This window comes from Anaerotignum faecicola (genome assembly GCF_003865035.1).
Lineage (GTDB): Bacteria > Bacillota > Clostridia > Lachnospirales > Anaerotignaceae > Anaerotignum_A > Anaerotignum_A faecicola.
In genome coordinates, this window is the sequence record NZ_BHVZ01000014.1 from 230,687 (window position 1) to 285,354 (window position 54,668).

Here is a 54,668-nt window from a genome sequence, read left to right on the forward strand (position 1 = left end):
GCAATGCGTGCGTCAAGGTCGATGATTTTCCGCTCTGCGTCCGCAATCAGCCGCTCCTGCTGCTGTAGTTCCGCTGAAAAATGCTTCGATAAATCGAGATATTCCGCTTCGGAGAGAACACCGCGCACCTTATCCGGATACAGCTCCCGCACTGCTTTATGCGCTTCCTCAATTTTTTTCTCATGGGCGTGGATGCTTTTCTGTAAAGAAGCCCTCTGCTCCTTTAAATGACTGCAAAAATCAAGCTGCCGTTCCAGCTCCTCCCAATTCAGATAGGCATCGGAAATCGTATGTAATTCCTGCAAAACCATCCGCTCCAGCCGCTCCACAGAAATAAACGCCCCCCTGCAGCTCTCCTTGGAAATGTGATGATTGGGGCATTGCAGATAATATTTCCCCTTGGTTTTCGAGGAACGCAGCGTGTAGCCACATTCCGCACAGCGCGCCTTCCGCGCAAAAAGCCCGATTGTTCCGGATGGAAAGGGCTTTGCCCTTTCGGCAAGCATTTTCTGTACGCGCTCCCATAATTCCTGTTCGATAATCGGCTCGTGCGTCCTCTCTGTCCGTATCCATTCCTCCTTGGGGCGCGGCTTGTTTTGCTTGGTTTTGTAGGAAATACTGCCGTATTTTCCCTGCACCATGTTGCCGATGTAGATTTCATTTGTCAGCATATTGGAGATAGCGAAATATTTCCAGAGCGTACTGCCCTTGCCCTTCGGCTGCCGATAGCGAATCCCCTGTAAGCGTTTATATTCCGTTGGATTTGGGATTCCTCTTTCGTTGAGCATGCGCGCGATGGCGGTCTTGCCGTAGCCCTGCGAGAAAAGCGTGAAAACCTCACGCACCACCGCCGCCGCCTCCTCGTCAATCAGCAGATGTCCCCTTCGGTCGGGATTCTTTTTGTAGCCATAGAGCGCAAAGGAGCCGATGTGAAAGCCGTTTTTTCTGCGGTGCGTCAGCACACTGCGGATATTTTTGGATAGCTCCGCCAGATAATGCTCATCCATAATGCCGTTGATTTGCCGCAGAAGCAGATTATCCTCGTTTGCGGAATCGGCATTGTCCACCAAACTCAGAAAGCGGATGCCCCATTGCGGAAGCAGGCGGTTGATGTATCGTTCCACCACCTCTAATTCCCTGCTGAAACGGGATTGTGTTTTGCAGAGGATGATGTCAAACCTTTTCTCCTCGGCGGCGTGCAGCATGCGCTTGAAGGCAGGGCGGCTGCGGTCTGCGCCGCTGTAGTCATCATCAATGTAGATTTCGTAGATTTCCCAGCCTTGGGAATGGGCATATTCCGTCAGCAGGGCGCGTTGGTTTTGTATGCTGTTGCTGTCGTTTTCGGCGGAGCCCTTGCCCTTGTCCTCCTCCGATAGGCGGCAGTAAATGGCGGCTCTTTCCCTTTTCATGCTATGCGTTTTCCCTCGCGAGGATGGTGCTTGCCCTTTCTGCCTGATTGATGAAAGCTGCCCAGATTCGCGTAACCTCTGCCTGCGTGGTGCGGTCTGTTCCGTTTTTGAAAATACTGCGGCAAGGTGCTTTTTCCATAAAAATCCCCCCTTTCAGTAGTAGTGTATTCCGGCAAAGGGGCGGATATTTCCGCTTCAGCCGCTTTTCCTGTTTGGGCGCACCCTTGGTTTTGTCTATTTTTTCCAAAAAGAAAAATTTACCGCATTTTTCCTTGCGGAGAAAAAGCAGATATGATACCATGTGATTATAATCACAAGTGAAATTTTTGCGGATGATATAGGGGCTTTGCCGTAGTCCGCAAAAGCGCATGAAGGAGGGGTAATATGAATTGGAAGAAATGGATAAGCATTGCGGCGGCAGTATGCCTTGCGGTAACGGCGGTGCCGATGCGTGCCGTGGCGCAGGAGGAGCTATTGCAGGAGAAAATGCTTGAGGAAATCAAGGAGGAAATCAAGGAGGAAATCAAGGAGGAACTGAAAGAGGAACCGAAAGAGGAAAAAGAAGAACTGAAAGAGGAAAAAGAAGAAAAAGAAGAAAAAGAGGAATTGCAGGAGCAGTCTGACGAGAAAATCGAGCCGCAGGAGGAAAGCAAGAAAGAGCTGCTGAAAGGAATTTCTCTGCTGATGGAAGGAGAAAACAGCACAGCGGTATCCGGAAATGAAGCTGCGGATTTTGCAGGGGAAGGCACAGAGAAAAACCCTTATGAGATTCGCAATGCGGAGGATTTGAAGCTGCTGGCGAAAAACGTAAACAACGGCGAAAAATATGAAGACAAACACTTCCAGCTGACCGCAGATATTGACTTGGAGAACAAAGAATGGACACCCATCGGAACAGAGGATACCCTTTTTCAAGGAACCTTTGATGGCGGTAGGCATCAGATTGCCAATCTTAAAATATCCAACGGCGTAGAGTATGCCGGCTTATTCGGCAATGTATGGGGGGCGACCATCCAGAACTGCAATGTCACAGGGGAAATCAATGGATATAACCATACAGGCGGCATTGTGGGATATGCAAACAATAATACGTATATTTTGAATTGCTCCTTCCAAGGCAATGTGGAGGGAAATGGTGAGGATAAAGGCGGCATTGTCGGGCATACATCAATAGGCTGTGATGTCAGCGGCTGCTATGTAACAGGGACAGTGACAGGTGGTAGTGCGGTAGGCGGCATTGCCGGATGGGGCGTTGGCACAATCAAAAACTGCTATGCCTTGGCGGATGTAACAGCAGCAGGATACAATGCAGGCGGCATTGCCGGATATTATTGTAGTAATTTTACCATAGAAAACTGCTATTACAGCGGCAGGGTATCCGCAAGTTGGTCTGCAGGCGGCATTGCCGGAACTGCATTGGGAGGCACAATCCAAAATTGCGTTTCTCTGGCAGAAAGTGTGACAGGCAGTAATGCAAACCGCATTGCAGGGTACAAAAATGGTGGAACATTAACAGCTAATTACGCTTGGAACGGCACAAAGGTAAATAACGCAACCGTTCCTGCTGAAAACGCAGGAGGGGTAAACGGCGCAGACCTTACCTATGCAGGCGGAACACTTTCTCCGCAGTTCTCCGCAATTTTCGGCAATAATTCCGCATGGGAATTCACAGACAACGGCTTGCCGATATTGAAAGACACAGGCGGCACGCAGTCTGCATATCTTCCGCCTTATCTGACAGGAGAAGGCTTTTACGGAAAAGGCACAGCGGAAAACCCTTATGAGATTCGCAATGTCAATGATTTGAAGCTGCTGGCGGAAAAGGTAAACAGCGGAACGGACTACGCAGGCAAGTACTTCAAGCAGACCGCAGATATTGACTTGGAGAACGAACCAAATTGGACACCCATCGGAAAGTCGAACAATCCTTTTAAAGGAACTTTTGACGGCGATGGGCATCAGATTACCAACCTTAAAATAACAGGAGGGAGTTATGCCGGTTTATTCGGCTATACGAAAGGTGCTGTCATCAAAAACTGCAATGTCACAGGGGAAGTCAATGGATCTAACTATTCAGGCGGCATTGTGGGATATGCAAACGATAATACGCATATTTTGAATTGCTCCTTCCAAGGCGATGTGGAGGGAACAGGTGCATATGTAGGCGGCATTGTCGGGAATACATCAAGCGGCTGTGAAGTCAGCGGCTGCTTTGTAACAGGAAAGGTGGAAGGCTCGGAAAGTGTAGGCGGCATTGCAGGATGGGGTGCTGGTAAAATCAAAAACTGCTATGCCTTGGCAGATGTAACAGCAGCAGGAGACAGTGCAGGCGGCATTGCAGGATACGCTTTCGATGTTACCATAACCATAGAAAACTGCTATTACAGCGGCAATGTATCCGCAAAAAATTATAATTATGCAGGCGGCATTGCAGGAACTGCATTGGGAGGCACAATCCAAAATTGCGTTTCTCTGGCAGAAAGCGTGACAGGTGGCGACCTTGTAAACCGTATTGTAGGGTATGTGGGTTCTAATGCGAATGTAACTTTAACAAACAACTACAGCTACAACAGAACCAAGCTTGTGATTAACGGCAAACCAGCCTATCCGACAGGCGGTGCAGAGAACAACGTAAATGGTGCGGATGTTTATATTTCCAATGGTAGGGTTATGAAGGATGTGCCAAACCAAACTTTGTTTGATTGGGCGGCAAATGGCTTTACCGAGGAAAACGGCTGGTCAATCCCGACCAAAGCAGGCAAGCTCCCCTCTTTGCGTGAGGGTGAATATCCCGCCCTGCCCGACCGGCCCGAAGAGCCTGTGCCGACGAAAAAGCGCAGTGGCGGCGGCGGTACAGCACCCCAGACCTATACCGCGCAGTTCGATACAAACGGCGGCAGTGCGGTCGATAAGGTAAAAACGGATAAAAACGGCAAAATCGAAAGACCTGCCGACCCGACAAAAGAGGGCTACATTTTCGTCGGCTGGTATAGCGACAGCAAGCTGACCAAGCCCTTTGATTTCAGCGCAGAGCTGACCGCGAATAGCACGCTTTACGCAAAATGGAAAGAAAATAACGAAATTATCCTCACGATTGGCAGTCAGAAGATTTCTGTTTTCGGCAGAGAAATCCAAAATGACGTTGCCCCGAAAATCGTGAACGATAGAACCATGCTCCCGATTCGTATTGTGGCGGAAAGCCTTGGCGGAACTGTAACATGGAACGGCGAGCTGCAGCGCGTCACCATTCAGAAGGGCGCAGATGTCATTCTCATTACCATCGGCGCGGATACGGCGTATGTCAATGGCACGGCTGTGAAGCTGGATGCCGCGGCATTCGTGGAAAACGGCAGAACCTATCTGCCCCTGCGGTTCGTTTCCGAAACCCTTGGCGCACAGGTGGCATGGAATGAAGCCGAAAAAACAGTAACCATTACAAAATAAAATTTTGACAGATACCCTCTTTGCCAAACAGCAGGGAGGGTATTTTGCTTTTCCAAAAAGCGTATTTCGGCGCGTTTGCCCTTGCGGCGGAGTGAAATAGATGATAAAATGTGATTATAATCACAGGTAAAACGGAAAGAGGGGTATGATTTTGTCTCCAAGAGGAAAACAAACGAATGGCTTGCTTACGCAACAGAAAATGCTGCGTGCGGCAGTAGCACTGTTTCTGGAAAGCGGCTACGAAAAAACCACAACGGCAAAAATTGCAAAGGCGGCAGGCATGACACAAAGCTCTTTCTTTCGGGCATTTGCGAGCAAGGAGGCACTGCTGCTGGAGCTGGTGCGGCGGATGTTCGGGGGACAGTTTGCCTTGGCGGAGCAGCATAGCGGCATCGAGGACCCGGTGCTTCTCTATGCGGTGGAAACATCGTTGCAGCTGCATATTGCGGAGCTGACAGAACCGCTGCGTGAGCTGTATGTGGTGGGGTATTCCCTGCCGACCACCTCGGCGTATATCTATCAGAGCATGGCAGGGCGGCTGCAGTCCATTTTCGGGAAATATATGCCCGATTTGGAATTGAAGGATTTCTACGAAATGGAAATTGCATCGGCAAGCATCATGCGGGGTTTCATGGCAATGCCGTGCGATGTTTATTTTACCATGGAAGCGAAAATTTCTCGCTTTCTGGAATGTTCGCTCAAGCTGTATGATGTGCCGCAGGAGCAGAGAAAGGGCGTAATTGCGGCGGTGATGCAAATGGATTTGCGGCGCATGGCAGAGGAAATTATTCAGAAGACAGTGGCACAGGCGGAGGAAGGCTTTGCGGCACTGCCTGCCCTCAAAAAATAAGAGGAAATGCAAAAGAGGTCTGTATCCTTTGGTACAGACCTCTTTTCGCTTATCGGGATTACATATCCTCCAAGCGTCCGTGCTTTTCATATCTGGAAACACGGCTGATTTTATTTTCCTCATCCACGAAAACAACCTTCGGCGGATTCACAGCCGCCTCCTCAGGTGTCATCTGGCAATAGCACATCAGAATGATTTTATCACCCTTTTGCACACAGCGCGCCGCCGCACCGTTCAGACAAATCATGCCGCTGCCTGCTTCGCCTGCGATGGTGTAGGTTTCAAAGCGTTCTCCGTTGTTGATATCTACAATCTGCACCTTTTCATATTCCAGAATCCCTGCCGCGGCAAGCAAATCGGAATCAACGGTAATGCTGCCAACATAATCCAATTCTGCCTGTACGACAGTCGCTCTGTGAATTTTTCCCTTTAACATATTCAAATACATATCGTTTTCTCCTTACCCTTCGTAAATAAAGTTATCAATCAATCTGGTTTTGCCGATATAAACCGCCATGGCAACCAATACGGGCGGCTGCATTTTGCTGACAGGCTCAACGGAAACGGCATCCACTGCTTTTACATAATCAATGCGTGCCAGAGGCTCTTTTTCAATCAATTCCTTCATAGCTGTTGTGATGGCATCTGCGGATGCTTCGCCATCTGCTGCCAGCTTCTGCCCCAGCTTCACTGCCTGACTCAGCACCAGAGCGGCCTTGCGTTCTTCTGCATTCAGGTATGTATTTCTGGAGCTTTTTGCCAGACCGTCTGCTTCACGCACAATAGGGCAGCCGATGATTTCAATATCAAAATTCAAATCACGCACCATGCGGCGGATAACGGAAAGCTGCTGTGCATCCTTCTGCCCGAAATAAGCACGGTCGGGTGCTACGATGTGGAACAGCTTGGAAACAACGGTGCAAACGCCACGGAAGTGAATGGGTCTGCTCTTGCCGCAAAGCTCGCCTGTCAGTCCGCTCATATCCACAAAGGTACACGCATCCTCTGCGTACATTTCGGAGGGTTCGGGGTTAAAAAGAAGCGCAGCGCCTGCGTTTTCGCAAAGTGTGGCATCGCGTTCCAAATCTCTGGGGTAGCTTGCCAGATCCTCTGTAGGCCCGAACTGTGTGGGGTTTACAAAGTCACTTACAACAACTCTGTCATTTTCCTTTACCGCTCTGTCGATCAAGCTCTTGTGTCCTTCGTGAAGAAAGCCCATTGTGGGAACTAATCCAACGGAAAGCCCCTCGGCTCTCCATGCCTTCACTGCTGCTCTGACTTCTGAGATAGTTTTTACGATTTTCATGGTTTGCCTCCGTATTAGTACAATTTATTGATAATGTCATCTGCGATTTTAAAGGTATGCTCTGCGGCAGGGAAGGTGCCTTCCTTAACCTCTTTGATATAATCCGTAAAGCCCTGCTTCATCACTTCGCCTGCGTTTGCAAAATGCTTTACAAATTTCGGCTTAAAATCGGAGAAAAGCGCAAGCATATCCTGATAAACCAAAACCTGACCATCGCAGTCCGCACCTGCGCCAATGCCGATGGTAGGGATGGAAACGCTTTCTGTAATCAGCTTTGCCAGCTTTGCGGGGATACATTCCAGAACGATGGCAAATGCGCCTGCTGCCTCAACTGCCTTTGCTTCTTCAATCAATCTGCGTGCATCTGCCTCGCTCTTACCCTGCACCTTAAAGCCGCCGAAGGCATTGACAGACTGGGGGGTCAGCCCGATGTGTGCCACAACGGGGATAGATGCCTCTGTGATTGCTTTAATCTGGGGACAAACAGACGCGCCGCCCTCCAGCTTGACAGCCTGACATCTGCCTTCCTTCATCAGTCTGCCTGCATTCACAACGGCATCATAAACGGAGGTCTGGTAGCTCATAAAGGGCATATCGCCGACAACGAGTGCATTTTTTGCACCTCTGGTAACAGCGGCGGTGTGGTGAATCATATCCTCCATGGTAACGGAGATGGTATCCTCATAGCCGAGCATAACCATGCCCAAAGAGTCGCCAACCAAAATGGTATTTACGCCACATTCATCCACTAGCTTTGCTGTGGAATAATCATAAGCGGTCAGCATAGTGATTTTGTCTCCGTCCAATTTTTGCTGCTGCAGGGTAGCTACTGTGTTTTTCATTGTTCCAACTCCTTTTCCAAATGCTTGTAATCCTTCTGCGGGTGCTTTTGCTGAGCAATTCTGATAAGCTGTTTGGAAAGGGCGGTGTAGGCTGTCAGAATATCCTGACCTACAGTGCTTTCCACTGCAAATTTCCGTATCTCCTGCAAATGCTTCGATACGGTTTGGGCATCTCCACGCTCGATGGGACCTGTAAGTGCATTTACCGCACCCTTTTCTGCCACGCTCTGCGCATTTCCCAGAAGAAGGGGAGATAAAGCCTCTGCTGCTGCCGCTTCGGAAAAGCCGCATTTGACAAGCAGGGCGGTGCCCATATCTGCCAGTGCGACAATCTGGTTGCTGACCATAACTGCGGCTGCATGGTAGAGGGCTTTGCTGTCGGGCGAAATGGCAACTACGGTGTTTCCCATTTCGCTGAACAGTGCTTTTAGCTCCGCAAGATGTGCGTCACTTCCTTCGATGGTAAAGCACGCCTTCCCCAAATCCAGATAGGAGGTAGCTTTGCTGCTGATTGCATACAGGGGATGAATTGAATACCGATAGGCTCCTCTGTTTTCTGCATCAAAAAAAACGGTCGATGGAATCGAACCGCTGCAATGACATATATTTTTATTTTTGATAGGCAGATTACGCATGTCATCCCATATCTCACCGATTGCGCCATCCGGCACAGTGAGAAAAAGGGTATCACTGTCTTTCGTAATTTCTTCTATACTTGTATAGTATCTGCTCTGTGTAAATTCTGCGGCCTCCTTTGCGGAGGCGGGTGTGCGGCTGTAATAACCGCTGATTTCGATGCCGTGCATCGCAAGATATTTACCCAGTGTGAAGCCGACCTTTCCGGCTCCGATAAAACCTGCTCTCATACCTATCACCTTCCTTCACAAAGAAGTGATAAGACAAGATACATCTGCTGCCATTTGTGCCGTTCCGAGGATACAGCCATCCGGCGAATCAAAAAAATAAAATATATAAAATTTGCAGTATAGCTTCTTTCAGAATGCCATCCGTCAGTTAATATAGCACATTTATCCCGATTTGTATAGAGGAAATTGTGAAAGAGTATCAAAAGCCTTTAAAGCGAAAGGGATTGGCTTTGTTTCCGAAGGAAAAAGGAAAAACGGCTCGTATTCGGAGGGAGGCTTCGGAAGAAAACGAACCGTTTTTTGGAGAATTTTCATTGGAAAGGAAAATAGAATTTCAGCGTTTTTGCGGATAGCACCAAAACAAGCAACGGTAAAAAACCATTCCTTGTTTTGCATGTGAAAAATATGAGATAAGAGTTATTTTTAGGGTACCATTCTGTGTGCTACATTCCCAGAGAAACCAGAGGAATGAAGATAAACAATGTCAGAATGGGAATCAAAATCTGTGTGACAGCAATATCAAAGTACACCTCCTTATGTGTCAGCTTACAGATTCCGAGTAACGTGATTTGTGCGCCCTGATGAGGCAGGTTATCGGAGGAGCGTTCCTCCAATTCCTCTGCGGAAAGCTGCATTTTCAGGCTTGCGTCATCAAAGAGCTTGCCCTGCGCCGTAAATTTTCTGGCTCTGCATTCCAGCCAAACGAAAATCATCAGGAACTCTGCTACGGTAGCAATCAGGGAGGGGAGGAAGGCTGCCGTTGCAGTTGTGCCTAAGCTTTTCATGGCGATGGTGTTCTGAATGGAGGGAGAGCCGGGTGCTGTCATGGACCATGTCCAGCAGCCGGCCGAAATTGCCGCAGGAATCAGGCGGCGTGTCAGATTGGCACGCTTGAACATCTGCAAAGCAATGGGGTAAACCACGAAGAATACAACAAAGCCGCTCACACCGCCGAAGGTCAAAAGACCTGTGATACACATAATCATGGGAGCGACAAAATGATTGCCGCAGAAGCGTCCCATGGTGCGTGCAATGGATTCCGCCGCCCCTGTGAACTGATAGACTGCACCAAAGAGCGCGCCGACAAAGAAAATCAGAAAATACTTCGTGATATAATCCGATGTGGCAGGCATGAAGTGCTGCAGCAGGGTATCCAGAATGGGCATACCGGAAAGCACGATAACAAAGATGGTAACAACCGGTGCCAGAATCAAGGCACTCATTTGTCGAAATGCCAGCACGCCAAAGAGGATGATGGCGATCAGCAAAATCAATACGCTAAAATTCATATTCCCTTCTCCTTTCCTTTATGAAAGCCGATTAACGGAAATTGGGTTTGCGTTTTTCCAGGAACGCCTGCATCCCAACCTGCTTATCCTCAGTTGCGAAGCAAAGCCCAACCAAGTCCTTCTCTACCTCCAAAGCATTCATCAAATCCATATCTGCGCCCTTGTTGATAGAGAGCTTTGCATACTTGATTGCCATTGGGGACACCTTTAAAATATCATCCATCAGTGCCTTTGCTTCATCCAGCAGAGCCTCTGCGGGAACCACTCTGTTTACCAGACCGTAACGCAGGGCTGTCTGTGCATCAATGTGCTTGCCTGTGTAAATCATTTCCTTTGCCAGGCCTGTACCAATCAGACGAGGCAGTCTCTGCCCTGTTCACTTCTGTAGGGCTGCATCTGCACGATGTCTGCGCCTGCAACAAAGCCTCTGCCTTCGCCTGTGATGATAACGCCGTAGATGTCATTTTCTTTGCTTACATAATCGAATACCATCTGCAGCTCATCCAAGGTCTGATTGTTCAGAGCGTTCAGCGCCTTGGGGCGGTTCATAGTAACGATGAGTACATGGTTTTCCAGATCCAGCTTCAGGTTTTCCAGTGCGTTTGTGTTCAGGTTTTTCATAATAAATTCCTCCTTGATGTCTTGTGTTTTGTTTTGTGTTTTTTATTGGTTTTTGTATAGTTTTTATATTTTTTCACGGAAGGAGACAGCTTTTTTTGTACGCCGCTTGCTGATTTTTGGGTACAAAAAGAACACCTGCTGTTTTCGCATTTTTTCACGAAACACCCGATTTCTTCGGGGGACGGAAATCCGCAAAAACAGCCTGCGGTGTCTCTCCCGTTATAAACGTATGAAGTTATCTTTTTTGCAGCTCATATTTTGAAATCTCCTTTTCCTGCAGCACACGCAGCAGCTTTGCCTGCATCCCTAAGGGCATATCCCCGATTTCATCCAGAAAAAGCGTTCCGCCGCTTGCCAGCTCAAATTTTCCCTTTTTGCCGCCCTTTTTCGCCCCTGTGAAAGCACCCTCTTCGTATCCGAACAGCTCACTTTCCAAAAGCTCATTGGGAATGGCGGCACAGTTAATGCTGACCATCGGCTTTTCCCGCTGCTCTCCGTTGTTGTGGATGGCGTTGGCGAAAACCTCCTTGCCTGTGCCTGTTTCGCCTGTCAGCAGAACGGGGAACATGGTCTTGGCGGCTTTATAGCCTGCCTTTTTGACCTCTGCAAAGCGTGGGCTGTTGCCGACGATTTTATCGAAGGAATATTGCGAGCTGTTTCTGCTGCGGTATTCCTCTCTGTAAAATTCATATTCGGAATATTTCCGCATCAGCTTCTTTGCAGAATCCAGAGTTTGCAGTCGGAATTTTACCTGTGCCACGCCTGCAATGACATTGTGGTTTTCGTCATATACGGCGGAGCGGTTTACCAGAAAGATTCTGTCCGAATCATCGTCCGATTTTTCGCTTAGGCGAAGAATGGCGCCTTCCTCTTGGTAGGCATAATTGACAATGTCAATCATTTTTGTATTGGGGATAATCTCTGCAATACTTCTGCCGATGGCATACTCTCTGGTGGTTTTCAGGTATTGGCAGTATTGCTCGTTTATATCTGTAATCACATCATGGTTATCGACAACGACGAAGCCGTCATCGGTCAGCGTCAGTATCTCGTCAAAGATGTATTTGTATCGTTTGTCTTGATTTATTTCTGTTATGCTCTCTCCTCCTTTCTTTTTATTTTAGCACGCTTTTTTGCGGTTCTATTGAAATTCTCTGTTTGGGGACTGGATTCTTCTTTTAGAGACTTAATTCTCTTTTTAGAGACGGTGTTCTCTGTTTGGAAACAAGACTCTCCGATCGGAAACACATTTCTTCTTTTGGAGACATAGTCTCTAAATAGAGACAAAGTCTTTGCTTGAAAAAACAAATGTCTTTTTCTGTAGAAAGAAGCATTTTGCCCCCTTTTCCGTTGCTACGGAGGGTAAATCCGTTTTATTTTTCGGAAAAAATGTTGATTTTCGTCCAAAGCAGGTCGGTGAAAAGTCGCAGTTTTCCTTGATTTCTAAGGCTTTTTCCGGAAAGGGGGGGGATTTCCCTTTCCAAAGACTGCCGCCTTCCTTTTTTGCTTTGGGCAGGTGGTTTTATTTTTTTCTTTCTGCCCTATATAAGAGCAAGAAGTGTGCCAAAGTTGGAATTCTGTAGAATATTTTTTTGTAAAAGGCAGAAAAGCATTGATTTTTCGGGATTTTTCTACATTCGGAAAAATTTTCTTGTTTTTTCTAAATGAAAATCAAAAAGAGACTTTTGTCTCCAAAAGGAGAATGTTTAGAAAAAATGGAGAGAAAACGGAAGGGGAGAGACAGATTTGTTTCTGAATGGAAAAGAAGAAAAAGGTTGTGCTTTCATAAACGCACCCTCTGCTGCCATATCCTCATACAAATCGGTAATGGGGTCTCCCTTGGATTGCAGATACGCAGCAGTGAAGGGGACACCCGCGGCGGAGGAGGGGTATACGCCTAAGCCATGGTTCACATAATAGGGATCTAAGCCGGCGGCAAGAATTTCGTCCTTCGTTAGCCCCTGTGTCAGCTGATGCACGATGGTGCCCATCATCTCCAAATGGGCGAATTCGTCAGGGTGTTATATCTATCGGTAATTTGGGGTTAGTTTTCGGGTGATATTTTGGGGAAGAGGATGATTTCAAAATTGTCGGCAGACACATTCTTTTTCCCTTTTATTTTTTTATGATATTCAACGTGATCCAGCACCTCTTTTAAAAGCTTATTCTTTTCGGCAGGGGTAAGCGTTTCATAGGTATCCAGAATATTTTTGATTTTAGGAATCATGGAAACTTGATTTTTTCTTGCTGCTTTCAGATTGGAAAGCTCTGCCTGTGTTTCTTCGATTGCGGATCTGATTTCTGCCATTTTTTCAGACAGAGTTTTATTTCTGGCGGTGAATACTTCGGGGGTATAAATTCCCGTTTCCAGAAATTCAAAAATCTTTTCAAACTGGAATTGCAGACCTTGCAGTTCCTGTTCCATATCTGCAATGGTGTGCTCCAGTGCCATGATTTTTGTGGAGAATACATTTATAGAGGATTCATCTTCCCATGTCGGTTCATGCTGCTTCATCCACAAGGAGAGGGCTTCCAGAATTTTTCCTTCCACCATATAAAGGGGGGAAGAAATCTGCGGGCAAAAATGCGTGTGGCAGATAAGGGATGCAGGTTGTCCTGTTTTGAGATAAGGGCGGCGCTGCATGGCATTTCCGCAATAGGAGCAATGGACAAGACCTGCCAAAGGATTTTGCATGACTCCATTTACACCTGTTGGTCTATAATGCTGCCTCATTTTCGCCTGTGCAAGATTCCAAAGTTCTTCTGAGATGATGGGTTCATGCAGACCATCAACGAGCAAATAATTTTCTGCCAGAGGACGCGTTTTTTTGATTTTTCCATTTTCCGTATGTTTTTTTTCGGGGCGGCGATTCCAATGGACTTTCCCGATATATACAGGATTTTGCAGCATACGGGTGACGGATGCGGTTGCCCATGTGCCGCCTTTACGATTGCGGATGCCCATCTGATCCAGACGCTTAGCAATGGTGGCGCGGCCAATATCGGCAAAGGTACCATCCGGCTGCGGGTCTCCATAGGCGTACAATTCATAAGCCAGCCTTACTGCTGCGGCTTCAGCGTCTTCTATTTCCAGAGTGAAGCCTTTTTCCTGCGGCAGCTTTACCCGACGATAGCCGAAGGGGGCAATAGAGCCTGCAAACTTTCCCTCTTTTACGGATGCCTCACGCCCACGCTGCATGCGGCGGAGGATGGTTTTATATTCCCGACGGGACATAAACTGGGAAAATTCAAAATATTCCTCATCAAATTCATCATTTGGGTCATAAGACTTCATGGGAGTGATAATTTTTGTGGAGCTATACTTGAAGGCATTTAAAATAATGCCCTGATCCAGAGTATTGCCACGACCGAGACGCTCCACCTCCATGACAAGAACGCCCTGCCAGATGCCGGCTTCCACATCCTGAAGGAGCTGCTGCATGACGGGGCGGCCGGCGATGGTTTCGCCGGAGAGGATTTCTTTATAGATTTTAGTAATTGGTAATTTTAATTTTTTTGCCAAGGCAAGCAGAGTTTTTTCGTGGCGGGCAAGGGTTTCGCCTTCGCCCAGCAGCTCCGCCTCTGCATCTGCTCTTGATTTTCTCAAATAAATGCAATACGGCATAGGTTTACTCCTTTCTCATGATTTTCCCTTGCCTGCATGATAGCACAGAACGAGGGAAGAAAAAAGCGAACACAGAAAATTTCCAAATTAAAAAAGCACCCGAAGGGGGTGCAGGGGATGATTATTGGGGAGGGTTGCAATCTTTGCAAGGAGTATAGCCTTCGACTTTGGCAGCTTCAACATTATATATCCAAAAAGAATCATAATTCAGATGGTAACAACCGTAGCTATGGTAGCGAGAGCCGCTTTCGGTAACGATAACAGCATGATCATGATAAAAGTGATACTCATCCGAGATTGCACCTAAATTATTTTGGTAGCGTTTTATTTCTTCGAGCTTTCTGCGTTCTCTATACTCTGCCTGCGTCAGAAGAAATTCCTTATCTGAAACTTCTGTTTTCAGGGTGGAGCATTGATAAGCCAGATAAGCATTTGCACAAAGGCTTACGCATGCAACAAGGATGCAGATTATGAAAGAGCGAGAGGGTGTACTCTTTTTTTCGGGTTGCACCTCCGAGGTTGGCTGCGCGGCCGGCGGAGGGGTTGGCTGAGAGGGTTCGGCAGCTGCCTCCTGCGTATCTGCGGGGGGTTCTTCATGCTCATCCAGAGATTTATCCCAAGCGGAAATAATTTCATCATAATATTGTGCTACTGCATCAATGATTTGCGGCAGCAAGGATGCAAATGTTACGCCGGCAAGAGTATAGCCATTGTAGTCCTTGCAGGATGGAATTTTAGACAGGATGGTCGAAACATATTTAATCAAATCATCTGAACCGTTGCTGTTATGCATGAAAATCCAATGTTCTTTTAAAAAGTCATTAAGAACAGCATTTGAATCTTTTGCCAAATCATAAACTTCATCCGGAGGAAGTACCTCATTTTTCAGCATGGAAGTATATATATCCATTGTGGCATCATAAATTATTTTATCATTCAGCAATTTATCATGAACTTCATCATGAACTATGAACATAGCAAGGGCATAAAGCATTAGCTTTTCATAATCTTCCATCGTTGCAGGTTTTGGAAAGATATCCTCATTTTCTGTCACCAGTTTAGCAGTTTTATACGAAGAAAGAAAAAGTGCTGTGGATACTTCTCGCGTAGATAATTTTTTCATATTTATTTCCCCCTATTTCTTCATGAAACGAAACAATATCTTCACGCATCATAACACAGGGGAGGGGGGTATGGGAATTGTGGAAAACATACAAAATTTGACAGAATAATTTTACATAAAAATTGATTGATTTTTTGAACGGTGAATGATATGATATATGAACGAACAAATGTTCTTATTTTGCGTGAAAAAGGGAACAGAGGGGATGGGATGTTATGGATTATAGAGAGGAAATAAAAAAACTCATTGATAAGACTCAGAATCAGGAAAAGCTAAAAATTATTTATAGAATCGTAAAAAGATATTTAGGACTAGAGTAAAACACTAGTCCTTTTTTTCTGCCAATTTTAAAGTAATATTTTCAAGTAATTTCCATTCATCTGTAGATAGTTCTGCCAGTGCTTCGATAAGCCGCCTTTTGTATGAAGGTTCTTCTTCATTTAGCATATCTACCATAAAATCTGCAATGGTTTCACTTCTAGTTTTTCTGATGAACATTTCTCCTTCTCCAGTTCGGAGCCATTTTTCATTTGCATTAAATTTTTCGCAGATATCTTCAATCAGTCTATCGCTTGGAACATATCCAGAAATTATGATTTTTGAGATATAAGGTTGAGATACAGAGAGCTTTTCAGCAAATTTTGTTTTTGTAATACCTAATTGTTTAATTAAATTTTCTATTCTTTCGCCAAATGCGTCCATTAAATCACCTCCTTTAAAGTCATATTATCATGGGTTGTTATAAAAATCAATAAAAAATATAAATGAGTTATAAAAATGTTGACAAGATAAACTAGTTATGTTATGTTATAAATAAGTTATGGATGGCGGAAAGAGAGGTGAAAATATGAACCAACAGGAAAAGCAGATTATCAAAAACATTGTAGCAGTATTTCCGATGTTAGATGAAAGCAATAAAAAATATTTGCTTGGTTTAAGTGAGGGTATGGTTTTGGTTCGGAAACAGGAAAATGCAAGCTAAAAAGGCAAAGCCGCCAAGCGGCGGCTTTACAGGGTGAAGGAGGTGGTGCGATGGCGGCGGTGTTGGAAATCGTAAAAAGGATAACAGGGTTCATTGTCGGCGTTCTGATTGGCTGCGCGATGGAAGGATGGGCATACAAAAAAATATGGAATCTAAAGAAACCCTCTCGTGTGAAGGAGATTTCTATCAGATTCCTGCAATGGGTGATTGTGCTGCTTCTTGTATTCCTGTTTCTGGTTGCGATTGACCTTCTGGGATATGTAGCCATTACTTATTTGCCAGTTTTCTAACGGCTTTCTGAATATTCTCATAGGCTATTTTACAGCCTTCCGGATTGGGAGTTTTTTCGGTTACAAAATGGAACAATACGGAGAAATACACATCATCCTCTTTGTTACAGAAAAGGCGAAGCTTTTCAATGGCGGCAATAAGAATTCTTACATAGTCGGGATTTCGGATATCAGAAACAAAATCCGTATAGGCAGAAACAAATTCACTGTAATGGATGGCGATGGTGCGGCGTTTTTCTTCCCTGCGAATGTAACGGGCGGAAAGATGCGCACCAACGAGAGTACCCAGCAGGGTGCAGATGGCTACTGCAAAATTGGAATTTAGAACATTAAGGACAAAACCGGTCAAATGGAAATACCCCCTTTCTATTCGTAAAATGTGACAATTTCATTATAGAGGGGTGGGCTTATTTTGGCAAGGATGGCTACAAAATTTAAAAATTTAGAAGCAGAACAGGCAAGAAAAGGATACACAAATGAGCAGATGGCACAATTCCTTGGCATGAGCAGGGGGAATTATGAAGCAAAGCTGAGAAACGGGCGGTTTTACGCGAGAGAGGCATTGGTTTTATGCAGGCTGTTTGAATGTGATTTTGTGTATTTATTTGATGAGGAGGAAGAAAAGGCAGTGGTTTAAAAAGGAGGTGGTGTGATGGAAGTATCAAAATTTGCAGAGGAGGAGCTGCGGCGGACGGAAGCGATTAAAAGAGACAAGACGCTGCAGGCGATGATTCAGACAAGGGATATGCAGATTCAGCGACTGCGGCGCAAGCTGAGACGGTGGCGGTGCATGGGAATGGCACTAATCACTTTGACAGTGATACTGCTAATTTATTTATAAACGATATGAAGAAGCAGGGCGGCGCGAACAGAGACCGATGGATTCCCCCTTAATACATACATTTTCAATGATTTCGCCCTGTTTCTTTATATATACAGAAAAACGGACAAAGAGCGGCGCATAGATTGAAGAAGGAGGTGGAGCGAATGGCACTGGCGATGGAATACACCAGCGGAAATGCAAAAATCAAAATTATGGATGACTTCTGCAGTGCGCCGGATCAGAAGGAGAGAGACGCAAGGATACTGAAACGAGTGGACGCGATTGTTCTGGCTGCCATTCGGGCGAATCCGGAAAAATACTATGCGCTGCTGAAGCAGAAGGAAGAAGCTGAGGAGCAGCTGACGGCAACAAGGAGAAAGAGTTGATTTCAATGACAAAGGAAAATTCGGCTTATACGGCAGGGACAAGATGCCGGAGGAAACCGATGATACCCCAGATAACGAAAGCGACCGCGGAGGAATTGGGACTTACTCCGGGCTGCGAGGTTATCTTTCACTACACAGTGATTGGGACGGGGGAAGAAAAATTGCGGAAAATACGGAAAAGGCGGAAGGGAACCGTAACAGACCTTTACGCGCACCTTTTCCGCATTACATGGACAGGGGCAAAGTGGAAGGAATGCTTTGCCTACAGCATGCTGCAGAGGAGAGAAGGAAGCTGGATAGAGATTAAGGGGGTGAGATAGGGATGTACAGCGATCAGGCATTTTTACTTTTAAGCGCCGCAGCGGTTTTGCTTGAGATGGCGGCGGTATGCTGGGTATGGGAAAGGAAGATGAAGCAGGCGGAGCAGCGGGAGCGGGAGGCGGAGCAGCGCAGGAAGGCGCGCTGCCATGACGACTACTGCGCGCAGGAGGCGGCGCGGCTATACAGAGAAAAAAGGAGGATGTAACCATGAACAAATTTTTACTTGAGGACTTTGCCGGAGGGGCAGTGGCGGAGAGAATCCGCTGTGCAATACAGGAGGTCTACGAAAACATTGCCAACCCGAACATGGAGGCAGAAAAGGCGAGGAAGCTGACGATTGAGCTGACCTTTAAGCCGGACAAAAACGACAGAACGGACGTGGACGTGACAGCTATCGTCAAGACAAACCTGCAGCCACAGAAGGCAATCATGAGCAGAATGATTGTGGAAAGCGACGGCAGGGGCAATGTTTTGGGGGCAGAATGGAACAGAGAGACCATGAAGGGACAGATGGAGATTGACCGGGAGGAAGCGGAGACACAGGAGACAAGCGGCGGCGTGATTGATTTGCAGGCGCAGAAAAGAAAGGTGGAATAAGGAATGATTAAAGCAGCACTGGAATACATCAACGGACTGAAAGCACCGAGCATTGAGAGCTACGGTGGCGGAACATATTCGGACAAGCCCTTATATCAGATGAAAAGACCGGATTTTCCGACACTGGAAATGAATACACTGGAAAGCGTTGTGAGATACCTAAAGGGGATTGACGACGAAAGAGAGCAATTTGGCGAGCCAACGCCTACGATTATACATATTGAAAGCGAACGCTGCGTGACGCTGAAGGACATTGCAAACATAGCAGAGGGCAAGAGGGACTGCATGGTGCTTGCCACGGCGGAGGTGCCGAGATTTAACTACGGCGACTTCTACGATGCGGAGAGCTTCAACATTGCTTTGCAGAGCAAATTTCTTGACACAGAGGACAAGGCAACCATTTTGCAGGTGGTCGGCAATCTAAAGGAGGACGCTGTGCGGACAATGACGGACGACGGCGTGAGCCAAGTAACGGCGGTGCGCACAGGGGTTGCGACAGTGGCAGATGTGAAGGTGCCGAACCCTGTAACGCTGCGCCCGTTCCGCACGTTCATTGAGGTGGATCAGCCGGAAAGCAGATTTATTTTCCGCATGAGAGAGGGCGGCAGATGTGCCATTTTTGAGGCAGACGGCGGCGCATGGAAGCTGGCGGCAAAGAAGAACATTTACAACTACTTGAAGGAGCAGCTGGACAAGGAAGTGGAAAGCGGTGCGGTTGTTCTGATTCTGTAAAAGAGAAAGAGAGGATACGCAAGGATGAACAAAGTTGTTTTAATGGGGCGGCTGACGAGAAGCCCTGAGGTGAGATATTCGCAGGGGGCGGAGCCCTTAGCGGTGGCCCGTTATACCTTAGCGGTCAACCGCAGGATGAAAAAGAACGGGAACGGCGAGCAGGAGGCGGACTTCATCCCTTGCGTTGCCTTCGGCAAGAGCGGCGAATTTGCGGAAAAATATTTCAGAAAAGGGCAGATGGTTGCCGTGACGGGGCGTTTGCAGGTGCGGAGCTGGGACAAGGACGGCGAGCGGCGATACACAACGGAGGTTATCATTGAGGAGCAGCACTTTGCGGAAAGCAAAAACAGTCAGCCTGCGGCGGCGGAACAAGGAAGGAAGGACACCGGAGAAGGCAAGGCGGCCAAGGAGAACGGACAGGCCCCGGCGGACGGGTTCTATCCCATAAACGAAGGTGTGGAAGATGAGGATTTGCCGTTCTGACGGTTAAGGAGGAAAAGGATGGAGCTCAGAACAAGCGGCCCAAACGGGCAGTACATGGTAAAATGCGGTGCGGTTTATTTGAATTCCTTATATGACGAAATTGGGAGAATATGGAGGGAGGATTTTTCAAACTGCAAGATTTCTGCATTATCGGTGATAGACGGAAATCATGGGATTTATTATGCCTTTATTGTTTTTGAAGAAATGAGGGAGGAATAAAGGCGGTGTGAACCGGAAGGGAGGGGGAGTGTTGCCCAAAAGGAAGATTTACATGGCAGTGACGAAGGATGCGCTTTCCCTTCCGCTTGCGGTGGCAGACAGTGCGGCGGAGCTGGCGGAGCTGCGAGGGGTGAAGGTGGAAACCATACGATCCTTAATTTCCAGAGGGAGGACGGGAAAGATCAAGCGTCCCGGATACATTGTGGTTGAGGTAGAGGAGGACGCGCCCCGAACGAAGGACGCGCCGCCGGAGAAGAAGGCAAGCCGCCGCAAGCAGACCGGAGAATTTGACGGGGAGATATTCCGGGAAAGAATCCGACTACTGCGGAAGGAAAGCGGCATGACAAAAAAGGATTTTGCCGCTTTTACCGGGATCGCTTACATCACGCTATACAACTACGAGAGGGAGAAAACAGTGCCGGGGGCGGACATGTTGTTTCGGATTGCAGCGAAAACGGGGTGTTCGGTGGACTGGCTGATTGGGCTGAAGGAGGAAGAAGGAAATGCCGAAGGTAACGATTTATGACACGAAATTTTGTGTAGGCAGAGGAGACCTGCCGTACAGTTTCCAAAGAGAGGGGAACCCTCATTGGGAGAATTTTAAAGCCCTGATGTGTTTTCTTGGTTCGATTGGGTTTTATGTGAGCGAGGACAAAGAGATGAAAAAGAAGTTCCCTTCTTTGAGCGAGACAAACAGAGTAGGTGGATTTGATGATTTGCGATTTAAAGCGCGGTATGCACCCAATATTTTTAAAATTGAATTTTATCAGGATGTATTTCATGAAAATCCGCATGGTGGGTTTTATGATTTTGATAAATATGGAAAAATGCCATATTTGATACAGAAGCGGTATGACTGGACGATGGAAAAGCTTCTGAACTATTTTGAAAAATGCGGGTATTCCATAGAATTTGGGAAGAACACCTGCAAGGGTGCCGCATTTATTGTTCATGATTATATCCGCAGTTGGCATCATCCGCAGGAAAATTGGTTTTTTCTGAAGGCTGTGGACGGGCAGACTGCCAAATATGAAATTAACGGTACAGACAGGGACGGAAATACATTGCGAAATGGAGAAACGAAATATTTTCGCGACTGGAGCGGTTATCTGCTGCGGGGAAAGGTATACCACAATATCAACAACATGTGGTGGGTTCTGCTGGCGGATGGGAAAGTGAGAAATGTGGCTTGTTTTGATTTATTTGACCTGAAGGAGACGGATTTCAGAGGGAGAAGGAAAGAACACCGACCGCCGAAGGAATATGTGGAGCGGAAGGAGCAGCTTTCTCTTTGCAGTGTGAAGGAGCTGGAGAGAGAGTTGAAAAGGAGAAGGAGGAAGAAGAAAAATGAATGAAATCACTGTTTGGTTACCCTGGGTTGGGAATTTGCGGCTGGATGAGCCGCCGGAAAACTTAGAATTTTATGTGATGAAGAGCTTTCACAATTTTACGGAAGGAACGGCGAAGGTGTACGAATTCGAGGACAAGCTGCGCTATTTAGACAATCTGCGGAAAAGTCTGCACGCAGGGAGCACTGACGAGCATGTCAGAAGGCTTGTATGCAAGCGTGTGGAGCATATCATGGACGAGCAAGACGATTTCCCGGACAGAAAGGACTTTCTCTGCATTGAATTTATGGAGCACTGCTTTGACGAAGGATTTATGCCATTTCATGACACCTATTATTTTGGAAGCAAAAGCGGAAACGAGGAGTGTCTGCGGTCAATTTTACGGATTATCCGCACGGTTGTGAATTATTCCGAAGAGGAATATGAAAAGCTGTTGGAGGAGGAATGAGCATGGATGCGGTAAAGTTTTTCAAGGAGAAAGAGAGGATGTGCAAAAGCCTTGGGGAAGGCTGTACCGGATGTATGATTCACATAAAGTCGCATGAACTGCGGTGCTTTCAGTTTTGTGAAAAACATCCGGAAAAGGCGGTTGACATTGTAAAAGAGTGGTCTGCGAAACATCCGAAGGAAACAAGATTGACGCGGCTTTTGAAGAATTACCCAAACACGCCGTTAAATGATGACGGTATACCTGTCTACATTTGCACAACTGATTTGGGGCTAATGGATATAGATGATTGCGACGATGATTGTGTTATCTGCTGGAACACGCCGATTGAGGAGGAATAAGCATGGATGCGGTGAAGTTTTTGAAAGAAAGAAAACGGATGTGTCATTTTTCCGGAGACACTTCCTGCCACGGATGCCCTCTTTACAAGGAGCGTGGTATATTTCAGTGCTTGCAATTTCAGGACCTATTTCCCGAGCAGACGGTTAACATTATAGAAAAATGGGTGAAGGAACACCCAAGGGAAACAAGGAAAGATGATTTTTTTGAAAAATTCCCTCATGCGAAAAAATTAAGTGATGGCATTCCCGAAGTGTGTGCGGCCAAAGTGGGCTATTTGCGTGAATGTCCACATCCGAATGTTGAGGATTACTGTAAAGAATGCTGGAATACGCCATTGGAGGAAGAATAAGCCAAGAAGGAAAGAGAAGGAGAAGGAAAATGAGAATTTTGCAATGCAAACTGACAACGATTGAGGCACTTTTAGGCACGGCGAGCAACAATAAAGCGTTGCACAGCGAATTTATTGCGAGCCATGCGCCCGATGCGCCGAGCCGTGAGGAAGAAATTGCGGCGGTGGGTGTGGATGAGGTGATTGAGAAGGGGACAACGGTGTTCTCGAGAAACGAGGACGGGCGGCCTATCCTGTGGGACTACCAAATCAAAGGGTTTTTCAAGGATGCCTGCGGTGTGCTGCGGAAGGTGAAGGGCACAAAGAGCAGCAAAATCAAGGCTTACAAGAAGGAAATTGACGGGCTTATTTTTGTGCAGGAGCGGCAGATTTTGGTGCAGACGGCGGAGGAGCTTACAAGCTGCCAGAGACCCTTGCGTGCCAACACGCCGCAGGGGGAGAGAGAGGGCCTTGCAAACAGCGAGGAGATTGCGGCAGGAGCTGTGCTGGAGTTTTCCATACTGGTGATGTCTGACGATTTGGTGCCGGCGGTGAAGGAGTGGCTGAGCTACGGAAAGCTGCGGGGGCTGGGACAATGGCGCAACAGCGGCAAGGGAAGATTCCTTTGTGAGATTCTGGAGGAACGGGCGGCGGAGTTTTCGGACATCTTAGACTGAGCAAGGGCTAAGCAAGGAGAGGCACTGCTTGGCATAGCGAAGGCACAGCGGAGCTAAGAAAAGCATGGCGAAAGCACAGCAATGGCATTGTATTGCATGGCTCAGAAAAGCACAGCAATGGCGTTGCATTGCAAAGAAAGGCATAGCAAGGGCATTGCATAGCTGCGCACGGACAAGCATAGCAAAGGCTAGGCAAGGCAAAGGACAGAAAAGCACAGCGAGGGCAAGGCCAGGCACCGAAGCGCAAAGATCTGCGTCGCAAAGCAAAGGCATAGCAAAGCAACGCATGGCGATGGCATGGCGTGGCAGGGTAAGGCATAGCAAAGATTAGCATAGCAAAGGCATAGCCTTGAGGAGCAAAGCACAGCAAAGGCATGGCTTGGAGGAGCAATGCGGCGCAAGGCAAAGGCATAGCAAGGAAGGGCACTGCATAGCAGGGCGAAGGCATCGCAGGGCATAGCATGGCTTTAGTAGCGGTTGAGCCGTTCGGTTATGAGGAACGAACGTCTGACCGACAGGTTGGGTGAGGTGACGAATGGACGGCGAAATATAGCGGTTTCCGAAGCGAAGCGAGGAAAACTTGCCCTATCATTGCTTCGCAAGGGCAGAGGATACATACAAAGGAGCAGGAGAGAGGGCGGAGCAATGAGGAAAGAAGAAATCTGCAACATGGATTGCCTGCATTGCGTGCATCCGGACTGCATCAACGATGAGACATTGACGCGGCAGGCGAGATATTATCGGAGGCACAGGGAGCGTGTGCTGGAGAAGAAAAAAGAGGACTACCAAAAGAGAAAGGCGGAGAAGGATGGCGGACTACAAGAAAATGCAGGAAAACATCAAGCTGATTTGCGAGAGGGTCAGCATGGGCGAGAGAATGGCGATGCTTGCCGAGGAGACAGCTGAGCTTGCGGATGCGGCGCAGCTGCTGCTGGAGAGCATAACGGAGAGCAGGAGGAGGGGGCGGAAATTCGCCTGCGGCAGATATGCAAGTGAGGAAGTGGAGGAGGAAATTGCAGACGTTTTGGCGGTGATGCTTTGCACCTTTGACGGGGAGACGATTTACAAAGTGCTTGACTACAGCGACAGCCATGCGAAGCCGGCACGGAGTGCAGGGGAACTGAAGAAGAGACTGCGGGAGTTGATTGCGCTTAGCGGCATTGTGCGGTACGTTGCATTCAAGAGGCGGAGGATTGGAAACAAGGAGAACCCGACAGACTGGAGACAGGAGCAGGCGGAGGAGTTTTTGAGCGTGTTCGTCGGAGGTCTGCTTGCGGCGATGAGCGGCATCCTGCGGCAGTGGCAGCTTGCGGGAATTGGGTGCAAAATGGAGCAGAAGCTGGACAGATGGGCAATGCGGCTGAAAGGAGAGACGGAGAATGGGAATGACCTACAGCAAGATTGAAAGAAGCTTTTGGGAGACGGACGAGGCAAGGGAACTGACACCGGAGGAGAAATACTTCTGGATGTACTTACAGACCAATGCGAACGTGAACACTCTGGGGTGCTATGCCTTCCGGATGCGAAAGGCTGTGGACGAGACAGGATACAACAAGGACACGCTGGAGAAGCTGCTGGACATCATGATCCAGCGTGGCATGATTCTTTACGATGCGACAACGAGAGAAGTTTTCCTTCTGCACTGGGGCAAGACGAATTGGAACCGCCAGACAGCAACACTGCGCGCCATGAAAGCCGATTTGAAGGAGATCCGCTCCGAAATGATAAAATTCAAAATAAACACGCAGTTAGAAAAAAGCGGCATTTTTACGAAGGAAGGCGAAAATGATAAAGTTTCCGAAGAAAATGATAAAGCCGAAAATGCCGAGATTTCAGCAAAAACAGCGAACGAAGGGAACAATCGGGAACAAACGGGAACAAACGGGAACAATCAAGGCGGAGAAGGAGAAGGAGAAGGAGAAGGAGAAAAGAAAAAAGAAAAAGAAAAAATCCTCAAGAGCGATTCCGAAGCGTTTGCTGCCTTCTGGGAGGCATACCCGAACAAGAAAAACAAGGCTGTTGCCGTGAAGCGTTGGGACAGCCTGCGCGTGACGGCAGGGCTTTACGAGAAAATCATGGCGGGGCTTGCCAAGGCGAAGCACAGCATGGAGTGGGCGGAGAGAGGGGGAAAATACATCCCCTATCCCTCAACGTGGCTGAATGCGGAGGGTTGGGAGAACGAATACCGACCGCTTGCGCCGGAGCGGCCAACACCGCCGCCTACAACGCCCGGCAACGATGCCCTTGCAAGCCGCAGAGGGCTGGTCGGCGGCTAAGGGGAAGGAGCGTGAAGCAGGATGGACGCGTTCAAGGATTTACACAGCGAGGAGACGGAGCGCGCGGCTTTGGGGTGCATGTTTCTGGACAGGAGCGCGGCAGCACTGGGGAAAACGATGCTGCTGGCGGAGGACTTCTACACGCCGATGTATCGGGTGATTTTCGAGGCGATGCAGGGGGTAGAGGAGATCGACGCGGTGACGGTGATGAACGAGCTGGCGCGCAGGGGCGAGGCTGAGAGGATCGGGATTGACCGGATTGCGGGGATTACGCACGAAATATCCACGAGCGTTTACCTACGCAGCTACATAGACGACCTCAAGCGGCTTGCTTACCTGCGGCGGGTGGTGCGGACGGCGCAGGAGATGGCGCAGGCGGCATACAGGCAGGACATTGGCGGCATTGACCGGAGCATGGCAGCCATGCGCGGGGACGGCTGGGGCAGCGCGGAGATTGTGACGCTGGCGGATGCCACGGAAAAGCACATTCGCGAGATTGCGGCGTTACGGGAAAGCGGCAAGAAAATCGTCGGCTTGCCGACGGGCTTCACTGACCTTGACCTGATGCTTGGGGGACTGCGGAACGGGGATTTCTGCATTCTGGCGGCAAGACCGAGCATGGGCAAGAGTGCGCTTGCCTTAGACATTGCGAAGCACGCGCAGAAAAGCATGACGGAGCAAGCGGACAGGGTGGTTTTCTTCTCACTGGAAATGCCGGACAAGAGCCTCGGAAACCGCGGCTACACATCGGAATTTCTGATTGACAACGACCGTTTTGCGGTGGGGGCGAATGATGCGGCATGGCAGGAGACGCTGCGAGGGGTGGCGGAAAACCGCGCGGACTACGAAAGCGGCGCAGGGCGGCTGATCATCCGAGACGAGACGGGGCAGACGGTGGAAAAAATGAGCGCGTTTCTGCACGGCTTACAGGGACAGGGAATCCGCCCGCGGTTCATCGTGGTGGACTATTTACAGCTGATTGTGAGCAAGGGGCAGGACAGGGTGCGTGAGGTTGGGAACATCAGCCGCGGCTTAAAGCAAATGGCGAAGGACTGGGACTGCCCGGTTTTGGCACTTTCCCAGCTAAGCCGAGGACCGGAAGGGCGCGCCGACCACAGACCGATTCTTTCGGATTTGCGTGACAGCGGCGACATTGAGCAAGATGCGGACGTGATTCTTTTTCTTTACCGTGACGAATATTACTACCCGGACACGGAGAAGAAGAACACGGCGGAGCTGAACATTGCGAAGCAGAGGAACGGTCCGACAGGAACGATTGCGCTGACATGGATGCCGAGAAGCACGACCTTCCGCAGCGCGGCAGGGTTCCATGAGACGAAGGAAGCACCGCCAAAGGAATGGGTACAGGAACATCTTTGATTTCAAGGCGGACGAGGTGATAACATGAAAAACGAGAAGCAGGAAAGCCCGGCGGCAGAGATTCTCTGGCTGCGAGGGCTTCGCGCCTTTGTGGCGGAAAACAGCACAGAGCGGCTTTTGGCGGAGGCGGATGCCCTAGATGCGGCACGCGCGGAGGCGGAGGCGGACAAGCAGACGCTTTTCCTGCGAACGCTTGCGCTAATCGAAAAAGGGGAGAAGGCGGACTTTTACAGCCGGGTGCTGCAATATGCGGAGCTGAAGGAGAGAGAGGAGAAGGGCGGCGCAGAGAAGGCAATCCGCAGGCATTGGGGGGAGCTGCAGCAGATGGAGAGAGGGATAAAGCGAAGATATGAAAAGCTGAGGGAGGGGTGCAGGTGACGAGCAAGAAAGAGATGGCGCGGCTGATTGCGCAGATGGCAGACACGCCGGAAACAACGCAGTGGCTGCGGGAGCGGAACGAGGCAATGCGCAGAAGTTTGCGGGACATTTCGCTTTCCGCAGTGCAATATGACGCAGTGGGCGGGCGGAGCGGACACGGGGACAGCACAGCCGAGAAGGTTTTGAAGCGAGCGGAGACAGAGGAGCGGATCCGCACCAACGAAAGAGCGATTCGAGACAGGCTGCGCCTACATTCTGACTTAAGCCTTGTGATGGCGGAGGCACTGACGGCGGAGGAGCGGACGATCATCTGGGGGAAGCATGCGGAGCATCTGGCATGGGAGCGGGTGGCGAGGAAGGCGAGACTTTCCAGAACTGCCTGCTTTCGGAAGGAGGCGGAGGGGATGGAGAAGCTTTGCAGGGCTTGGGATGAGAAGGAAAAAGAAAAAAGCAAGGACACCTGAGGTGTCCTTGCTTTTTTGGTGAGACATTTTTTTATTGAGGCGGATTTTTATTTTATGGTAAAATGAAACAATAAACGGAGTTATATTATGGAGGTGAAGAATATGCAAGAAAGATGCGACATGAAAGAGATACAGAAGATGCTAGGTTCTTTCAGTTGTCCGGAGTTAGCAGAATTGAGTGCGCTAGCAACAAAATATAAAATGAATTTTGCCGATTTGGGAATAAAAAGAGATTTGATTGATCCGAAATTAAAGGATAACCTAGAGGAAATATCAAAAGTAATGCGTTTATGGAGAGAAAATATAGATTTTCAATCATTGGAAAAGACAATAGAGACATTCAAGACAAATAATTTTTTTGAAAGTCCTGAATATAGTGCTTTGATTAAGAAAATGGAGGAAATTGCAAAACCGGGTGCAGCTTTGCAAAAATACTGGAAGGGTGCACTGGATACGATGCAAGAAGTGGCTCTCCATAACCCGAATGCGGTGGCAGATTATCTCGAATCAGTAGGGAAAGAGTTTGATTGTTCTGTCATTCAAGAAGAAATATCTTTCAGCGAAGAAGAGATAGAGCATATTTCTTCGGAGGAATTTGCAGAGGCTTTTAAAGAACAGCTTGAAAATCCGGAAGGATTTCAGGAACGGGTTGCGAATTGGACAGAAGGAAAGAGAAAGGAATATTATATTTTAAGGGGAGTAATTAGTATTGTGATTCATATTATATATGATGTAGCACTGCTTCCTTGGTTGCAAAGTCTTGTAAATCTAAAGTGAAGTTAAGAAGAAAATGAAAAAGGCAAGGACTGAGGTGTCCTTGCTTTTTTGGTGAGACAGTCTATTGACATTATCACTAAAGTTAGTGATAGCAGTTTGTGCATATTGTCACTTGAAATAGTGATATGCTTTTGTTATGATAAGAATACGAAAGAAGGAGGTGCATAAAATGGGTATCAGCTATGACAAAATGTTGAAGCTATTTCAAGAAAGGGGTATCACAAGCTACACGATGAAAAAAGAAAAAATCATCGGGCAGGCAACCTGGAAGAAGATTCAGGAGGGCGGAAACATTGACACAAAGAGTCTGGGTGCCTTATGTGGGTTTCTGGACTGCCAGCCGGGGGATATACTGGAATATGTGAAGGATTGAAGGGAGTGGATGGAATGAGCGAAAGAGAAATGGCGGCAAGCTTACTGGAAAGAGTTCCTGATTACAAGATGGGCTATGTATTGGCATATTTGCAAGGGATAACAGCGGACGAGGCTGCGGATGATGCTTTTTGCGAAAGGATGTACGAAAGCTATCGGAATGATCCCGATCCGGAGAAGGATGTTACCTATTCTTTAGAGGAGTGCAAAAAGGAATGGGGGCTTGATTGATGTACAGAATCATCATCAAAAAGAGGGCGAAGAAATTCATTGACAAGCTGCCAAAGCAGGAGAAGCTCCGCCTTGTAACAGCCATTGAAGAATTACCGAACGGCAGCGACATCAAGAAAATGAAAGGGCATGACGACCTGATGCGGCTGCGTGTGGGTGATTATCGTGTGGTTTATACGGTAGACAACGGAGAATTGATTGTACTGGTAATTGATGCAGGGAACAGAGGAGAAATTTACAACAGATATTGAACGGAATGGGTGCCGAAAACGGCGGAGGAGTGAGAGAAAAGCGCTGCGAGGTGGTCAGTTTTCCTCGCTTTGCTTCGGAAACCGCTATATTTCGGCGTTCATTCCTCGCCTCACACAGCATTCGCTATACGTTCGCTCGTCATAAGCGAACGCCTCAACCGCTACTAGTGCAGCGTTTTTTTTATTTTAAACTAAAAAATGTACGATTTGGGACGATTTGGGACGATTTGGAACGATTTTGTACGATTTTGTACGATTTGGTACGATTGATATGATATAGTGGTATACAGGAGAGCTCGCGAGGGTTCTCCTTTCTTGTTTCCTCCTTAGTAGCGGACGTTGTCCTTGCTTATGACGAGCGAACGACTGACCGGCAGGTTGGGTGAGGCGAGGAATAAGGACAACGTGTTAGCGGTTTTTGAGCGTAAGCGAGAAAAACTTACCTACCGTTAGCGGAAGGCAGTTTTTCAGCTGCCTTCCCTGCATAAACAGGGGGAGGGGCTGCATAAAATGCGCCGGAAGGGGCTTTTTCGGGGATTATTTAACTCTTTGGGGAAGTGTTAAGCAGAAGCGGCGAAAAATGGATTTCTTCCTAATAAGGGGGAGAAAAAGAAATATTTAACACAATATGGTGTTATGTTAAATAAAAAAAGAGCGAGGAAAGCGGCGAAAAGTATTGAAATTTCGGGCTTTCTTGGCTCTTTTGCATTTATGCGGCGATATACGCACGGAAATTTATGCAGAAAAAAATCGGCACCGAAAACAGCAAAGTGCCGAAAAAAAAGGGGGTGAAAAGGTGGCGAGCAGCAACGAAAAAAAGATATACGAAAACATGGAAAGCCTTGAAGAATGGGCGTTTGCGGGACTTTCGCAAAAGGAAATGGCGGAAATGCTGGGAATGGCATATTCTACATTTCGGGATCTGCGAAAGAAAATTCCGGCACTTTCGGCACTCTTAAAAAACAGTGCCGATTTTTTGAAAGCGGAGCAGAAGAAGGAAGTTGAGAAGGTGGAGGTTTCGCTTTTGAACCGATGCCTGGGCTACAACGCGGACATCAAGAAGCACATGAAGGTGAAAAAGCCGATGCTGGGGACAGGCGGCGAGGTTTTGACGGACGCGAACGGGAAGGTCATCACCGAGGAAGTGCTGGAGGAAGTGACGGAGCAGCAGCACGTTCCTGCGGACGTAGGGGCAATCAAATTTTATCTTTTGAACAAAGCAAAGGACAAATGGAAGGAGAACCCCGACAGGCTGGAGCTGGAGAAAAAGCGCGTTGCCAACGACACGAAGCGCACGAAGCTGGCGGAACAGGCGGCAAGCGGCGGCAGCGTGAGCGGAAAGACGATAGAGGAAATCTTGGAGGAAGCGGAAAGCGGTGGTGCAGATGCCGAGGTATGACGTTTTACGAGATGCGAAGAAATACATTGAAGCCTTTCTTTGCATCAAGACAAAGGAAAGCAAGATTGTTCCGTTTCGTTTGAACTCTGCGCAAAAGCGGCTTTATGACTGCATCAAGGAACAGCAGGCAGAGGGCAAGCCGATCCGCATTATCATTTTGAAAAGCAGGCAGATGGGCTTTTCCACGCTGACGGAGGCGTTGATTTATTACAAAACGGCGACCAGAAGCAACGTGAACAGCTTCATCATCACGCACAAGGACGATGCGACCACGAACCTTTTCAACATGAGCAAGCTATTTCAGGAGAGAAACCCTGCGAGACCGCTTTTAAAGAACAGCAACGCCAAGGAATTGATTTTTGAAAACCCCACGAAGAACCCGCGCGAAAAAGAGCGGCTTCCCGGACTGAAAAGCAAGATAAAATGTGCGACAGCCGGGGGCAAGGGTGTTGGGCGAAGCGACACCTTAACGAATGTGCATGCCTCGGAGCTGGCGTTCTGGCCGGGGGAGATTGCGGAGACCTACGCCGGACTGATGCAGGCGGTGCCTGCGACAAGGGACAGCATGGTTATTATCGAAAGCACGGCGAACGGATTCAACTTCTTCAAAAGCATGTGGGATGACGCGGTAGCCGGCAGGAATGACTACATTCCCTTCTTTGCGGCATGGTTTGAAATGGACGAATACCGTAGGGAATGGCACGGGGAGCAGCTGACGGAGGAGGAAGAAGCACTCAAGGCTGCCTTCGGACTGGACAACGAGCAGATCATGTGGCGCAGGTGGTGCATCCGGAACAACTGCAACAACGACATAGACTTATTTCATCAGGAATACCCGTCGACACCGGAGGAGGCATTTATTGCAACGGGGGCAGGGGTATTTGACAACAGGGCGATTATCATACGGCTGCGAACGATGGAGGAGACACCCAGAAGGGGACGCTTCACCTACACAGAGGCACAGGAGAGGCTTGACCGTATTCTTTTAAAGGAGCGGCGTTTTACCGAGGACGAAAAGGGGGAGATTCTTCTTTTCAAGGAGCCGGAGCAGGGCAGACCCTACACGCTGGGCGGAGACACGGCAGGAGAAGGGAGCGATTCCTTTACGGTGCAGGTGATTGACAACATTACAGGGGAGCAGATGGCGCGGCTGAAATGGCAACGCTGCGACGAGGACACCTATGCAAAGCAGGTCTACTGCCTTGGCAGGTACTACAATGACGCACTGGCGGCGGTGGAGACGAACTTTTCCACGCACCCACAAAAGGTGTTGGAATACTTACACTACCCGAAGCTTTATGTGCGGGAGATCTACGACAACTACGAGGGCAGGCTTCGGAAAAGTTTTGGCTTCCAAACGAACGGGCTGACGCGCCCTGTGCTGGTGGCAACGATGCAGGAGTTCATGCGGAGCAACTTACATCTGGTACATGACAGGGACACCCTGCAGGAAATGCTTTGCTTCATCCGCAACGAAAAGGGGAGAGCGGAGGCGGAGCAGGGCGAGCATGACGACCTTGTGATGGCTTACGGGATTGCATTGATGGCAAGAGCGAGCGGACAGCAGCGGATGGATGTGCCGGAAGAAAAGAGGGAGAAGAAAGCGAAATGGACGGCGGACATGTGGGAGGACTACAGAAACGCCGGAGCGAAGGAGAAGGAATACCTGAAAGAGAAATGGGGTACGCCATGGTAGCTATGGTAGCGGTTGAGGCGTTTGTTTATGAGGAACGAACGTCTGACCGATAGGTTGGGTGAGGTGACGAATGAACGCCGAAATATAGCGGTTTCCGAAGCGAAGCAAGGAAAACCTGCCATGGTAGCGGTTGAGGTGAAAAGGGGGTGATGGATTGAAATATGTGATGCCCATTGAGGACAGGAAGATGGTGGGCGTGATTGGGGACTATCTCAGGGAGCGGAACGAGAGAGACTATGTGCTTTTTATGACGGGGGTCTACCTTGGGCGCAGAATCAGCGACATTTTGCAATACAGGGTACGAGATCTGAGAGGAAAAGACCGCATTGCCATTGCGGAGCAGAAAACAGGGGAGACAATCCTATTACCCATCAACCCACACTTGCAAAAAATATACAGGGATTTTTTCAAGGGAAAGAAGGACTATGAATTTGCGTTCCGCAACAGCAGGAGCAAGCAGAATACGCCGATTTCCAGAATACGGGTATGGCAGATTCTGAACGAGGCGGCGGATGCGGTGGGCTACAAGGAAAGCCTGAGCTGCCACACGCTTAGAAAGACATTCGCCTACTGGCTATACATGGACACAGGCGGAGACATTGTGATGGTGCAGGAGGTGCTGGGACACAGCGACCCGAGCATTACGAGAAGATACATCGGGATTGACCAGCAGAAGAAGGAAAAGGCAATCAACGGATTACATTTTTAATTTTTGAATTTGGAAAGGAGGGGACAGCTTGGACGGGAAGAAGAAAGCGCAGGGAAAACTGCCGCTGTGGCAGGAGAGACTACGCAGAAACAGCGCAGCGATGCGAGAGGAATTTGCGCAGATGGACAAGAGAACCGCCCTTTACAACGGGACGCGAGAGATTGACAAGGTGCCAAACGCGAAAAGCCAAGGCACAGCACAGGCAAGCGGCGTGCGAAACATTGTGGCGGAGCTGATGGAGGCACAGGTTGACAGCAGCTTTCCCATGCCGAAGGTGACGGCAAGAAGGCAGGAGCATGAGGAGCTGGCGAAAACGCTGGAGGACTTCCTGCGGAACGAAACAGACCGCCTGCCATTTGAAATGCTGAACGACATGGACGAGAGAATCACACCCATACAGGGGGGAGACATTTTCCTTGTGGAATGGGACAGCAACAGACACACCCACGAGACGAGAGGGGAGCTTTGCGTGAGCCTGCTGCACCCGAGGCAAGTGATTTTTCAGGACGGGGTAAACGAAATCAACGACATGGACTTTATCATTGTGCAGATGGGAATGTCAAAGAAGCATGTAAAGGAAAAATACGGCGTAAACGTGGATGACGAGACGGAGAGCGACCCCCAGAGCAGAGGCGGCAGAAGCACGGCTGAGGACGTTGTGACCGTCAATTTCGGGTATTTTAGAAACGAAAAGGGCGGCATCGGGCGATACACATGGGTGAATGACATGGAGCTGGAGGACTTGGAGGACTACCAAGCAAGGAAGATGAAACGCTGCACGAAATGCGGGGCGGACATGACAGGCTTGGACAGCTGTCAGCACTGCGGCAGCACGCAGGCGGAGGAATACGACAGCGACGAGATGGAGCTTTTCGAGGACATTGAGACAAGGAACGGCGTGATTCCCATGATGACTGAGGCAGAGACTTTTCCTCCGGAACTTCAAGAAGCAGCGAAGCTGGTTTTCGGAGAAAACTTCCGAGGCGTGAGCGAGAACGGCTTGATGATGGACGAATTCGGGAACGCTTACGAGGCTGAGCCGATGACGGTTGAGGTGCCGACAAGGATTCCGAGATATAAGCCGGACATTTACCCTATTGTGATACGCAAGAACGTGAGCAGCTGGGGGAAGGCACTGGGCGACAGCGACATTGACAAAATCATGGACCAGCAGAACATGATTAAGAAATGCGACAGCCGGATTCAGGAGAAGCTGGACAAGGGCGGCAGTATTTTCACCAGAAGCGAAAAGACGGAGGTTTCCAAGACGGACGAACAGCTGAGAGAGGTTATTTTTCAGGGGGCGGACGAGGCGAACCTTTTCGGGATACATAATTTACAGGTGGACACGAGCCAAGACCAAGCCATTGCAGAAGCGAACTACGAGCAGGCGCGGCGCACATTGGGAATCACAGACAGCTTTCAGGGCAGACCCGACCGCACGGCAACCAGCGGCACGGCAAAGCAGATTGCGGTGGCGCAGAGTGCAGGGAGACTGGAAAGCAAGCGCATTATGAAAAACGCAATGTATGCGGATTTATATGCTGTGATGTTTCGTTTTCTTTTGGCTTACAGCGACGAGCCGAGGAGCGTGCGGCACAACAACATTGACGGCAGCACAACCTACAGCGAATTCAACAAATACGACTATCTGGCGCAGGATGCGGCCGGGGAATGGTACTGGCTGGACGATTTCCTATTCAGCGTGGACAACACCTCAAGCCTTGCAGGGAACAGAGAATCTATGTGGCAGGAGATCCGCATGAATTTGCAGACGGGGGCATTCGGCGACCCGGCAGACCCTGAGACGCTGATTCTATTCTGGGAAATGATGGCAGGGCAGCACTACCCCGGCGCGGCAGAGATTCGGGAGAGACTGGAGAAAAAGAGACAGGAGCAGCTGGCGCAGATGCAGATGCAGCAGATGCTTCCGCCGGAGACACAGGCACAGATGCCGCAGGGGGCAGAGCCTATGGGCGTGCCGGACATGGCGGTGGAGGATGCCGGAGGTAGCACGATGGAAATGATGGGAGGTTTGACAGGTGGAATGTAAAGAATGTGGCGTAGAGCTGATGATCAGCGACAGGGGGAAGCTGCTGTTTGAAAATGACGACAGGGCAGACATGCCGACAAGGGCTTACTATATCTTCAAATTCAAATGCAGAAACCCTGCATGCGTGAACTATGACAAGGAGGTTCACGAGGAAAAGGTTTATATTGACGATTGATGAAAGGCTGGCAGCGAAAGCGACCGGCTTTTTATATTACCGCCATGCGCAGCGTAGGGAAACCAAAATGCGTAGAAATGGAGCGAGTGGATGAAAAAGCGAGGAATGACGGAAGGGGGTGAACGATATGAGAAAGCATGGAAACGGGCTGGAAGTTGGTAGAGCCGGCACGATGGAAGTGAAGGCAACAAAGGGGGCTGAAAGCACAAAGGCACCCAAGAAGCAGACAGGCGGCGACCTGAGAGGTAATAAGCGCTAAGCGCTAACTTGAAATCAGGATTTCAAGTTGGGAGACAGAGGAAGGAACAGAGCAGTTCCGGCGCAAGCTTGAAACTGCCTGTTCTCCTCGGCGGAAATAAATTCCGCCTGCGGAATGGATGCGGGGACACCCCTGCACCCCGTAGACGGCGAAAAGGAGGAAAGCAGAATGGCAGGATATGACGAAGATTTCTGGGGCGAGGACTTCTTGGAAGGCGAAGAAGGCGCGACAGAGGGAGAGGAAGGCACGGAAGGCATAGTAGCGGACGTTGGCCTCGACCATGAGGAGCGAACGTCTGACCGAAGGTTGGGTGAGGCGACGAATGAGGGCAACGTGTTAGCGGTTTCCGAAGCGGAGCAAGGAAAACTGACCGACAATGCAGGCGGCGAGGGCGGAGAGCCTGCGGACGATGACGAGGGGTTCAGCCCTGAGCTTTTGGCACGCATTGAGGCGGAAACGCAAAAGCGTGTGGATGCGAGCATTGCAAGGCAGTTTGAGGGGATTTTGAACCCCTACACAAACAAGCCGATTTTGACAGAGGCAGACCTGACTGCTTACCGCAGTGCATTTGCGGCAGAGGAGCAGAGACAGCAGCTGGAGGAAATGGGCGTTTCCAAGGAGGTTTTGGACAGCTACATTCAGAACCACCCTGCCATGCAGCAGGCACAGCAGGTGATCCACCAGCAGGAGCAGCAGGCGGCGAACGACTTTATGGCGAAGGAATTTGAAGCGATGAAGAAGGAGTTTCCGGACTGCGGACTGGAAAGCCCCCAGCAGCTGAACGAGACAGAAGCAGGCAGACGCGCCCTGCAGATGTGGGCAAACGCACCCGGCATTACGCTTGCGGATGCCTACGCGGCAACGCACAGAAGGGAAATCAGCAAGAAGCAGAGCGCAGCGGCAAAGCAGGCTGCCATGAATGAAATGAACAGCAAGGGACACCTGCGCCAGACGAAGGGAAGCAACGCAAAGGGAGATGTGCCGGCAGAGATTGCGGCGGAGTACGAAAAATATTTCCCCAATGCAACGCATGAGGAAATTGCGGAAATGTATTGGAAAAATCAAAAAGCAACGGAATGAAAAGGAGTGAGAGAACATGTTTAAAGTAAAAGACAGACAGAACAGCTGTGTAGAGCCTTTTGAGTTTTTGCCTGCGAAAAGCGGCGAGGTCTACGCCCTGGGCGAGGCACTGACCTATACGGACAAGGTGACAAAATGCGCGGCAACGGCGAAGCCTACACACATTTGCATGGGCCCCGGGGACGGAAACGTGGTTCCGGTGATGCCTGTGCTTGCGACCACAAGATTTGAAGTGCCCTATGACGCAAAGCCTACGGCAGGGACAGCGGTGACGCTGGGGACGGCAGGGCTGAGCGTGACAGCGACCACGACAAGCGGCGTATTTACTATCACAGATGTGGACGAAGCAAACGGAACAGCTTGCGGCTATTTCAGGTAACGGTTGAGCCGTCCGGTTATGACGAGCGAACGTCTGACCGACAGGTTGGGTGAGGCGAGGAATGGACGGCGAAATATAGTGGTTTCCGAAGTGCAACGAGGAAAACCTACCGACAGTAAGCGGCTGAGCCGCTAAATTAAACATAACGGATGCAGTCAGAGGATGACTGCTTTTTTATTGCAAAAAAAAGGAGTGAACTACATGAGCGGAATTATTTTTTCTCAGGCGAGCGGCCTGAACGACAGCGTTTTCGGCAAGAGTCAGGAGCCTATTAAAAGCATGATTACGGCCGGCGTAGAAAGTTTTGAGGAAACCAGCTTGCTGAGCAAGATTTTCTACATGGACAAGACAAAGAACTTTGCGGAGAAATATGCAACCATGACCTCTCTTGGCAACTTTCAGGATGTGGGCGAGAACGGCGCGACACCACAGGACAGCTTTCAGGAGGGCTTCTGCAAGGTGATTGAACCCAGCACATGGAAGCTGGGCTTTTCCATCACTGCGGAAATGATGGAGGACAACAAAATCGGCGATATCAGCAATGCGGCGAAGCGTTTTACCACAAGCTACGGCAGAACGAGAGAGCAGTTCGGCGCAGCACTGCTTTCCAACGGACACAATGCAAAAATGAAATGGGGCAAAAAGGAATACAGCATTACCTGTGCGGACGGCAAGCCCTTCTTCTTCAAGGAGCACCCCAGCAAGGTGGACGGCGTTTCGCTGAAGCAGAGCAACCTGTTCAAAGGGGCATTCAGCGTGCTGACACTGGACGCGGTGCAGGAGGCAATGCAGGACTTCAAGGATGACAAGGGGAACCTTTTGAACGTGAAGCCCGACACCATCATTATTCCCAACAGCGGCCCCTTGAAAAGAGCGGTTCTGGCGGCGGTCGGCAGTGAGCTTGACCCCAGAAACAACAACAACGCTTGGAACTTCCAGTGCGGCTTGTGGAACGTGCTGGTGTGGGCGGAACTGCCTAAGACCATCGGCGGCGAGCCTTACTTCATTCTGATGGACAGCGACTACATGCAGCAGTACGAATGCATGCCTTGGCTGGACAGAATCAAGCTGAAGGTGGACAGCTACATTGACCACAACACAGATGCCAATGTATTCAAGGGCAGAAGCAGATTTGCGGCAGGCTTCAACAACTGGAGAGGTGCGGCACTCTGTGGCGAAGGTTTAACCGGAGGCACAGACCTGACGGCACTGAACGCCTAAGTCAAAATCAGGATTTTGACTTGTGGAACAGAGGAAGGAGGCACGGGCGAATGAGCATTACTTGGAAGGAATTACAGGAAACGTGCCTGCGGAAGATGGACAGCTTGGACGGGGTGGCTCTGACGAAGGACAGCAACAACGCGGCATACCTTTACGGTATGCCTGCCGCCGCCAATGAAGCCCTGATGCTTTTGGCAACGAACGGGAGATACTGGAAGAAGCTGCTGACAATCACACAGGGAGAGGGAGAGACCGCCACAGAGGGAGAGCCTTTGGGCGGTTTTCTTGCCTACGACCTGCGGCAGCTGGCGGAGGGCTTTTACTGCATTGACAAAATCAAGCGGGCAAGCGGCACAGAGTACGGCACCTATTCAGGCTATTTGATGGAGGGTGACCATGTGCTGCTGCTGCCGGCAGAGGACGAAGGGACGTTCCGCATTTGGTACAACGCATACCCCACGCGGATTACGGCGGAAACGGCGGCAGACTTTCCCATTGACCTGCACGAGGAGGCGGCGCATTATGTGGCGCACTACATGGCAGGGCAGCTATACAAGCATGACGACATCAGCATTGCACAGATTTACATGAACGAATTCTTTGAATGGATGGAGCGGCTTGCGGAAAGCGGACGAAAGGCAGACGGCAGGAACGCCGGCAGCGGCGGCTGGACGAGTGTAAAAAATTACTATTAGGGAGGGGGCATAGGATATGGGGAGATTCAGTGTACCTTCCTCGCCTGCCCGAAATGTGGTGAAGATTGAGACCTTCAAGGGGGTTGACCTCAACAGCAGCCCCAGCAATGTGGAGATTACCCGAAGCCCCAACGCGCCGAACATGATGCGAGATGTGCCGGGGAAGGTGCGCAAGCGGCAGGGCTATGAACGGATTGCACAATTTTCCGGCAAGCGCATCAACGGGGTTCACATTCTCAGAAGCGCAGAGAAGAACGAGGAGAAGGTTCTAATTCATGCAGGAGACAGCCTTTATCTGGAGGGGAAGGCGATTTACACCGCCATGGCGGACGAGAGAAGCGTGGGGCGGCAGTTCTACGGCAAGCTATTCATTTTTGACGGGAAAAAGGCACTTTGCTACGGCGAATTTGAAACAGAGGAAACAGCCGCAGCCGAGACAGAGACGGACAAGGAGGAAAAGCCAAAGGCGTTCATGGTGAAACCCTTAGAGGATGCGGCATACATCCCGACAGTGATTATCAGCCGAAAGCCGACAGGCGGCGGCACAACCTTAGAGCCACTAAACCTCATCGGGCGAAAATGGAAGGAAAGCTTTCTTTCTGACGGGACGGCGAAGGTTTACCAGCTGACGGCGAAGGATTTGGATGCAGACAAGGTTACGGTGCGCATCATGACGAAGGAAGGCGAATGGACAGAGAAGAAGGAAGGCACAGATTTCACGGTGGACAGAAAGAAGGGAACTGTGACCTTTACGACCGCGCCGGGGGCAAGCCCTGTGGTGGGATATGACAACGTGGAAATCACAGCGGCAAAGACGAGAAAGGGATATGCGGACAAAATCAACAAATGCAAAATCATTTCGCTTTTTGGCGTGAACGGGGCAATGGACAGGATGTTTCTTTCCGGCAACCCGGACTTTCCGAACCGAGACTGGTACTGCAAGATGGCGGACGGGTTTTTCTGGGGCGACCTCTGGTACAGCACGCTGGGGCAGGACGGCAGCGCGATTGTTGGCTACAGCATCATCAACGACAGGCTTGCGGCGCACAAGAGCGACGCAGAGGAGGGGCGAAACGTCATCCTGCGCAAGGGGGAAATGGGCGAGAAGGACGCGACCTTCCCCATCATCGGGACGCTGACGGGCAGAGGGGCTTTAGGCAGCCACACCTTCGGATACCTTGGGAGCGAGCCTTTATTCCTGACGGACATCGGCATTATGGCAATTACGGCGGCGGACTTGACGGGGGAGAAATACAGCCAATCCAGAAGCTACTACATTGACAATGCGCTGACGGCGGAAAAGGGACTTGCGGATGCGTACGCATATATCTGGCGTGATTTTTACCTCATCAGCACCGGAGGGGGCAGGGTTTACCTTCTGGACGGCTTACAGAAAAGCTACGAGAGGGACAACCCCTACAGCAGCTTTCAATACGAATGCTATGTTTGGGAGAATGTGCCGGCAAGGGTTTTCTGGGAGGACAAGGAGGGGCGGCTTTGCTTTGGGGATGCAGAGGGAAACCTCTTCCGATTTTTTGACGATGTGACGAACCAGAAAAGCTACAACGACAACGGCAGGGCGATTTCTGCCAGATGGGACACGGCAGAGCTTTCCGGAAAGCTTTTCTACAAGAACAAAAACTTCCGCCGGCTTGACTTTGTGCTTGCGCCTGCGATTGCAACGGGGGCGAAGGTATTTGCACAGGTGAAGGGGGTCTGGAGTGAGATTTTCGACAGCGGCGCGCGGGCGATGTACTTCGATTTTACGCACATCAACTGGGAGAGAATCAATTTTTCGACAGACGACACGCCAAGAACGATTGGCGGCAAGATAAAAATCAAGAAGGTGGACAAGGTTGCATTCAGTTTGCGCAACGAGCAGCTGAACGAGCCATTCGGGATTTATTCTTTAGCCATGGAATACACAGAGAATGGAAATTATAAAGGATAAGGGGGTTATTATGGCAGATACGAAAAGAGAGGATGCGGCGGCATACGTCATTTTGGACAGCGCGCTGAACGGGAAGGGCGTTTCCGCCCAGACAAACCCCATGGAGAAGCCGGAGGACGAGGCGAAGGCGGTTTTTGATGAGCTTTCCAAGGACATCATCATTCCTGCCTTCAACCGCTTTGTGCTTTTCATGGCGGCGCAGCTGGGGATGATTGACATGACGAAGGACAGCGACAAGCCGATTTCCGCCGCGATGCAGACCGCCCTTGACAAAAAGCAGGACAGGGAGAAGCGAACCGGGAGCGAGACGCTTTACAAGGTGCTGACGGACAACAACTTTACGGATGAGGCGGCGAAGCAGCTTGCGGCAGCCTTTGCGGCACTGCACGAGCATGCGAACAAGTCACTTTTGGACGGGCTGACGAAGACGGACATTGACAACTGGAACGGGGCAAACGTGCTGACGAAGGACAACACGGAGCCTTACGAGCCGAGGGGCGAATATCAGCCGGCTACGGTGCGATTTGTTCTGGACAGGGTGGTTGCGATTGGGGCGGCAGACATGCAGGCGCGGATCTACGACCCACAGAACAGGCAGGCGGACATCTTCGGGGAGATAGACACGACAGCGGCGGCCCTGCGAAAGGAAATGGCAAAGGTCGCGGCGGATGCGGCATACATCATTGACGATGTGACCGGGGAGAAATACCGGCTTGGGGTTTCGGGCGGCGGCTTATATTACAGGAAGGAGGAGAAGGCATGAGCGAACCGATTTTTATTGCGCGGCAGGACACGCTGGAGCAGGAGATTCTGCCGGCACACTGGCTGGCGCAGTACAAGCTTTTCGGGGAGGAAAGCTACACCTTTCAGGACAAGGGAATCTGGAAGAAGCTCTGCATGAGCCGTGCGGCGGCAAACGACAGGGACATGCACGCAGAGGCATTGGAGGAAATGCTGACGACATTTTCCGCAGAGCACACAGGGAAATGGATGCTTCTGGTTTACGGGATGGACGCGGCGGCACTGGAGGGGCTTGCAACCATGGCGGCGATTGCGGCAAACGGCACAGCCATGGGGGCGATTGCAGACAATGCGCTTTTGATGCACGCCATCGCAAACAGCGAAACAGCCATGCAGCGGATTGCAAACAGCCAGACAGCCATGCAGAGGGTCGCAAACAACAGGGGGGCGATGGATGCCATCGGCAGAAGCCGGATTGCGAGAGACGCAGTGCAGGCTTCGCCCTACTACAACAGCTACATCAAGGAGAACGACATGGCGATTGCGAAACTGGTGGTTGGCTTTGCAAACCTCGAATCTGCAGGCTATTCCGGCTGCGCCGGAATGGCGGCAGATTCGACAGCCATGACCGCAGTTGCTGCGAGCAGCACAGCCATGACCGCAGTTGCTGCGAGCAGCACAGCCATGACCGCAGTTGCTGCCTCCGGTGTTGCGCTGAAGGCGATTGCACAGGCATACAAGAATACTGCAAATATGCTGCAATTCCTGAAGGCGGTGAATGCTTCGGATACGCTGATCAAGCGCATTTATAACACACTGACGAACGCAACTGCACTTTTTGGCACAGCACAGCTGGGCGGACAGGATAGTGTTGCGGATGCGAACAAATGGGCAACCACTTCCGCAGCACCCAATGCCTTTTTGGCGTGTGCGTGCGGTTATTACAACTCAGGCGGCGCGAGCGTGGATGTGACATACAACGGGACGGCGATTGCACAGAACAAGACGGGCACAAGACAGCCGGGCAGCGTAACAAGCACGAACGTGAACGCCATCACGATGGCACCGTCCACATTTACCGAAAATGGCGATGGTTGGCTGGCAGTGCAGAAATTTACTGTGAAATAAAGGGGGTGAAGGAGCATGAAAGGATTTTTGAAGGAATTGCAGGAGGGCAATGCCGCAGGCGGCTTTGAGACAGTGCGCACGGGGGAGGTTACCCTCACGCCGAACAAATGGCATACCATGGCGGTAATCAGCGGAACGGGAAAGCTGCTGCAGGCGGATTTGTTTGGGTGTATTCCATACAATTCTTCAGGTGCGAATATTGGCGAAGGTGCTTGGGATATGCGTATTCTGATAGACGGAGAGATATTTGCCGATGTGCGGATGGCTGTAGCCAGTACTAATTATGGCATGGTTGGACATCTGCTTGCAACGGACTTTACCTACCTTTTGCCGAGCTTGGAAGGGAGAAATACGATCTACCAGCGGGATCTTTTCGGAAATTTGCAGGTAGGAAACAGTTGGGTCAATATTCTGGCGGAAAAGATTACGGAAGGAAAGGGTTTCAGCAGTTCCGCAACCGACCGGAAGGATGGTTACATGAATGTGATTCCGTTTATCGGATACCTTCCTTTTCAACGTTCTTTGGAGATACAGATGGCTTTTCTTTTTGCGAATCCATCGGAGACATTGCCGGAGGGGCGGCAGTGCCGTGGGAGCGTGGACATTGCCTATCAATTAGACGAGAAATGAGGTGGAGCGGATGCAGAAGGAAGAAGCGCACGCAGGCAGCGTGGAGCGGCACTATAAAAACGGTGCTACGGTACGATTTTTAAGGGGAGAGCCGCCGAAGGAGCCGGAGCCTGTGCCGGAGACGCTGACGGAGCAGGAGCAGGCGATTTTGGAGACGGCAATCAATGTAGACTATTTGGTCTGCATGAAGGAATTGGAGATTTGAAAGGAGAGATTGCATTATGACATACGCAAGACTGAAAAAGCTGATTGAAAGAGGCGCATACGAAAAAGAGGATATGCTGAACAAGCTGGATGTATTCCTGATGGCAAACCGCATCACAGAGGAGCAGTATCAGGAACTGGTCGGCATGATGGGATGAAGGGAGACAGGCGCATGACAGGTGCATTTTGCAAGGTAAACATGATTGGCGGCGCGCTTTTGGCGGCGATGGCGGCGGCATTGGGGAAATACTGGTTTCTCTTTGCCGGCTTTCTGGCGTTCAACCTCATCGACTGGCTGACAGGCTGGGCAAAAAGCCGCATGAAGGGGGAAAGCTGCAGCAAGGTAGGCGCGATCGGCGCGATGAAGAAGGTCTGGTACTGGGTGGTAATCGCCATCGCCTTTTACATCGGCTATTCCTTTGCGCAGATGGGCGAGACCATCGGCGTAGGGCTTGGATTTATGCAGTTTATCGGGTGGTTTGTGCTGGCGAACTATCTGGTAAACGAAATCAGAAGCATTTTAGAGAACTTGGTGGAAATGGGCGTAAACGTGCCGCCTATGCTGATTAAGGGACTGAAGATTGCAGCGGAGCGGATTGACGCTGCGGCAAGCATCGGGGGCGAGGACGATGGCAAATGAGACGAAGGCATGCAGAGACATCGGCGCGCTTTTGCCTGCGGCGCAGGCGGCGTGCAGGGCGTTTCTCAGAGAATGCGAAAAGGAGGGACTGCCCGTTTTGATTACGGAGACCTACCGCACGCAGGAGCGGCAGGACTACCTTTACGCACAGGGCAGGACGAGAGCCGGCACGATTGTGACATGGACGAGAAAAAGCCGCCACACCGGACGGCTGGCGTGGGATATCTGCAAGAACGTAAAGGGGCAGGAATACGCCGATGCGGCATTTTTCGACAGATGCGGAAGGATTGCGGCGCGGCTGGGAATTACATGGGGCGGCAGATGGGACACGCCCGACCGTTCCCATTTTGAGGTAACGAGCGACTGGAAGGAAAAGAGGGAGACAGAGATGGAAAAGCGATACGAAACGCTTGCAGAGGTGCCGAGCTGGGCAAGGGAACTGGTGCAGGAGATGCTTACAAGAGGATGCTTTGCAGATCCGCACCGACTGCACCTGAGCGAGGACATGCTGCGGACAATGGCACTGACAGACAGGCTTTTAAAAGCAAGGGAGGGAAGGAAATGAACGAACCTTTAACATTACTGAAAAGCCCCAGAGACGAGAGGGACTGGCATTACGGCAGAATCGTATGCGCAGGGGGAGAGCTGCCGACGAGGGTGAGCCTGCGGCAGAGCTGCGGACCGATTCGCAGACAGGGCAAGAGCGGCTTTTGCCACAGCTTTGCAGGGACTGCGCTGAAAAATTTGCAGGAAACGCAGGACTGGGGCGAGCGGAAATACAACTTTTCCCCTCTGGGGCTTGCCAGAGCGGTGAAGGCGAGAGACGGCATTGCCTTCACAGAGGGCAGCACGCTTTTAGACGTTTGCAAGGCATTATGCAGTGATGGGGTGTTTGACGAGGTATTTTACCCCTTTGCAAGCTACGACCAAGAGAGTTTCAAGAAAACAGGCAAGCTGACCTTTCCCCCGATGGCAGTATCGGCGGAGGAGGAGGCGCACCTTCCGAAATACTACTGCAAAAACTATGCGAGGGTGGACACGCTTGAGGAAGTGAAGCGCGCTCTGGCCAATCAGAATCCCGTGCTTTTAGGGATGACCTGTTCGGAGGAAATCTATTCGCCCACAGAAGGATGTATCGGACTGCCTTTAGGGACATTTCTGATCGGGGGGCATGCCGTGCTGATTATCGGCTATGACGACACGAAGGAGCGGACGATTCACGGCAGACACTACAAGGGCTTTCTGGAATGCCAGAACAGCTGGGGCGAGGACTACGCAGACCATGGCTTTTTCTGGATTCCCTACGAATACATCACCTACCGCACGAAGGACCTAGGGATGGGGTTTGTGATGGACATGTATACCGCGATTGACCTTGCAAGGGAGGATTTGCAGGGGACGGCGGTGGAGCTTTTCATCGGGAAGGACAAGGCATTTGACGACGGGAAGGAGATTTCCCTTGACCAGCCGCCCATTGTAGACGAAAAGACGGGGCGAACCTTGGTGCCCCTGCGCTTTGTGGGCGAGAGCCTTGGATGCAGGGTGGAATGGCTGGCAAAGAGCCGCCGCATTATCATCCGCAGCAGGGCGCACGACATTGAGCTTGCGATTGGCAGCCAGACGGCACTGGTGGACGGCGGCAAGCGGCTGATGGAGCAGGCACCCATCCTTGACGAGAGAACGGGGCGGACGCTTGTGCCCCTGCGCTTCATTGCAGAGACGATGGGGCATGCGGTGCTCTGGGACGGAAAGAGGAGAAAGATTACGATTTTGAAAAACTGACATAAATAACAGCGGCATAAGGAAAAGCGACAATGCAGGCTTTGCAAAGTCGCTTTTTTCGTGCAAAAAATAAGGAGGTGAGATCTTGGCAGGCTATTATAACCCGAAAAAGGACTACGCGGCAGCCATCAAGTCGGAAAAAAACCCTGCAAAGAAGGAGCAGCTAAAGGCAGAGAGACAGAACAAGATTGATGCCATGAACGCCGCGGGGACGAACAAAAAGGGCTACACCAACAGCATTTACGGCGGCTCTTATAGCTCTTCCGGAAAGGGAAACTCTTCCTCCGGCGGAGACGGAAAGGGAAATAGCAGCGGCGGCTATTTTGACAAAAATCTGGACTATGCGGCAGCCATCCGGAACGAGAAGAACCCCGTGAAGCAGGCGCAGCTGATTGCGGAGCGACAGAACAAACTGAATTGGATGAACGCGAGCGGAACGAACACGAAGGGCTACACAAACGACATTTACGGCGGGATGCCGCAGGCAAGCGCACCGCAGGGGCAATACCGCAGCACGGAGGCGGCACTGAACAACACGAACAAGGCGGCAATACAGCCGACAGCGACCACGCAGACCCAGACAGAGGCGGCGGCAGAGGCGGAAAACCCGACCGCGCCGACCTCCTTCGGGAGCACGGACGCGGCGCAGCGGGCAGCCCTACAGGCTTACATTACAAGACAATACGCCCACCAGAAGGCGGAGAGCGGCGAGGGAACCTACAACGGGGACGGGAGCATGAGCCTTCCCGACCAGGGGCTTTTAAAAAGCTATCAGCAGAAATACAACGAAGCGAAGGCGGCAGGCGACCAAGGCGGCATGACAGCGGCGCACAGCGCGGCAGAGAAGCTGAGGGACAACTACAGATATTATCCCTTAGCGCACAGCAACGGCTACGGCTTAGGCGAGAACGACATCGGCTGGGTACGAGATTTGGTGGTGCGCGGTGACGAGCTGGGGAACAAGATTGTAGACCAATACAACAGGGGTACCTTTACACAAACGACCTATGACAAGGACGGCAATTTTGTGAACCGATACACCGGAGGGGACATTGCCGGACACGATGCACGGGTTGCAAAGGAGATGCAGAGAGTGAACGAGAAATTAGCAGGAAAGGAAAACAACACCTTTGCCTTCCGGCTTTCCGACCCGAATGACGTGAAGCTTTCCAATGCGGAGCTGCTGGCGAAATACGGCGGCGGCATTACGGAGGGGAACAACGGCATCGGGCTTTACACTGCGCCGAACGGAACGGCTCTGAAAACAGCATCCGGCGGCGGAAACAGCGGCATGGCGGCAAGCGGCACGCCACTGGCAGCGGCAGGCTACGGCACAGGACAGGACGCGGCGGCGAATTCTATTTACGGGCAATTCGGCTACTTCGACCCGAACAAGGACTATGCGGCGGCGATGAAGAACGCAAGCAACACGCAGGAGATGGTGCAGCTGGAGAAGGAGCGGCAGAACAAGCTGAACTGGCTGAACGCGAACGGGACGAACAAGGGCTACACCAACCAAATTTACAGCAATTATGACAATCTTTTCGGAGAGAGAGAGCCCTTGCCCGAATACAACGGCATGACGAAGGAGGAGCTTTTCGGCGGCTACAACGAGATGGCAGAGAGCCTTGCGGAGCAGAGGAAGGCACTGCTTTCCGCCGCACTGGCGCAGAACCGGACGGAGCAGGAGAAGGCAAACGGCAATTATGACGAGCTGGCAAGGCAGGCATACATCCTGAAGCGGCAAAACGAAAACGCACTGCCGCAGCAGCTGGCGGCACTGGGCATCAGCGGAGGCAGCAGCGAGAGCGCGAACCTTGCGCTTGCGGCGAACTATGAAAACAGCCTTGCAAGCAACGAGCAGGCAAGGCAGCAGGCATTAAGAGACTATGCTTTGCAGGCATTGCAGGCGCGGACACAGGCGGACAGCGACATCAGCGGCTATTATGCGGACGCAACGCAGCAGGCGATGAACGCATGGCAGAGCGAGGCGGCGAACCGAAACAGCTGGAACCAGTGGGCGGCGAACTACAAGCAGGGACTGCGGGAATACAGCGACAGCCTGAACAGCCAGACCTATCAGGAGAATCTGGCAAGCAAACAATATGCGGACACACTGCGGCAGCAGCAGATTGACCTTGCCTTGCAGATGGGCGACTACAAAAAGCTGGCGGCAATGGGCTATGACGTTAGCTATTTGAAGCGGATGCAGGATGCGGAGCTGGAGCAGCTTGCACTGGATGCAATGCTGACAAGGGCGAACATCGCTAAGGTGAACAGCAGTGTGACACGAGGGAGCGGCGGAGGGACAAGAAGCAGTAAAGGCGGCAAAGGCAACAGCGGCAAGGGCGGCGGAAACGGCGGTAGCAGTAGTAGCGGAACAGGGAAAGGGACAACGGATGTCAGTGCAGCAGGCTTGATGAAATTGCAGAACCTTGTGAATTACTACGGGACAAAGAGCAATCCGCTTGTAAACACTGCAATTCAAAATATGCTGAAAAACGGAACAATCAACGAGGCTACCTACAATGCTTTCCTGAAAACGATGAAATAACAGGCGGAGGTGCGGCGAATGGCTTGGTTATCCTTAGAGGAACTGAAAAAATATGATGCGAAAAAGGAATTAAAAAAGATGGGGCAGGCGGAGAAATCCGCCGCCTCTTTGCGTTCCGGGGGGCAGCCTGTGGAGGTGGTGCGAGACACCGGAGCGAAAGACGCAGTGAAGAATCTGCTGGAAAAGCACAAAAAGAGCAGGGCAATCAGAAAAGAGATGCAGAGCATCGGGCAGGATTTGCGCAAGAACAAAAGCACAGACCTTGCGGCATACCGGAGGGGGGCACAGAAGCAGGCAGAGCTGCAGAAAAAACTGCCCGGTGCAGCCTTTACGGCAGGACTATTGGAAGGCATGGGCGGCAACAGCAAGGATGCGGCGGTAAAGCTAATCGGGAATGATGCTTTGACGAAGCAGAACGAGGCGATGCAGGAGCTTTTCAAGCAGACGCAGAGCAACCACAAGGGCATGGCGGCGGCAGGCAGGCTGACCGGAGAATTTGCGAAGGCAGGCGCAGGCTACATGACCATCGGCAAGGCGGCGGAGGAAGCGGCATTGAAGGGCATGGGCGCGCTTGGCAGGAGGATGACGGCAAGCACAGCACCGGACATTGCACAGAAGGCGGCGGCGAAAATTCTGCTGAACCCGAAAAACGCGAAGGCGGCGAGAGTGGCGGCAGGGCTTCTGGGACAGCAGGCGGCGGACACAATGGTGAACACGCCGATGACGATTGCGGCCGGGATGGCAGACGGAAAAAGCCGCAAGGAGATTGCGAAGGATGTTGGAAAGCAGGAGGCAATGGATGCAGCGTTTAACGTGGGGCTTGCGGCACTGGGAGCCGGGGCGAAGAAGGCAGGACAGGTGCTGGAGCCAAGACTTGCGATGCGGCGGGAGAAGGCGTTGCAGAAAAAGGGAATCGGCAAGGCAGGAGAAAAAATAAAAAAAGAGAACGTGCTGCCCGGAGATGTAACAAGCCCCTCCGTTACGCCTGAAAACGCAACTGCACAATTCTCTGCTAATACTGTACCAAAGACGGCAGAGGGTGTCAAGAATACGGGGCTATCCGAGAAGAAACTTCTTTCTGCGGATGAAATTCCGGAGAAAATCCGACAGGAATATGAAAACTGGAACAACCCCGACTACATGGGGGAAAAGCTGCGCGAAATCAGCGAGAAATACAGCGGTGACAGCCAACAGTTTGATGCGGAAGTGAAGAAGATTACAGGACGCATGCAGGAACTGGAAGATATGCTTGGCATCCGCACGCAAAGGGTAAAGGATACAGAGAAAAAGATTCAGACAGGAGCAGTAAAGGAAATGAAGAAAATTCTTTCTCTTTCCGGAAAGGGAGAAACAGAGGAAACAAAGAAGCTGCTGCAGACCGCAGTTCTGGAAGGCAGAACAGGAAAAATCAGCGAGCAGACCAGAGAAAGAATTTTCAATGAACTCTTTGACAGGGGACACATCAGCAACAGGGCGGATATTGACAAGGACTTGAAAAACCACTTGAAAGGGCTAACGCTGAAAATTTCCAGACAGGATGCAAGCAACATCCCCGATTTCAAGCAGTGGCGAAAGGGGACATTTGGGAAAATCCGCAGTGTAGGCGTAGGAGAAAAAGGAAACATTGATTCCGTGTGGATGGAGCTGCATGAAAAGTGGCCGCAGCTATTTTCTGATGAAATTACGAACCCTGCGGAGCAGCTTTTGAAAATCAAAGAGGTTGCGGATGAGATGACCTACAGAGAGATCCCCTTGGCGGAAACCATTGACAGCGGCGCAAGGGATGGATTGAAAGCGGAATTTGATTCTGCCATGGACAGGCTGCAGACGGAGCTGCAGAAGCTGACCGCTTACACCAATGACAGGGCGGCAGTGCAGAAAAGAAAGCTGATGCAGGAGGGAATCCCTTTGCAGGTGGACTATAACAAAATGTCAACCAAGGAAATGAAGGAACTATATAACCAGAGGTATCAATACAAAAAAGCCGCAGACAAGGTGCGCAGCAGAAAAAACCTGACAGAGGGGGACAAGGCACTTCTGGACAAGCTGCATCGGGGGGAACTGGATGCAGAAACGGCAAAAAAATATGCAGGGCTGAACGGTGACGACCTGATTGAGGTTTACAATGCGGAGAAGCCGCTTTATGCCACAAATCAGATGATTCGGGAATATAAAAAGCAGGCAAACAGCAGATTTGACGGGGATTTTTCTGACATTATGGGGGATATTCCCATTCAGAGCGAAGGGAAAAAGGGCTGGCGCGACCTTTCCCCTTTACGGCTGATGCGTGAAACACAGGAAAGAATCCTTGACATGATTGCCCCGACGAAGGAGCAGGCAGGGCGGTTAAAGCAGACCTTATTTGACCCGATTCATGCAAATGAGAGAGACAGGACGCTTTTCAAGAATGCATTTATCGACAGGCTGAAACAGACGGACATCAGCACAAAGAATAATATTCCCATCAAGCTGCCGAACGGTGAAAATGTGAAAACAAGCGAGAGTGCCCTGGTGCAGTGGCTGGGAGAAAACAGATACCAGCTGCGGCAGATGGAGCGCAAAAAGGGCAGAGCGACAGTAGAGGAAATTGCAAACGAGCAGGAGCTGCGCAGACAGATTGAGCACATCGAAAGGAGCCTGAGCAGGGAGCAGCTGCAGCGGATTGACAACGGGATTGCAGAATTTACGGAAATCTACAAGGAAATCCACCCGAAAATCAATGAGGCACTGATTCGCAACGGATATGAGCCTGTTGGGTATATTGAAGGGTACTTCCCTCACATGAATTTTGATGACCCGAACAACGTGGTAGAGGCGATGGCAAAAAAGCTGGGCTTTGATTTTTCCTCCAAGGAGCTGCCGATGGACATTGCCGGAAGAACGGAAACCTTCCGCCCGGGGAAGAAATGGGCAGGAAACCTGCTGACGAGAACCGGAACAGAAACGGACTACGATGCGCTGCGTGCCTTCGACCAATACATTGACAACATTTCGGATGTCATCTACCATACGGATGATATTAAGCGGCTGCGCTCCTATGAGGACTACATGAGATATACGCTTTCGGATGAGGGCATCCGGGCAAGGGTTGATGCGGTGAAGAATAACATGGACTTGACTGCTGCGGAGAAAGAAAAGCGGATTGATGAAATTTACGAAGGGGTGCAGAATCACAGCTTGCAGAACTATGTAAGCAACATCCGTGCATACACAGACCTGCTTGCCGGAAAGAAGCACAAGGTTGACCGTATTCTGGAAACGGAGGTATTCGGCAGAAAGGTTTACAAGGCAGTAAACGCGATAGAAAACAGAGTTGCCGGAAACATGGTAGCCGGAAATATCGGATCCGCACTGACAAATTTCATCCCCATCACGCAGGGCATGAGCAACATGAGCATTGGCAGCAATCTGCGCGGACTAAAGGAATCCCTTATAAATATGACAAAGGGAGAGATGGACGAGCTGACGAAAAAAAGCACCTTTCTTGCGACAAGAGAGGGTTCGGAGCAGCTTTACAAAAGCACCATGCAGAAAATCAGCGAGGCAGGCGGGAACTGGAACCCTTTGCAATGGATGGAGGCGGCGGACAAATTCACCACGCAGGCAGTCTGGCGCAGCCGTTATTATGACAATCTAAAAAAAGGCATGGAGGAAACGGCGGCAATCCAAAATGCTGACGATTTTGCAAGAGGACTTTTTGCAGGGAGAAGCAAGGGCGCGATGCCTACGATGTTTTCCAGCAAGACCCTGAAACCGCTGACGATGTTTCAGCTTGAGGTGAACAACCAGATCAGCTATCTGATGAAGGATATCCCGAAGGAGGCACAGGGCAGCGTTGCAAAAATGATGAAGGCATACGGTGGGCTTATTATCGGGGCTTACATCTACAATGATGTTTACGAAAAGCTGACGGGGAGACGTTCCGCATTAGACCCATTCAGCACAGCCAATCAGGCAATCGGCGACCTGACGGGGACACAGGTACGCAATACGCTGGATATTCTGGAGGATGCGGCAAAAGGAAACGGTGTGCAGCTGACGGAGCGCGTAGAGCAGAAAAAGCCTTCCGAGGCACTGGAAAATGTGCTGGGAGATATTGGCGGAAATATGCCCTTTGTCGGCGGGTTACTCTTTGACGGGGGACGTATTCCTGTGCAGTCGGCACTTCCGAGTGTGACAACGATTGCAGGAGCTTTCGGGGATGCGGCAAGCGGCGATGACACAAAGGAAAAGGCGCGGCAGACCATTAAGCAGGAATTGGAAAAGCCGCTTTGGTATCTGGGGATGCCGATTGCAGGCGGACAGGTAAGAAAAACTGTGAAGGGTTTAGATCTGATGCGAGAGGGCGGCAGCTACACCCAGACGAACAAGGGGGAAAAGCTACAGTTTGCGGTTGACCAAGACAAGAAAACGAACTGGGCGCAGGCGGCACTTTTCGGGAAATGGGCAGTGCCGGAGGCACAGGCGCACATGGAGAAGAACCGGACATTGAGCGAAAAAAGTACGGAAACCTATGAAAAGCTGCGGCAGGCAGGGGCAAAGAACACCACAGCCTTTGAAAGCATTAACAAAATGAACCGAGAGGACAAGGGGAGAGACAAGCGCAGAGCGATTCGCAGCGCACCACTGAGCGCGGATCAGAAGGCAATCCTTTACAGAAGTATTCTGAGTGACAAGCAGAAGGACAAGGAAATTCTGGACTACTTCAAATGGACAAACAGCATGGGCGAGGTTGCGGACTACCTGATGCGAGCAGCGGACTATAAGGACAATGCGGCCAAAAAGGCTGCTTTGCAGGATGCGAAGATTTCGGACGATGAGAAGGAATACATCTACATGGAAAAATTTGTGCAGGATAAAAGCAAGGAAAAAGAACAGAGCAGGATTCGAGCGTTGCGAGAGGCCGGCATTGGGATGAATGATTATCTGAAAATCAGAATGAAATATGGGCAGATATATGACTATAAGGATGCAGAAGCCAGAATGAGACAATGGTTGCAGGAGGAAGGCTTTAGCTGGCAGGAGCAAAGTGTAATCAAAGAGCAGTTTATTTTCTGGGGGATGCACCCGAAGAAATACAAGGGGTAATTTTCTATACCACCATTTTGTTGACCGCAACAAAATGAAAAGAAAATTTGCAGAAAAGGGGGTTTTTCTTTACACCCCCTTCTGCAAGACATGCTATAATAGCAGTGCCGAGACAGAAAGTTGTCAGGTTTCTTTCTCATTAAGCTGTAGAGCAGCATTTTTTCCCCTTGCCGGGGCAACCCGGCACTAACGCAGCATAGAGAATGGGCACAAGCGAGTGCGTCGGTTCGATTCCGGCAGCTGCGAAGAAATCCTATCTCCTTTAAACTGATAAGCTGAATATGCCCCGATGCGGCATTGCGGGGCGAGAGATTGAAAACCGAAAGGTTTTGCAGGGAGTGGTGCATCTGATGCGCTACTCCTTATTTTTTTGGGGAAGTTATCAGAAAAAGCTGATTTGTGATAAGTTGGGGAGAAAATGCGAAGTGTAGTTGCAATTTTTCATGGGGAAAATGAAAACTAAAAGCCCCATCAAGGATGGGGCTTTTAGTTTGTGATTCTGCTGTATGAAGGGGATAGTTGATAGATGTGACACTCGTATTCCTCTGTAGCAATGTCATTCAGCGTTGCTTTTGCCTCGGGCGTTACCATCGTAAATTTCTGGCTGAGATACCGCAGGGATGCACCCAGCTCGCCATCTGCACCCCCATATTGTTCAATCATGATTTTCGCAAGTCTCGCATCGGGTTTTGTAATCTTCACAGGAAATTCCAATTTCTTTTCATAAATCCACATTTATTTACACTCCTTTCCTGCCAGAGAAAAATTGGCATCGTTCTGCCAAGGCCATGGATTTTCCATCC

Annotated in this window: 68 protein-coding genes and 1 pseudogene (2 of these 69 running past the window's edge); 52 read left to right on the forward strand and 17 right to left on the reverse strand. The window is 50.3% G+C overall.

From position 1 onward, the window contains the following. Together EJE48_RS11075 and EJE48_RS12290 are read right to left on the reverse strand one after the other, a co-directional pair. On the reverse strand, positions 1–1,409 hold the 5' portion of the coding sequence (locus tag EJE48_RS11075) for a recombinase family protein (protein ID WP_118580780.1). It extends 154 nt beyond the left edge of the window; 1,409 of the gene's 1,563 nt are visible here — the first part of the coding sequence; it begins with the start codon at positions 1,407–1,409; its stop codon lies off the left edge, out of view. A gap of 1 nt (position 1,410) precedes the next feature. Beyond that, positions 1,411–1,548 carry a hypothetical protein gene (locus EJE48_RS12290; protein WP_160117368.1) on the reverse strand — a complete coding sequence of 46 codons (138 nt, stop codon included), beginning with the start codon at positions 1,546–1,548 and terminating at the stop codon, positions 1,411–1,413. Between the two features lie 245 nt (positions 1,549–1,793). On the opposite strand from EJE48_RS12290, the gene EJE48_RS11085 reads away from it, so the two are divergent. Continuing rightward, positions 1,794–4,853: a stalk domain-containing protein gene (locus tag EJE48_RS11085; RefSeq protein ID WP_118580774.1), complete on the forward strand. Its 3,060-nt coding sequence runs from the start codon at positions 1,794–1,796 to the stop codon at positions 4,851–4,853. Between the two features lie 151 nt (positions 4,854–5,004). Then, entirely contained in the window at positions 5,005–5,703 is a 699-nt protein-coding gene (locus tag EJE48_RS11090; RefSeq protein ID WP_243108024.1) for a TetR/AcrR family transcriptional regulator, read from the forward strand. A gap of 58 nt (positions 5,704–5,761) precedes the next feature. On the opposite strand, the gene panD is transcribed toward EJE48_RS11090, so the two are convergent. From panD to EJE48_RS12690, 8 genes are all read right to left on the reverse strand, one after another. Then, positions 5,762–6,151 (reverse strand): aspartate 1-decarboxylase, encoded by a 390-nt coding sequence (panD, locus tag EJE48_RS11095; RefSeq protein ID WP_118580768.1) that lies wholly within the window; start codon positions 6,149–6,151, stop codon positions 5,762–5,764. A gap of 12 nt (positions 6,152–6,163) precedes the next feature. Then, positions 6,164–7,009: a pantoate--beta-alanine ligase gene (panC, locus tag EJE48_RS11100; RefSeq protein ID WP_016407884.1), complete on the reverse strand. Its 846-nt coding sequence runs from the start codon at positions 7,007–7,009 to the stop codon at positions 6,164–6,166. A gap of 14 nt (positions 7,010–7,023) precedes the next feature. Beyond that, complete coding sequence (gene panB, locus EJE48_RS11105) at positions 7,024–7,851, reverse strand: 3-methyl-2-oxobutanoate hydroxymethyltransferase (RefSeq protein ID WP_118580765.1); 828 nt, start codon at positions 7,849–7,851, stop codon at positions 7,024–7,026. Next, positions 7,848–8,717 carry a Rossmann-like and DUF2520 domain-containing protein gene (locus tag EJE48_RS11110; RefSeq protein WP_118580762.1) on the reverse strand — a complete coding sequence of 290 codons (870 nt, stop codon included), beginning with the start codon at positions 8,715–8,717 and terminating at the stop codon, positions 7,848–7,850. The genes panB and EJE48_RS11110 overlap by 4 nt, the downstream gene beginning before the upstream one ends. 443 nt (positions 8,718–9,160) lie before the next feature. Then, complete coding sequence (locus EJE48_RS11115; RefSeq protein ID WP_118580759.1) at positions 9,161–10,006, reverse strand: GntT/GntP/DsdX family permease; 846 nt, start codon at positions 10,004–10,006, stop codon at positions 9,161–9,163. Between the two features lie 31 nt (positions 10,007–10,037). Continuing rightward, the gene (locus EJE48_RS12825) at positions 10,038–10,334 is read right to left on the reverse strand and encodes an enoyl-CoA hydratase/isomerase family protein (RefSeq protein ID WP_016407880.1); all 297 of its coding nucleotides are present in this window, start codon (positions 10,332–10,334) and stop codon (positions 10,038–10,040) included. Between the two features lie 23 nt (positions 10,335–10,357). Then, positions 10,358–10,627: an enoyl-CoA hydratase-related protein gene (locus EJE48_RS12830; RefSeq protein WP_016407879.1), complete on the reverse strand. Its 270-nt coding sequence runs from the start codon at positions 10,625–10,627 to the stop codon at positions 10,358–10,360. Positions 10,628–10,862: 235 nt separating this feature from the next. Further along, positions 10,863–11,723 (reverse strand): sigma 54-interacting transcriptional regulator, encoded by an 861-nt coding sequence (locus EJE48_RS12690; RefSeq protein WP_016407878.1) that lies wholly within the window; start codon positions 11,721–11,723, stop codon positions 10,863–10,865. 196 nt (positions 11,724–11,919) lie between these two features. Between EJE48_RS12690 and EJE48_RS11130 the strand changes: the two genes are divergently transcribed. Further along, on the forward strand, positions 11,920–12,210 hold the full coding sequence (locus EJE48_RS11130) for a hypothetical protein (protein WP_118580756.1): 291 nt from the start codon (positions 11,920–11,922) through the stop codon (positions 12,208–12,210). Between the two features lie 123 nt (positions 12,211–12,333). On the opposite strand, the pseudogene EJE48_RS11135 reads toward EJE48_RS11130, so the two are convergent. The 4 genes and pseudogenes from EJE48_RS11135 to EJE48_RS11150 all read right to left on the reverse strand — a co-directional run. Then, a pseudogene (locus tag EJE48_RS11135) lies at positions 12,334–12,630 on the reverse strand (manganese catalase family protein); the annotation flags it as partial. A 41-nt stretch (positions 12,631–12,671) separates the two neighbouring features. Next, a complete protein-coding gene (locus EJE48_RS11140) occupies positions 12,672–14,252 on the reverse strand; it encodes a recombinase family protein (protein WP_118580753.1) in 1,581 nt (526 codons plus the stop codon). Between the two features lie 121 nt (positions 14,253–14,373). Next, a complete protein-coding gene (locus EJE48_RS11145; protein ID WP_118580750.1) occupies positions 14,374–15,375 on the reverse strand; it encodes a hypothetical protein in 1,002 nt (333 codons plus the stop codon). Between the two features lie 324 nt (positions 15,376–15,699). Then, on the reverse strand, positions 15,700–16,077 hold the full coding sequence (locus EJE48_RS11150; RefSeq protein ID WP_016407874.1) for a helix-turn-helix domain-containing protein: 378 nt from the start codon (positions 16,075–16,077) through the stop codon (positions 15,700–15,702). A 145-nt stretch (positions 16,078–16,222) separates the two neighbouring features. Between EJE48_RS11150 and EJE48_RS12695 the strand changes: the two genes are divergently transcribed. Next, positions 16,223–16,357: a hypothetical protein gene (locus EJE48_RS12695; protein ID WP_016407873.1), complete on the forward strand. Its 135-nt coding sequence runs from the start codon at positions 16,223–16,225 to the stop codon at positions 16,355–16,357. A 50-nt stretch (positions 16,358–16,407) separates the two neighbouring features. Continuing rightward, positions 16,408–16,647, forward strand: a complete 240-nt coding sequence (locus EJE48_RS11155; RefSeq protein ID WP_118580747.1) for a hypothetical protein — start codon at positions 16,408–16,410, stop codon at positions 16,645–16,647. Here EJE48_RS11155 and EJE48_RS11160 read toward each other — a convergent pair. After that, a complete protein-coding gene (locus tag EJE48_RS11160; RefSeq protein WP_124984569.1) occupies positions 16,625–16,996 on the reverse strand; it encodes a hypothetical protein in 372 nt (123 codons plus the stop codon). The genes EJE48_RS11155 and EJE48_RS11160 overlap by 23 nt on opposite strands. 72 nt (positions 16,997–17,068) lie before the next feature. On the opposite strand from EJE48_RS11160, the gene EJE48_RS11165 reads away from it, so the two are divergent. From EJE48_RS11165 to EJE48_RS11380, 47 genes are all read left to right on the forward strand, one after another. Next, complete coding sequence (locus tag EJE48_RS11165; RefSeq protein ID WP_118581203.1) at positions 17,069–17,284, forward strand: hypothetical protein; 216 nt, start codon at positions 17,069–17,071, stop codon at positions 17,282–17,284. A 15-nt stretch (positions 17,285–17,299) separates the two neighbouring features. After that, positions 17,300–17,488 carry a hypothetical protein gene (locus EJE48_RS11170; RefSeq protein ID WP_118580741.1) on the forward strand — a complete coding sequence of 63 codons (189 nt, stop codon included), beginning with the start codon at positions 17,300–17,302 and terminating at the stop codon, positions 17,486–17,488. 146 nt (positions 17,489–17,634) lie between these two features. Next, positions 17,635–17,856, forward strand: coding sequence for a hypothetical protein (locus tag EJE48_RS11175; RefSeq protein WP_118580738.1), 222 nt, complete (start codon positions 17,635–17,637; stop codon positions 17,854–17,856). Between the two features lie 5 nt (positions 17,857–17,861). Continuing rightward, the gene (locus tag EJE48_RS11180; protein ID WP_124984570.1) at positions 17,862–18,176 is read left to right on the forward strand and encodes a hypothetical protein; all 315 of its coding nucleotides are present in this window, start codon (positions 17,862–17,864) and stop codon (positions 18,174–18,176) included. Between the two features lie 2 nt (positions 18,177–18,178). Continuing rightward, positions 18,179–18,382, forward strand: coding sequence for a hypothetical protein (locus tag EJE48_RS11185; protein ID WP_118580732.1), 204 nt, complete (start codon positions 18,179–18,181; stop codon positions 18,380–18,382). Between the two features lie 2 nt (positions 18,383–18,384). Further along, positions 18,385–18,774, forward strand: a complete 390-nt coding sequence (locus EJE48_RS11190; RefSeq protein ID WP_118580729.1) for a replication terminator protein — start codon at positions 18,385–18,387, stop codon at positions 18,772–18,774. A gap of 3 nt (positions 18,775–18,777) precedes the next feature. Next, on the forward strand, positions 18,778–19,506 hold the full coding sequence (locus EJE48_RS11195; protein WP_118580726.1) for a hypothetical protein: 729 nt from the start codon (positions 18,778–18,780) through the stop codon (positions 19,504–19,506). Between the two features lie 24 nt (positions 19,507–19,530). Next, on the forward strand, positions 19,531–19,989 hold the full coding sequence (locus EJE48_RS11200) for a single-stranded DNA-binding protein (RefSeq protein WP_118580723.1): 459 nt from the start codon (positions 19,531–19,533) through the stop codon (positions 19,987–19,989). A gap of 18 nt (positions 19,990–20,007) precedes the next feature. After that, complete coding sequence (locus tag EJE48_RS11205) at positions 20,008–20,208, forward strand: hypothetical protein (protein WP_118580720.1); 201 nt, start codon at positions 20,008–20,010, stop codon at positions 20,206–20,208. Between the two features lie 31 nt (positions 20,209–20,239). Further along, positions 20,240–20,734 carry a helix-turn-helix domain-containing protein gene (locus EJE48_RS11210; protein WP_124984571.1) on the forward strand — a complete coding sequence of 165 codons (495 nt, stop codon included), beginning with the start codon at positions 20,240–20,242 and terminating at the stop codon, positions 20,732–20,734. After that, entirely contained in the window at positions 20,712–21,563 is an 852-nt protein-coding gene (locus EJE48_RS11215; protein WP_118580714.1) for a hypothetical protein, read from the forward strand. Before EJE48_RS11210 ends, EJE48_RS11215 begins: the two co-directional genes overlap by 23 nt. Further along, a complete protein-coding gene (locus tag EJE48_RS11220) occupies positions 21,556–22,005 on the forward strand; it encodes a hypothetical protein (protein WP_118580712.1) in 450 nt (149 codons plus the stop codon). The genes EJE48_RS11215 and EJE48_RS11220 overlap by 8 nt, the downstream gene beginning before the upstream one ends. A gap of 2 nt (positions 22,006–22,007) precedes the next feature. Further along, positions 22,008–22,346 carry a hypothetical protein gene (locus EJE48_RS11225; RefSeq protein ID WP_118580709.1) on the forward strand — a complete coding sequence of 113 codons (339 nt, stop codon included), beginning with the start codon at positions 22,008–22,010 and terminating at the stop codon, positions 22,344–22,346. A gap of 2 nt (positions 22,347–22,348) precedes the next feature. Beyond that, positions 22,349–22,696, forward strand: a complete 348-nt coding sequence (locus EJE48_RS11230) for a hypothetical protein (protein WP_118580706.1) — start codon at positions 22,349–22,351, stop codon at positions 22,694–22,696. A gap of 29 nt (positions 22,697–22,725) precedes the next feature. Continuing rightward, on the forward strand, positions 22,726–23,352 hold the full coding sequence (locus EJE48_RS11235; RefSeq protein WP_118580703.1) for a hypothetical protein: 627 nt from the start codon (positions 22,726–22,728) through the stop codon (positions 23,350–23,352). Between the two features lie 645 nt (positions 23,353–23,997). Next, positions 23,998–24,258, forward strand: coding sequence for a hypothetical protein (locus EJE48_RS11240; RefSeq protein WP_124984572.1), 261 nt, complete (start codon positions 23,998–24,000; stop codon positions 24,256–24,258). Continuing rightward, a complete protein-coding gene (locus EJE48_RS11245; RefSeq protein WP_118580697.1) occupies positions 24,161–24,757 on the forward strand; it encodes a MazG nucleotide pyrophosphohydrolase domain-containing protein in 597 nt (198 codons plus the stop codon). Before EJE48_RS11240 ends, EJE48_RS11245 begins: the two co-directional genes overlap by 98 nt. Beyond that, on the forward strand, positions 24,732–25,628 hold the full coding sequence (locus tag EJE48_RS11250; RefSeq protein WP_118580694.1) for a hypothetical protein: 897 nt from the start codon (positions 24,732–24,734) through the stop codon (positions 25,626–25,628). Before EJE48_RS11245 ends, EJE48_RS11250 begins: the two co-directional genes overlap by 26 nt. A 21-nt stretch (positions 25,629–25,649) precedes the next feature. Further along, positions 25,650–27,008 (forward strand): replicative DNA helicase, encoded by a 1,359-nt coding sequence (locus tag EJE48_RS11255; protein ID WP_118580691.1) that lies wholly within the window; start codon positions 25,650–25,652, stop codon positions 27,006–27,008. A 24-nt stretch (positions 27,009–27,032) separates the two neighbouring features. Then, positions 27,033–27,386, forward strand: coding sequence for a hypothetical protein (locus tag EJE48_RS11260; RefSeq protein ID WP_118580688.1), 354 nt, complete (start codon positions 27,033–27,035; stop codon positions 27,384–27,386). Then, positions 27,383–27,850, forward strand: a complete 468-nt coding sequence (locus tag EJE48_RS11265) for a hypothetical protein (protein WP_118580685.1) — start codon at positions 27,383–27,385, stop codon at positions 27,848–27,850. Before EJE48_RS11260 ends, EJE48_RS11265 begins: the two co-directional genes overlap by 4 nt. Before the next feature lie 102 nt (positions 27,851–27,952). Further along, positions 27,953–28,627 (forward strand): hypothetical protein, encoded by a 675-nt coding sequence (locus EJE48_RS11270; protein ID WP_118580682.1) that lies wholly within the window; start codon positions 27,953–27,955, stop codon positions 28,625–28,627. A gap of 169 nt (positions 28,628–28,796) precedes the next feature. Further along, positions 28,797–29,000, forward strand: coding sequence for a helix-turn-helix domain-containing protein (locus EJE48_RS11275; protein WP_118580679.1), 204 nt, complete (start codon positions 28,797–28,799; stop codon positions 28,998–29,000). Between the two features lie 14 nt (positions 29,001–29,014). Continuing rightward, positions 29,015–29,230 carry a hypothetical protein gene (locus EJE48_RS11280; protein WP_016407845.1) on the forward strand — a complete coding sequence of 72 codons (216 nt, stop codon included), beginning with the start codon at positions 29,015–29,017 and terminating at the stop codon, positions 29,228–29,230. After that, positions 29,230–29,481 carry a type II toxin-antitoxin system RelE family toxin gene (locus tag EJE48_RS11285; protein WP_016407844.1) on the forward strand — a complete coding sequence of 84 codons (252 nt, stop codon included), beginning with the start codon at positions 29,230–29,232 and terminating at the stop codon, positions 29,479–29,481. Before EJE48_RS11280 ends, EJE48_RS11285 begins: the two co-directional genes overlap by 1 nt. 796 nt (positions 29,482–30,277) lie before the next feature. Then, positions 30,278–30,880: a hypothetical protein gene (locus EJE48_RS11290; RefSeq protein ID WP_147365487.1), complete on the forward strand. Its 603-nt coding sequence runs from the start codon at positions 30,278–30,280 to the stop codon at positions 30,878–30,880. Next, complete coding sequence (locus tag EJE48_RS11295; RefSeq protein WP_124984574.1) at positions 30,867–32,576, forward strand: DNA packaging protein; 1,710 nt, start codon at positions 30,867–30,869, stop codon at positions 32,574–32,576. Before EJE48_RS11290 ends, EJE48_RS11295 begins: the two co-directional genes overlap by 14 nt. Positions 32,577–32,603: 27 nt before the next feature. Beyond that, positions 32,604–32,726: a hypothetical protein gene (locus tag EJE48_RS12700; RefSeq protein ID WP_279221715.1), complete on the forward strand. Its 123-nt coding sequence runs from the start codon at positions 32,604–32,606 to the stop codon at positions 32,724–32,726. A 13-nt stretch (positions 32,727–32,739) separates the two neighbouring features. Then, positions 32,740–33,285 carry a tyrosine-type recombinase/integrase gene (locus EJE48_RS11300; RefSeq protein WP_243108026.1) on the forward strand — a complete coding sequence of 182 codons (546 nt, stop codon included), beginning with the start codon at positions 32,740–32,742 and terminating at the stop codon, positions 33,283–33,285. Between the two features lie 28 nt (positions 33,286–33,313). Further along, positions 33,314–35,338, forward strand: coding sequence for a portal protein (locus tag EJE48_RS11305; RefSeq protein WP_118580664.1), 2,025 nt, complete (start codon positions 33,314–33,316; stop codon positions 35,336–35,338). Next, positions 35,328–35,513 carry a hypothetical protein gene (locus EJE48_RS11310; protein ID WP_118580661.1) on the forward strand — a complete coding sequence of 62 codons (186 nt, stop codon included), beginning with the start codon at positions 35,328–35,330 and terminating at the stop codon, positions 35,511–35,513. The genes EJE48_RS11305 and EJE48_RS11310 overlap by 11 nt, the downstream gene beginning before the upstream one ends. A gap of 127 nt (positions 35,514–35,640) precedes the next feature. Then, positions 35,641–35,772, forward strand: coding sequence for a hypothetical protein (locus EJE48_RS12705; RefSeq protein ID WP_279221716.1), 132 nt, complete (start codon positions 35,641–35,643; stop codon positions 35,770–35,772). A gap of 168 nt (positions 35,773–35,940) precedes the next feature. Next, the gene (locus EJE48_RS11315) at positions 35,941–36,852 is read left to right on the forward strand and encodes a hypothetical protein (protein ID WP_148095980.1); all 912 of its coding nucleotides are present in this window, start codon (positions 35,941–35,943) and stop codon (positions 36,850–36,852) included. Positions 36,853–36,868: 16 nt separating this feature from the next. Continuing rightward, positions 36,869–37,231 (forward strand): hypothetical protein, encoded by a 363-nt coding sequence (locus tag EJE48_RS11320; protein WP_118580655.1) that lies wholly within the window; start codon positions 36,869–36,871, stop codon positions 37,229–37,231. 201 nt (positions 37,232–37,432) lie between these two features. Next, positions 37,433–38,452 (forward strand): phage major capsid protein, encoded by a 1,020-nt coding sequence (locus EJE48_RS11325; protein WP_160117369.1) that lies wholly within the window; start codon positions 37,433–37,435, stop codon positions 38,450–38,452. Positions 38,453–38,502: 50 nt separating this feature from the next. Beyond that, positions 38,503–39,147, forward strand: coding sequence for a phage adaptor protein (locus tag EJE48_RS11330; RefSeq protein WP_118580649.1), 645 nt, complete (start codon positions 38,503–38,505; stop codon positions 39,145–39,147). Positions 39,148–39,163: 16 nt separating this feature from the next. After that, positions 39,164–41,098 carry a hypothetical protein gene (locus EJE48_RS11335; protein WP_118580646.1) on the forward strand — a complete coding sequence of 645 codons (1,935 nt, stop codon included), beginning with the start codon at positions 39,164–39,166 and terminating at the stop codon, positions 41,096–41,098. A 10-nt stretch (positions 41,099–41,108) separates the two neighbouring features. Continuing rightward, a complete protein-coding gene (locus tag EJE48_RS11340) occupies positions 41,109–41,861 on the forward strand; it encodes a hypothetical protein (protein WP_124984578.1) in 753 nt (250 codons plus the stop codon). Further along, on the forward strand, positions 41,858–42,967 hold the full coding sequence (locus EJE48_RS11345; protein WP_118580640.1) for a hypothetical protein: 1,110 nt from the start codon (positions 41,858–41,860) through the stop codon (positions 42,965–42,967). Before EJE48_RS11340 ends, EJE48_RS11345 begins: the two co-directional genes overlap by 4 nt. Before the next feature lie 15 nt (positions 42,968–42,982). Continuing rightward, entirely contained in the window at positions 42,983–43,597 is a 615-nt protein-coding gene (locus EJE48_RS11350; RefSeq protein ID WP_118580637.1) for a hypothetical protein, read from the forward strand. 10 nt (positions 43,598–43,607) lie between these two features. Continuing rightward, the gene (locus EJE48_RS11355) at positions 43,608–43,802 is read left to right on the forward strand and encodes a hypothetical protein (RefSeq protein ID WP_118580634.1); all 195 of its coding nucleotides are present in this window, start codon (positions 43,608–43,610) and stop codon (positions 43,800–43,802) included. 16 nt (positions 43,803–43,818) lie between these two features. Next, positions 43,819–43,959, forward strand: coding sequence for a hypothetical protein (locus tag EJE48_RS12380; RefSeq protein ID WP_170158626.1), 141 nt, complete (start codon positions 43,819–43,821; stop codon positions 43,957–43,959). A 14-nt stretch (positions 43,960–43,973) separates the two neighbouring features. Continuing rightward, positions 43,974–44,441, forward strand: coding sequence for a phage holin family protein (locus EJE48_RS11360; RefSeq protein WP_118580631.1), 468 nt, complete (start codon positions 43,974–43,976; stop codon positions 44,439–44,441). Further along, on the forward strand, positions 44,431–45,006 hold the full coding sequence (locus EJE48_RS11365) for a M15 family metallopeptidase (RefSeq protein WP_118580628.1): 576 nt from the start codon (positions 44,431–44,433) through the stop codon (positions 45,004–45,006). The genes EJE48_RS11360 and EJE48_RS11365 overlap by 11 nt, the downstream gene beginning before the upstream one ends. After that, positions 45,003–46,223, forward strand: a complete 1,221-nt coding sequence (locus EJE48_RS11370; protein WP_160117370.1) for a stalk domain-containing protein — start codon at positions 45,003–45,005, stop codon at positions 46,221–46,223. Before EJE48_RS11365 ends, EJE48_RS11370 begins: the two co-directional genes overlap by 4 nt. 85 nt (positions 46,224–46,308) lie before the next feature. Next, positions 46,309–48,777 (forward strand): hypothetical protein, encoded by a 2,469-nt coding sequence (locus EJE48_RS11375; protein WP_124984580.1) that lies wholly within the window; start codon positions 46,309–46,311, stop codon positions 48,775–48,777. 18 nt (positions 48,778–48,795) lie between these two features. Further along, on the forward strand, positions 48,796–53,865 hold the full coding sequence (locus tag EJE48_RS11380; protein ID WP_124984581.1) for a hypothetical protein: 5,070 nt from the start codon (positions 48,796–48,798) through the stop codon (positions 53,863–53,865). Between the two features lie 486 nt (positions 53,866–54,351). Here the strand turns inward: EJE48_RS11380 and EJE48_RS11385 are convergent, their stop codons facing one another. Together EJE48_RS11385 and EJE48_RS11390 are read right to left on the reverse strand one after the other, a co-directional pair. Then, complete coding sequence (locus EJE48_RS11385) at positions 54,352–54,600, reverse strand: manganese catalase family protein (protein ID WP_118580617.1); 249 nt, start codon at positions 54,598–54,600, stop codon at positions 54,352–54,354. Further along, on the reverse strand, positions 54,601–54,668 hold the end of the coding sequence (locus EJE48_RS11390; RefSeq protein WP_016406971.1) for a spore coat protein CotJB. It continues 217 nt past the right edge of the window; the window shows 68 of its 285 coding nt (coding positions 218–285); the start codon falls outside the window, past its right edge; it ends in the stop codon at positions 54,601–54,603.

What these genes read in the sequence shown, in the direction of transcription:
- EJE48_RS11150 (WP_016407874.1), bottom strand. Translation starts at nt 16,077, where the DNA reads ATGGACGCATTTGGCGAAAGAATAGAAAATTTAATTAAACAATTAGGT.
- EJE48_RS11295 (WP_124984574.1), top strand. Translation starts at nt 30,867, where the DNA reads ATGCCGAGGTATGACGTTTTACGAGATGCGAAGAAATACATTGAAGCC.
- EJE48_RS11325 (WP_160117369.1), top strand. Translation starts at nt 37,433, where the DNA reads ATGAGCGGAATTATTTTTTCTCAGGCGAGCGGCCTGAACGACAGCGTT.
- EJE48_RS11185 (WP_118580732.1), top strand. Translation starts at nt 18,179, where the DNA reads ATGTACAGCGATCAGGCATTTTTACTTTTAAGCGCCGCAGCGGTTTTG.
- EJE48_RS11115 (WP_118580759.1), bottom strand. Translation starts at nt 10,006, where the DNA reads ATGAATTTTAGCGTATTGATTTTGCTGATCGCCATCATCCTCTTTGGC.
- EJE48_RS11335 (WP_118580646.1), top strand. Translation starts at nt 39,164, where the DNA reads ATGGGGAGATTCAGTGTACCTTCCTCGCCTGCCCGAAATGTGGTGAAG.
- EJE48_RS12700 (WP_279221715.1), top strand. Translation starts at nt 32,604, where the DNA reads ATGAGGAACGAACGTCTGACCGATAGGTTGGGTGAGGTGACGAATGAA.
- EJE48_RS11195 (WP_118580726.1), top strand. Translation starts at nt 18,778, where the DNA reads ATGATTAAAGCAGCACTGGAATACATCAACGGACTGAAAGCACCGAGC.
- EJE48_RS12830 (WP_016407879.1), bottom strand. Translation starts at nt 10,627, where the DNA reads ATGAAAAACCTGAACACAAACGCACTGGAAAACCTGAAGCTGGATCTG.
- EJE48_RS11145 (WP_118580750.1), bottom strand. Translation starts at nt 15,375, where the DNA reads ATGAAAAAATTATCTACGCGAGAAGTATCCACAGCACTTTTTCTTTCT.
- EJE48_RS11180 (WP_124984570.1), top strand. Translation starts at nt 17,862, where the DNA reads ATGACAAAGGAAAATTCGGCTTATACGGCAGGGACAAGATGCCGGAGG.
- EJE48_RS11165 (WP_118581203.1), top strand. Translation starts at nt 17,069, where the DNA reads ATGGCTACAAAATTTAAAAATTTAGAAGCAGAACAGGCAAGAAAAGGA.
- EJE48_RS11110 (WP_118580762.1), bottom strand. Translation starts at nt 8,717, where the DNA reads ATGAGAGCAGGTTTTATCGGAGCCGGAAAGGTCGGCTTCACACTGGGT.
- EJE48_RS12705 (WP_279221716.1), top strand. Translation starts at nt 35,641, where the DNA reads ATGAGAAAGCATGGAAACGGGCTGGAAGTTGGTAGAGCCGGCACGATG.
- EJE48_RS11215 (WP_118580714.1), top strand. Translation starts at nt 20,712, where the DNA reads ATGCCGAAGGTAACGATTTATGACACGAAATTTTGTGTAGGCAGAGGA.
- EJE48_RS12380 (WP_170158626.1), top strand. Translation starts at nt 43,819, where the DNA reads ATGACATACGCAAGACTGAAAAAGCTGATTGAAAGAGGCGCATACGAA.
- EJE48_RS11170 (WP_118580741.1), top strand. Translation starts at nt 17,300, where the DNA reads ATGGAAGTATCAAAATTTGCAGAGGAGGAGCTGCGGCGGACGGAAGCG.
- EJE48_RS11220 (WP_118580712.1), top strand. Translation starts at nt 21,556, where the DNA reads ATGAATGAAATCACTGTTTGGTTACCCTGGGTTGGGAATTTGCGGCTG.
- EJE48_RS11385 (WP_118580617.1), bottom strand. Translation starts at nt 54,600, where the DNA reads ATGTGGATTTATGAAAAGAAATTGGAATTTCCTGTGAAGATTACAAAA.
- EJE48_RS11255 (WP_118580691.1), top strand. Translation starts at nt 25,650, where the DNA reads ATGGACGCGTTCAAGGATTTACACAGCGAGGAGACGGAGCGCGCGGCT.
- EJE48_RS12825 (WP_016407880.1), bottom strand. Translation starts at nt 10,334, where the DNA reads ATGATTTACACAGGCAAGCACATTGATGCACAGACAGCCCTGCGTTAC.
- EJE48_RS11365 (WP_118580628.1), top strand. Translation starts at nt 44,431, where the DNA reads ATGGCAAATGAGACGAAGGCATGCAGAGACATCGGCGCGCTTTTGCCT.
- EJE48_RS11230 (WP_118580706.1), top strand. Translation starts at nt 22,349, where the DNA reads ATGGATGCGGTGAAGTTTTTGAAAGAAAGAAAACGGATGTGTCATTTT.
- panC (WP_016407884.1), bottom strand. Translation starts at nt 7,009, where the DNA reads ATGAAAATCGTAAAAACTATCTCAGAAGTCAGAGCAGCAGTGAAGGCA.
- EJE48_RS11340 (WP_124984578.1), top strand. Translation starts at nt 41,109, where the DNA reads ATGGCAGATACGAAAAGAGAGGATGCGGCGGCATACGTCATTTTGGAC.
- EJE48_RS11320 (WP_118580655.1), top strand. Translation starts at nt 36,869, where the DNA reads ATGTTTAAAGTAAAAGACAGACAGAACAGCTGTGTAGAGCCTTTTGAG.
- EJE48_RS11315 (WP_148095980.1), top strand. Translation starts at nt 35,941, where the DNA reads ATGGCAGGATATGACGAAGATTTCTGGGGCGAGGACTTCTTGGAAGGC.
- panD (WP_118580768.1), bottom strand. Translation starts at nt 6,151, where the DNA reads ATGTATTTGAATATGTTAAAGGGAAAAATTCACAGAGCGACTGTCGTA.
- EJE48_RS11085 (WP_118580774.1), top strand. Translation starts at nt 1,794, where the DNA reads ATGAATTGGAAGAAATGGATAAGCATTGCGGCGGCAGTATGCCTTGCG.
- EJE48_RS11240 (WP_124984572.1), top strand. Translation starts at nt 23,998, where the DNA reads ATGAGGAAAGAAGAAATCTGCAACATGGATTGCCTGCATTGCGTGCAT.
- EJE48_RS11260 (WP_118580688.1), top strand. Translation starts at nt 27,033, where the DNA reads ATGAAAAACGAGAAGCAGGAAAGCCCGGCGGCAGAGATTCTCTGGCTG.
- EJE48_RS11190 (WP_118580729.1), top strand. Translation starts at nt 18,385, where the DNA reads ATGAACAAATTTTTACTTGAGGACTTTGCCGGAGGGGCAGTGGCGGAG.
- EJE48_RS12290 (WP_160117368.1), bottom strand. Translation starts at nt 1,548, where the DNA reads ATGGAAAAAGCACCTTGCCGCAGTATTTTCAAAAACGGAACAGACCGC.
- EJE48_RS11225 (WP_118580709.1), top strand. Translation starts at nt 22,008, where the DNA reads ATGGATGCGGTAAAGTTTTTCAAGGAGAAAGAGAGGATGTGCAAAAGC.
- EJE48_RS12695 (WP_016407873.1), top strand. Translation starts at nt 16,223, where the DNA reads ATGAACCAACAGGAAAAGCAGATTATCAAAAACATTGTAGCAGTATTT.
- EJE48_RS11200 (WP_118580723.1), top strand. Translation starts at nt 19,531, where the DNA reads ATGAACAAAGTTGTTTTAATGGGGCGGCTGACGAGAAGCCCTGAGGTG.
- EJE48_RS11370 (WP_160117370.1), top strand. Translation starts at nt 45,003, where the DNA reads ATGAACGAACCTTTAACATTACTGAAAAGCCCCAGAGACGAGAGGGAC.
- EJE48_RS11140 (WP_118580753.1), bottom strand. Translation starts at nt 14,252, where the DNA reads ATGCCGTATTGCATTTATTTGAGAAAATCAAGAGCAGATGCAGAGGCG.
- EJE48_RS11360 (WP_118580631.1), top strand. Translation starts at nt 43,974, where the DNA reads ATGACAGGTGCATTTTGCAAGGTAAACATGATTGGCGGCGCGCTTTTG.
- EJE48_RS11350 (WP_118580637.1), top strand. Translation starts at nt 42,983, where the DNA reads ATGAAAGGATTTTTGAAGGAATTGCAGGAGGGCAATGCCGCAGGCGGC.
- EJE48_RS11285 (WP_016407844.1), top strand. Translation starts at nt 29,230, where the DNA reads ATGTACAGAATCATCATCAAAAAGAGGGCGAAGAAATTCATTGACAAG.
- panB (WP_118580765.1), bottom strand. Translation starts at nt 7,851, where the DNA reads ATGAAAAACACAGTAGCTACCCTGCAGCAGCAAAAATTGGACGGAGAC.
- EJE48_RS11355 (WP_118580634.1), top strand. Translation starts at nt 43,608, where the DNA reads ATGCAGAAGGAAGAAGCGCACGCAGGCAGCGTGGAGCGGCACTATAAA.
- EJE48_RS11235 (WP_118580703.1), top strand. Translation starts at nt 22,726, where the DNA reads ATGAGAATTTTGCAATGCAAACTGACAACGATTGAGGCACTTTTAGGC.
- EJE48_RS11250 (WP_118580694.1), top strand. Translation starts at nt 24,732, where the DNA reads ATGGGAATGACCTACAGCAAGATTGAAAGAAGCTTTTGGGAGACGGAC.
- EJE48_RS11155 (WP_118580747.1), top strand. Translation starts at nt 16,408, where the DNA reads ATGGCGGCGGTGTTGGAAATCGTAAAAAGGATAACAGGGTTCATTGTC.
- EJE48_RS11205 (WP_118580720.1), top strand. Translation starts at nt 20,008, where the DNA reads ATGGAGCTCAGAACAAGCGGCCCAAACGGGCAGTACATGGTAAAATGC.
- EJE48_RS11330 (WP_118580649.1), top strand. Translation starts at nt 38,503, where the DNA reads ATGAGCATTACTTGGAAGGAATTACAGGAAACGTGCCTGCGGAAGATG.
- EJE48_RS11380 (WP_124984581.1), top strand. Translation starts at nt 48,796, where the DNA reads ATGGCTTGGTTATCCTTAGAGGAACTGAAAAAATATGATGCGAAAAAG.
- EJE48_RS11245 (WP_118580697.1), top strand. Translation starts at nt 24,161, where the DNA reads ATGGCGGACTACAAGAAAATGCAGGAAAACATCAAGCTGATTTGCGAG.
- EJE48_RS11345 (WP_118580640.1), top strand. Translation starts at nt 41,858, where the DNA reads ATGAGCGAACCGATTTTTATTGCGCGGCAGGACACGCTGGAGCAGGAG.
- EJE48_RS11280 (WP_016407845.1), top strand. Translation starts at nt 29,015, where the DNA reads ATGAGCGAAAGAGAAATGGCGGCAAGCTTACTGGAAAGAGTTCCTGAT.
- EJE48_RS11275 (WP_118580679.1), top strand. Translation starts at nt 28,797, where the DNA reads ATGGGTATCAGCTATGACAAAATGTTGAAGCTATTTCAAGAAAGGGGT.
- EJE48_RS11175 (WP_118580738.1), top strand. Translation starts at nt 17,635, where the DNA reads ATGGCACTGGCGATGGAATACACCAGCGGAAATGCAAAAATCAAAATT.
- EJE48_RS11270 (WP_118580682.1), top strand. Translation starts at nt 27,953, where the DNA reads ATGCAAGAAAGATGCGACATGAAAGAGATACAGAAGATGCTAGGTTCT.